We start from the raw sequence: 56,798 nt of genomic DNA on the forward strand, positions 1-56,798 counted from the left end.
ACTCGCCGGAGACGGTGTTATCAAACCAGTTATAGAGCAACCAGCTATCAACATAAGTTCCTGTTTTATCTGCTTCGTTAGCGTACCAGGTGCCATACATGCCCACACTGTAGCCGTCGATTTGCCCGCGTGAGTTGTAGCCGGTCAGGCTGGAATGTGTGTGGCTCTTGCTGTTGGCATAGCCAGCCATCAGGCCGAGATGCCAGCGATCGAGTGCGTTACTGCTCCATTGCGCAAGATCGCCGCCAAGTTGCAGAATATAACGGTTGCTCTGGGTGTTCAGTTCATCTGAGCGATCCTTAAAGCGGTTATGTCCGCCAATGTTACGTAACCACAGACTGGTCACTTTCTGCTCGCCGGTTAGCAGGTCGGTGTACTGTGTTTCCCCCAGACGGTCATGCAGCCGGGTATTAAACAGCGTATTTGCAGCCTGAATATTGGCCAGATAGCTACTAATCTCCGGGCGATACTGATGCTTTCTTTCTGGCAGTGGTTCTGGTGAAACGGGGGTATAAGGAGAAGCCGGTGTCGGTGTATCAGGTGGCTCTGGTGAATCAGGTATTACAGGGTCAACAGGTGGTATAAGTGGGGTTTCACTGGTTAAGTACCAGTTCTGATCGTCACTTTTCGTCACGTTATAATCATAGGCTCCGGCAACAATACGGCCTTCTTTACTAAACGTACCCTCTGATGCCCCCGTTATTTCAACAATGCGGATACCTTCAAGCGTATCGGCACCCTGACCACCGGCATTGTGAACACTCACACGGGTATGACCAGACGTGTTGCCTTTTACAATTAATTTATCGGTCGCGGAATTATCATCGCCGAGTTCGGTACGCATAACTAACAAACCGTTATTAGCGGTGTAATTGCCATTAATGGTGAGTGTGGCAGGCGTGAATTTGTCGCCATTTTTTGAGGACGATAGTGTTGCCGTACCCGCCAAATCCAGTGCATTTAAGGTTTGTGAAAAACCAGCTAAATCAATATTCCCTCCACTGGAGACGACATAACTGGAGTTTGGACTAAAGGTATCGTTGATACCGGCGCGCAGGGTGCCTTTACTAATATTCGTTTGGCCAGAATAGGTATTTGCGCCAGCCAACGTCGTGACTCCGGAACCTACCTGGTTAACCTCGCCTTTGCCAACGATATCTGCTGCCAGGATAAAATCTTCGCTGGAATGGTTGAAATTAATCTGGGCAGTACTGTCCCCGACCTCGCTTCCCATATGGATAATCGGCGTCTTAATTACCCCCGCTTTCTGCTCGGCTTCTCCCTGCGCTCCACCAATGTTTAGAATACCGGTGCTGGTTTCGTCCATTCCAAGCCAGATAAATTGATTCGCGTTAACCGTGGCATTATTACTCACGGTAAGAATACCCTTTGCTTCGTTCAGCAATGAGCCCAATCCCCCAAGGGAGATAAACTCATTCACGGCTAATGAAGAATTGTCACCATCAACCAGCGTTTCACCGTATCCCGTTCCCTGAAAATTCTCCATATTTCCATTAAAGCCAATGATCATATCTTTTGACGCTGTAAGACGACCGCCATGAGTGATTTCGAGTTTACCTGTCCCCTGATCGCCTACCATCACATACCGTGCGGCAACGGATGATCCCTCACCGTCAATAACGACTTGCCCCTGTGCCTGGTAATTAAATTCACCAATTCTGAATTCATTTAAATCGGTGATAGTACTACCGCTAAGTACCATTAAAGTTCCTGAACCGCCATTAGTTCCCAGGTAAATATCGCGTTCATTAGGCGATGCATGACTAAGCGTCAGATGAGTGTTATTTTCTAATTTTATTGTCCCTGACGTCGCATTACCGATTACGATTTTAGCAGTAGTCAGATCCCGCCCGTCTATATTCAACGTTCCTGCACTTGTTGCTCCAACATTAAGATACCGAAACTGGTCCCATACTGGTGAGTTATTTTCTGATGAAGATAAGGTTACGACATCATTATTATTGATTGTCACATCGCTGTTGATAGTGGCTGGTGGTGTCCATGCCTGAGAAATTGGTATTGATAGCACAGTTGAAATAGCTATTGCCAGCGTGGACAAGGGATGCTGTCTGATATTCATAAAGTTAATTTTCATCCTTATGATTTATTTTAAGATAAATAGCGAATCCACAGTAACTACGTAAAAAATTAGATTTTAAGGCCGCTGAATCAGGTTGCTGTTCTGTAAATGAAGGGTAGTGTGTGAGGCCAATAATTATAAATCAGTTTAATTTGTGATTAATTTGATATTAATTTGTTTTGATGGTTTAGGCATTAGGGTGAAAATAAGGTGCATAATTTTACTTAGCGGAAATTTTTAAATGTCTTAAGGCATAAAAATGAGCAAAGAAAAAGCAAAGGAAATCAATAAGATGTTTTTTCGGAATTTTGCGGGGTTAGTAACAGTAACTGATTAATTGCATGTTTATTGTTTGCACATCTTTTTAGATATAAAAAACACCAGGATTATTATCAAAAAATAATGTAAGTCTGGTTTCCATGCATGGGTTATATGCACGTAAATAATAAGATTAAATATTTCCTCATTAAGAAAAGTGCAAAAGTATTCTCTTCTCAGGCAATGTAAATCTGCCCGATACGATAAACGTATCGGGCAGGTGTTTAATTCTCCGGCTTTCTACCTGTCAGTCACCCGATATTCCACGCTATGCGCTTCATCAGGTTGTGGAACTTCCAGCCTTGAGGCCATCCGCATCACCACCGCTTCAGGAACGGCATACTCGCGTCTGGCATTTTGCTGCTTCCATTGCGACCACGGCACTTCCAGATAAACGATTTTTACTCGTGCGCCGTAAGCCGTAAACAGACTGATAAGCTGGCTACGCAGCTGGCGGGTAATGTTCGTTGCATTCCAGACAAACGACTTCTTTTGCCGAAGTCGCACGCGCGCCTCTTCTTTTGCCTGTTGCACAATACGCCCGGTGGCGGTTTTGTCGTCCGGGCTGGCATTGATTCGCCGCCGCATGTCATCAAGGCTGATAACATCCATTCCCTGGCACTGTTCACTGATATAGCGATCTTTGCCCATTCCCGGTAAGCCACACAGCAAAGTAACTTCAAAATGTTCAGCCTCCCAGGGAACAAAATCGGGAGAACTTTGTTCATGGGTCAGGTAATGCCAGCGTGCGGAATCAGAAACGAATGGGCGCGCTTTTCCCCAGCATTGTTGCTCATGGCAAAACAGCTCGAACAGATCGATGCGTTCCAGCATTGACTGCTTATCAGGGCAATGACGACCAAGCAGATCGGCACGGGCAAGCAGGGCGAGCAGACGCGTGTCGACGCGCATCGCAGCAGTGAGCAGTAAACGCTCCGGTTCCGGACGTTCCAGTAACCATAGCGGTAACCCATGCAGACGCACCAGTGCAACGATTTGCTCGCGCAGCACAAATGGCGTGGGGATATCGCGCCATAAAATTTGTCGGGCCGTCAGTTCGCCCCGACGAGCATGACCAGGCGACTGAATACGTCCGTTTTCCTGAACGGTAGTGCTGCGCTTTTCAACATCATGCAATAACGCCGCCGCCCATAAAACTTCCTGCTGTTGAGCGGGGAGTTGCTGGAATTCTGGCAGAGCAACGAGCGCGTTAAGCACCATTTCGGTATGCACGCCGACGTCACCTTCGCCATGATGCTCCGGGTCTTGCGGCGTGTGATGCATCTCCTCAACCCAGCTAAAACGCTGGCGAAGTGTCGACCAGCGTTTATCGTCGGTAAGTCGCCAAATCATGACTGTTCTCCATAAGCGAACTCATGTGCCATCCGCGCCCGACGCCAGTGGCGCTTCCAGTGTTCGCTGGTTTTGACATGATTTTTGCGCACGTACTTGAATACATTATGGGGAAAATCGGCAACGGGAAATGCGTCGCGATTTCGGCTGACAATGCCTTCCAGCGTACAGGGTTGCCCGGTTTGCGTATCCCAGGGATCGAACGCGCCGCGCTCACAGGTCAGCGCCAGAAAATCATGTTGCCAGCTTTTTTCATCTTTTCCCGGCTGCGGGCCGGAAATTTCCGGGACGCAGGGAAAATCAAACAAGGCGGCGTAAAACTGAACTTCTTCCCAGCTTAACCACATGTCCTGACAGCGAACGGCAAACAGATAAAAATCCTGCTCCAGTGCCCGGTATTCAATGGAGTGAACGGCATAAAGATTTTCGCCAAACAACTCCAGATCGCCGAGATCGTTTTTCAGTAGTTGCCAGCGTTGGCGAATCTTATAGCTCCATGCCGATTCCGTAGGGGCTGCATGGGAACGGGCAAACACGCCGAAGCGATTAAGACAGTTATTTTCGCCGTCGAGTTTTTCAGTATGTACCAGTTGCGAAATTGCCTGCATATCTTGCCAGTAACTGGCGTTAATGCGGTCATCGCTGGTGGTGCCAGGGGAGAAAGGGTAGTGCCAGGTTCTCCCGTATTTACGTTGGGTATTCATAATAATCCATTATTTGGTGTGTAATAAATGTACGCCCGCGAGGGTGCGAGTTTTGGGGTTAAAAGAAAAATGTAAGTATCACCCGCGAAAGCGAGGGCGAAGGGAAAAGAGAATTAACAACCTGAACGAATGTTCAGAACCGGTTAATGGTGAATGGAAGAGTGTGAGGCGGCGAGAAGATACACCGATTGAGTGGATAAAACAACCGTTTGCAGAATGAGCAAATAAAAAGGGAGCCGCAGCTCCCTTTGACAACATCAGTGCGCACCGCCTCCGCCGCCACCTGCGCCAAATGGCGGCCTGGCAAACCACACCAGCCCCAGCAGGACGAGGAATATTCCGGCTGACATCCAGAAGATCTCATTGGCGGAAATAATCAACCCCTGATTAGTGATCTGCTGGGCAATCCAGCCGGAAGCTTGCTGTTGCGTCATTCCCAGCCCTTCCAGTTGATGGTACATCGCCTGGGCGTTCGGGTTATACGGATTCACTGATTCGGTCAACTGCGCATGGTGCAGTGACTCGCGGTTAGTCCACATAGTCGTAGTGATTGATGTCCCGATAGACCCCGCCAGCGTTCGCGTAAAGTTGGAGAGACTCGACGCCGCCGCCAGTCGTTCCGGCGGCAAACCAGAGAGCGTAATGGTGGTCAGCGGCATAAAGAAGCAGGCCACCGCGAAGCCCTGGATAAACTGCGGCCAGGCCGATGCACCAAAATCCATACCCGGTTCAAAGGTATAAGCACGCCAGTAAAAGCAAACGGCATACATAATAAAGCTGAAGGTTACCAGCCGACGCATATCCAGTTTATGCGCAAAACGGCCGATAATTGGCGACAGGATCACCGGAATAATCCCTACCGGCGCAGATGCCAGCCCTGCCCAGGTTGCCGTGTAGCCGTAGACTTCCTGCAATAATTGCGGCAACAGAACAATTGCGCCGAAGTAGAGCATATACGCGAGGCTGATACACAAGCAGCCAATTGTGAAGTTGCGCGATTTAAACAGTGACAGGTCGACTATCGGGTTATCGTCGGTCAACTCCCAGACAATCAGGAAGCTGATAGCCACCACCGCCACCACGGTGAGGATGATAATTTCTTGCGATGAGAACCAGTCCAGCTCTTTACCCCGGTCGAGCATAATTTGCAGGCTACCGATACCAATCACCAGCAGCGCCAGCCCCACGGCATCAATTCGCCGCCTTTCTGTACGGGTTTCGCGTCCGCGCAGGGTTTGCAGTGTCATCAACACCACCGCCACGCCAATTGGCACGTTGATGAAGAATATCCAGCCCCAGTGGTAATTATCACTGATATAACCGCCGAGGATTGGGCCGCAAATTGGCGCGACAATCACCGTCATCGACCACAACGCCAGCGCGATCGAGCGTTTAGCTGGCGGGTAGTTATTCAGTAACAGACTTTGCGAAAGTGGGATCAACGGCCCGGCGACAATCCCCTGAATCACGCGGAAGAAGATCAGCATATTCAGACTACTGGAAACACCACACGCCCACGACGCAATGGCGAAGGCGATGGTTGACCAGAGGAACAGCTTCACTTCCCCGACGCGTTTTGCCAGCCAGCCGGTAAGCGGGATCGAGATGGCGTTTGCCACCCCGAAGGAGGTGATCACCCACGTTCCCTGGCTGAGCGATGAGCCCAGATTCCCGGCGATAGTGGGGATCGCCACGTTAGCAATGGTGGAGTCCAGCACCTGCATGAATGTCGCCAGTGACAGCGCAATCGTCATAATGACCAGTTGCGCGCCTTCCAGCGGTTTTTGCTGTTGCATCACACGCACCTCTGGATTAGCCAGCGTTAGCTTTTACGATATCGTCGATCAGTTTATTGACAGGTGCCAGGCTGATTTCACGCGCGGTACTTACCGCGACCGGCGTAGAACGTACTTTGTTTGCCAGTACCTGACCGTCACGGTTAGTGGTATTGACGCTCACCAGCGTGGACAAACCGATGCGCAGTGGGTATTGCTCCAGCTGTTTCTGATCCAGTTCAATACGAACAGGCAGACGCTGAACGACTTTGATCCAGTTACCGGTGGCATTTTGCGCCGGAAGCAGCGAGAACGCGCTACCTGTACCCATATCCAGACCGACCACTTTACCGGTGTATTTCACATCATCGCCGTAAATATCAGTGGTGATGGTGACCGGCTGACCGATACGCATATTGGCAATCTGCGTCTCTTTAAAGTTGGCATCCACCCACATATTGGTAGCCGGAACGACCGCCATCAGCGGCGTCGTTGGGCTAATTTGCGCACCAGGCTGAACGGCTCGGCGGGAGACATAGCCGGTCATTGGGCTGACAATACGGGTACGTTCCAGCGCCAGCCAGGCGTTACGTACTTCAGTAGCGGCCTGTTGCACGGCAGGCTGATCTTCCAGTTTAGTTCCCAGAATCATCGCCTGATTGGCATTGTATTGTTGAATGGCGACATCCAGTTGCGCCTGGGCGCTGGTGACGGCGTCGCGGGCGTGTTGCAGTTCTTCGCGACCAATCAGGTTGGCATTGCCCAGCGGCACACGGCGGTTGTAGTCGCTCTGTGCTTTAGCGAGGGCGATTTTTTGCACCTCAATATTCGCCTGCAACTGCTTGCTGTTAATCATCAGCTGGTGGGTTTGGCGAACGCTGGAAGCCAGTGCAGTTTTGGCTTTTTCAAACGCCTGGCGAGCATCTGTCGGGTCGAGAGTGACCAGCACATCGCCTTCTTTTACAAAATCGGTGTTATCGGCCCAGACTTTCGTCACGCTGCCAGACACCTGAGACATAATTTGAATCTGATTCCCTGCCACGTATGCGTCATCGGTCTCTTCAAAATGACGCAGTACCAAAAACCAATAAATTCCTATCGCTACGGCAATAATGATAAAGAGCAAGGTGAGAAGGAGGAGCAGACTCTTACGTTTGCCGCTCTTCTTTACCGGTTGCTGCGGGTTTTGAGTCTCCGCATTTGCGCTCATATTGTTCTCCACGATCTTCTTAACTCATCGGCTGAGCCGACCTGCTTGCCAAAAAGGCCAGCACGTTGCGATGCTGGCCGGTCAGTTTTTCTTTTATAAATCTGGATTTTTGAGCGAGATGACGCGTTAGCTCATCGCTTCGAGGATCATGCCGTCTTGTTCCATCTGGTCGAGACGGGAGAGCAACTTGCGGGTGATTTGCTCAAGCTGATCTTTTTCGCTAGTGCTGAGCGCGGACCAGAGTTGATGCAGGCAGTTATGCTGCGGCGGTAAAACCTCGCGCAAAAACTCGTGACCTTTTTCCGTTAATTGCAGATGCAGGCAGCGGCGATCGTTGTCGCTTTCACGACGCTCGATCCAACCGCGTTTTTCCAGTTCATCGGCAATACGCGTCGCATTGGTACGGGATGATCCAAGAGCACAACTTAATTCAGAAGGCTGAATACTGTGGTTTTCCTGAGACTCCAGCGTAATCAACGCCATAAACAACGTCTCGTTAATCCCCTGAGCCTTCAGCATTTTATTGCGGTTCTCCAGCAGCTTGCTCTGCATATGCATACAAAGACGGGTCAGAAGGATTTCCTGGTAAGGAAAATCTTCGTGGCGGCTGGCGCGAAATTTTAGCATTTGTTCAATGGGCGTAAACGAACTATCCATTTGGGTATGACCTCATTAATTTCAGCCGATATAGTAACGACAGTGACAAATAAAGTAAATGTATTGTTTTAGAAAATTGATTCTTGTGGGTTATATAATCGCCATCACTTTCCAGGCGAGCCCGTAGGCCAGCGCACTTAGCAGTGTAGGGACGATAATGCTGCGTGTTTTATAGAAACTGGCACCCAGTACCGCGAAGCCAACCAGTGTGGGCACGAAACGGCGTGTATCGTGCATCACTTCTGGTGCGGTAGAGACAACCAGCAGAGCACAAATCGAGGCTATGCCAATGGTGTCGAGCAAAATACCCACCGCACCACGTTTGGTCGGGCGGGCATTACCCACACGCAGGCGCAGCGGCAAATAGCGAAAGCAGTAATTAACCGCGCCAACCAGTAACCCAAGCAGCAGAACCTCATAGCTCATCGGGCGCTCCTTGCCAGAATGCCTGAATTAGCGCAGTGAGGCAGCCACAGACAATGCCTGCCAGAATGGCGACGGGAATAGAAAATAGCGTTACGCCCGCAAGGGCGCCGATTAACGCTGCGGTAACGCAAAGGGATTGTTTGCGCTGGAAAGAGGCGAGCAGAAAACTCATAAAGAGCGCCGGTAGCATAAAGCCTAATGCTGCTTCAACGGCTGGATAACCTTGCAGCAATCCGCTGCCAGAGAATGCCCCTATAACCGTACCAAATACCCACGATGACCATGAACTGAAGGCAATGCCAATCATCCAGTTCTCGCTCCAGCGGCGATTATTGCGTACCAGCTTTGCCGTTGCTGCGGCAAAAACTTCATCCGTCAGGCCAAACGCCCACAATGCAGTTTTCGATTTTTGCAAACGCTGAACAATGCGGCTACGCAACGATGGACCATACAGGATATGGCGAACATCCATTGCCATGACGGTCAGCGCAGCGACCCACAAACTACTCCCGGCTGCCAGCATCGTGGTAATGACGAACTGACTCGCGCCTGCATAAATGATGCAGGAGAAAAAAACGCTTTCGAGAGGAGAAAATCCCAGACGGGTCGCATTCAGACCGAAAGCAAAGGCCACCGGAATATAACTAATAACAATCGGTAAACTGTCTTTGCATCCTTCCATGAAGGTCGCCGAACCTGAAGCAGGCAGAGGAGTAGGGCTTACCATAGAGTGTACGCTTAACGACTGTTAAAATTATAAATGGACTGAATGAATATCTTAACCTTATCAGACTGATGGGCTTCTTAACACCCTTATAAGTGTAAAGCCACGAAAACGGTTGCTGATTGTCTAAATAGCGGCTTCCTGACGATGAAAACCTCGCCACCAGACCAACAGATTAACCAGGGCAATCGTCGCACCAGCCAGACAAACGCCAGCCCAACCGGCATGTTGCCAGGCAGAGGCCGAAATCAGTGAACCGGCGGCACCGCCAATAAAGTAACTGGTCATATAGCCTGCGGTCAGACGATTACGTGCATCAGGATAAATACGATAAATCACGGTTTGATTGGTGATATGCACGCCCTGTACGGTGAGATCCAGCACCAGGATGCCAATAATCAGCGCCAGCACGGAAGTGTGACCAAACCAGATCGCCAGCCATGAAAGCAACAGCAGCAGTAGGCCGAAAGTTGTTGTCAGGTGCGATTGACCCTTATCGGCAAAACCACCTGCCGGACGTGCGCCCAGCGCCCCAGCGGCTCCTGCAAGGCCAAACAGACCAATCGTTCCATCGCTGTAGTTAAAAGGCGGCGCGGCAAGCAAAAAGGCCATTGATGTCCACAGAATGCTGAAGTTAGCAAAGGTCAGACAGCCCAGTACCGCGCGGGTGCGCAGGATCTTATCGCTGATAAACATGCTGAAAACGGAACCTAACAACTGTGGGTAGTTGAGGTGCGTCTCCGATTTCATCTGCGGCAGGCCGCGCCATAACGCCAGCGCCATTAGCGCCATTAATACTGCTGCGACCCAGAAAACGGTGCGCCAGCCGCCGAGATTTGCCAGCAACCCGGCAACGGTACGCGCCAGCAAAATGCCTAGTAGCAGGCCGCTCATAATTGTGCCAACCACCTTGCCGCGTTTTTCCGGCGAGGCCAGTGTTGCCGCCAGCGGAACCAGAATTTGTGCCACGACCGAGAATAAACCCGTTAATGCCGTACCGAGGATCATCATCGCCAGTGACTGACTGCTGGCGGTAATCAACATACCGCCCGCTGCCAGTAAGGTCATCGAGACAATCAGGCGGCGGCGTTCAAACATATCACCGAGGGGAACAAGAAATAGCAGACCGGCGGCATAACCTAGCTGCGCGGCGGTGACAATAAAGCCCGCTGAACTGGCAGAAAGGGAAAAGTTACGCGCGATAGTGTCGAGCAATGGCTGAGCGTAATAGTTGCTGGCGACCGCCAGACCGGTGGCGATCGACATTAGCACGATCAGCGCCGGGCTAAGCTCGTGATTGGGTTTCGTCATTATTGTTTATCAGGTGATGATGAGTCTGAAAACCAATAATAGCGGATGTTGATGAATATGGGATGAAAGATAGATTGTTGAAATGTGCGGTGTGGTGTGTAGGCATGATAAGACGCGTCAGCGTCGCATCAGGCATTGTGTACAGAATGGCGGATGCGGCAAAAACGCCTTATCCGCCCGAATAAAAATTACTTCTGCGCTGCCAGCGCCTCATTTACCCAGCCATCGAACTGTTGCTGGTGGGCTTTGATCCAGCCATCAACGTGACCCTGAATATCGCCTTCTGAGGCTTTGCCGTCATGCATAATGGCGTTCTGGGCGTTAATGTCTGCCACCGGCAACTGCATAATGGCAAACAGTTTCGCTGCCGCCGGGTTTTTCTCAGCCCAGGCTTTGTTGGCAACGATATGCATGGTGCTGACCGGGAAGCCGTAATTTGCGCCATTCGGTAGTTTGGTATCGGCGTTTTTATCACCCGGCAGTGCGGAGAACGGCACCTGCAACCAGACGACATCTTTGCCCGGCTTCAGTTCGTTACTCACCCAGTACGGCGTCCAGGTGTAGTAAAACACCGGCTTGCCCTCTTTGTAACGACTGATGGTGTCAGCCATCATCGCCGCATAGTTACCCTGATTATGCGTCACGGTGTTAGTCAGTTCATACGCGGCAAGCTGGTGATTAATGGCACCTTCGCAGCCCCAGCCGGGGTTACAGCCGGTTAAATCCGCTTTGCCATCGCCGTTGGTATCAAATAGTTTGGCGATCTTCGGATCTTTCAATTGTGCGATGTTGGTGATTTTGTACTGGTCGGCGGTTTTTTTATCGATCAGGTAACCTTGCGCCGCGCCGTTAACAAATACCCCTTCACGATAAAATTTCTTATCGCCACCGGCTGCTTCGTACATGTTGTCATGCAGCGGCGTCCAGTTCACAGCGGTGAAGGTTGCATCGCCAGAAGCAAGCGAGGTGTAGCCAACGTTGTAATCCACTTCGCTGGGTTTATTGACGGTATAACCTAATTTCTCTAATGCACGACTGACCAGCAGCGTCTGGAAGGTTTCTTCAGTGATGGTGCTCTGGACTGGATTAACAGTAATGCCTTTGCCCGGCAGATCGGCAGCAAAAGTTTGTGTAGAGATAAGCGTGGCAAACGCTGTCGCAAAAAGTACGCTATGTCGCATTGTTATTCCTTTTTTTGGCAGGGTGATAATGCCCGGCGTCACCGGGCAAGTGCAGAGTTACTTAATGAATGGGCGGGTCAGCAGACCAACAGGGCCAGTGGTGTACCAGCGACGGTTGCCGCGACTGCGTGAGTCGCGCCCAACGGCCTGCGTCAGGCGATCGAGGATAATGGCGAGGATCACAATCCCGACGCCGCCAACGGTGGCAAGCCCCATATCCAGACGACCGATACCGCGAAGTACCATCTGACCCAGCCCGCCGACGGCAATCATCGAGGCAATGACCACCATTGAAAGAGCCAGCATCAGCGTCTGGTTAACGCCCGCCATAATGGTCGGCATCGCCAGCGGTAACTGAACTTTGAACAGCATCTGGCGCGGGCTGGCACCGAATGAGCGCGAGGCTTCAATCAGATCCGCCGGAACCTGGTTAATCCCCAGAATGGTCAGACGGATAATCGGCGGCAGAGCAAAGATGATAGTCACCACCACGCCCGGCACGTTACCGATACCAAACAGCATGACGATTGGCACCAGATAAACAAACGCTGGCGTGGTCTGCATGGCATCAAGCAGTGGACGAATAATTTTCGCCGCTCGCGGACTTCTCGCCAGCCAGATCCCCAACGGCAAACCGATGACGATACAGAACAGCAGGGCGGTTAATACCAGCGCCAGGGTGACCATTGCTTGCGACCATGCGCCAATCGCGCCGATAGCAATCAGTGAAACCAATGTCGCAACGCCCATACCGACGCCGGAAATCTGCCAGGCGATGAGAGCGAAAACGATAATCGCCACAGGTGCAGGCATACCCAGCAGCAATTGCTGGAAACCGTTGAGAATATAATCCACCGGAACGCGCACACCCTGAAAGACGGGACGGAAATGGGTAACGACCCAGTCGATCCCTTCAGTTACCCAACTGTCGAGTGGGATCAGCGTCTTGTGGAATGGATCGAGAATATTAAAATGCTCGACGTTTGGCGCAGGCGTACTGGACAGCCAGTCAGCGCCACCGCCGTCAGTCGGTGCAGCAGCCGGTGTACCCCAGGCGTCTGCGGATTGTGCGGCGCTGTCTGCCGCTGGTGTGGTATCCCACGGATTATTTTGATCAGCCATTGTTTACCCCCTCACGATCTAAAGCGCGCAGCAGCATTCCTTTCGAAATGATGCCGACATACTGTTGGTCCTCGTCGACCACGGGCACCGCACACGGCGCCTGTCCGACATGAGAGAGCAACTCGCTAAGAGGCGTCTGAGCATCGACCGCTAACGGCGCATCAATCAGCGCCGCATCAAGACCTTGCTGCTGCGTTAATGCTGCTTTTAACGAATCGATAGACACTGCGCCGACAAATTTATTACCGCGTTCGATGACGTAACCATATTCGCGGTCTTCATCCTGCAATAATTTCAGCGCCGAACGCGGGCCGAAGCCGGGTGTTTTACGAATTAAGCCATTAGGGCTGCGGCGGGCAATATCTTTTGCGCTGAACACCTGGCTAATATCGACGCCACGGAAGAAGGTACGGACATAATCATTCGCCGGATTATTGAGAATTTCATCCGGTGTACCGACCTGAACGACTTCACCATTTTGCATAATGGCAATTCTGTCGCCAATACGCATAGCTTCATCGAGATCGTGGGAAATAAATACAATGGTGCGCTGATGTTTCGCCTGTAATTTTACCAGCTCATCCTGCATCTCGGTGCGAATTAGTGGGTCGAGCGCCGAGAAGGCTTCATCCATTAATAAAATATCCGGATTGATGGCTAATGCGCGAGCCAATCCGACACGTTGGCGCATCCCGCCAGAAAGTTCGTCCGGATAACTGTGGGCATAATTTTCCAGCCCGACCTGACGCAGTGCATCAATGGCTTTTTCCCGGCGTTCTTCGGCATTAATTCCGGCCAATTCCATACCAAACGCAGTATTGTCCAGCACGGTCATATGTGGCATTAAGGCAAAGGACTGGAAGACCATCGCAATCTTTTTTCTGCGCACCTCACGGAGTTCGGCATCGGATATTTTGGCAATATCCACACCGTCAATCAGTACTTGTCCACGGGTGGGTTCAATCAGGCGATTGAGAAGGCGTACCATTGTGGATTTACCCGAACCGGATAATCCCATGATGACAAATATCTCGCCTTCTTCAATGGCCAGACTGGCGTCTTTTACGCCAAGCGATAGACCTGTTTTTTCCAGAATTTGTTCTTTTGAAAGTCCTTTTTCGATATATTTGAAAGCCCGTTGTGGATGCTCGCCAAATATTTTATAGAGATTTTTAATTTCTAATTTAATTGCCATGCAATAGAAAGATTCCTGTTATTTGTTTATGTCGATATATTACCCGATGGAAATAGTCACTTTTTTCTACCCTAACATACTGAGAATCTGAGGCAACCCCTGATGGCAAATGTGGCATGAATATTGATGTGAGCAAATTGCCGGAATTTCCCGTGATATAAGGGCTGAGAGCAAATCGAGAAAAGTTGATATTTTTTGTTATAGATAGCGGAAAAACGCCTGAATATTGTAGTTTCAGGCGAATAATGCAACAGAGTATCAGTGTAGATCACCACAAAATATCTGTGTGATAAAAAGCCATTTAATGAAAATTATTTCCCTGCTGCGGTTGGTGATATTTTTTAAATAACGGTGTCAGAAATTCCAGTCTTCGTCTTCTGTTTCGACCGCTTTTCCCATCACATAAGAGGAGCCAGAACCGGAAAAGAAATCGTGATTTTCATCGGCATTCGGCGAAAGCGCGGCGAGGATTGCCGGATTCACTTCCGCCATTTCTGCCGGGAAAAGCGGTTCGTACCCCAGATTCATCAACGCTTTATTGGCGTTGTAGCAGAGAAACGCTTTTACATCGTCAGCCCACGAGGTTTCGGCGTACAGCTCATCGGTGTATTGCAGTTCGTTGTCGTAGAGTTCCAGCAACAAATCGAAGGCAAAATTCTTTAACTCTTCGCGTTGTGCCTGGGAGATTTTTTCCAGGTTTTTCTGATATTTATAACCGATGTAATAACCGTGCACTGCTTCATCGCGGATAATCAGACGGATCAGGTCGGCGGTATTGGTCAGCTTACCGCGACTGGAAAAATACATCGGCAGCCAGAAGCCAGAGTAGAACAAAAATGATTCCAGAAAGACACTGGCGATTTTCTTTTTCAGCGGATTATCGCCGCGATAATGTTGCTGAATAATCTGTGCTTTTCGCTGCAACGGCGCGTTTTCTTCACTCCAGGCGTAGGCGGCATCGACATCTTTTGTCTGGCACAGCGTCGAGAAAATCGAACTGTAAGAGCGGGCATGAACCGCTTCCATAAAGCTGATATTTGATAATACCGCCTCTTCATGGGGCGTGATCGCATCGGGCATCAGCGAAGGTGCGCCGATAACATTTTGTAGCGTGTCGAGTAGCGTCAGGCCAGTAAAAACACGCATCGTCAGTTGTTGCTCTACGGCGCTTAATGTCTGCCAGGCGGGGATATCGTTCGACAGTGGCACTTTTTCCGGTAGCCAGAAATTACTGGTCAGGCGATTCCACACCTCCAGATCTTTATCGTCAGTAATCTTGTTCCAGTTGATGGCGCTGATACGTGAGAGTTTCATAGATATTCCTTAAAGTGCGCAGGAGACGCAGCCTTCAATTTCAGTACCTTCCAGCGCCATCTGACGCAGGCGAATGTAATAGAGCGTTTTGATCCCCTTACGCCAGGCGTAAATCTGCGCTTTGTTGATATCGCGGGTGGTGGCGGTATCGGGGAAAAACAGCGTCAGCGACAACCCCTGATCGACATGGCGGGTCGCTTCGGCGTAGGTGTCGATAATCTTTTCCGCGCCAATTTCGTAAGCGTCCTGATACAGCGCCAGATTCTCATTAGTCATAAACGGGGCAGGGTAGTAAACGCGCCCGGTTTTGCCCTCTTTGCGGATCTCTACTTTCGCCACAATCGGATGAATACTCGACGTGGCATGGTTGATGTAAGAGATGGAACCGGTTGGTGGCACCGCCTGGAGATTCTGGTTGTAGATGCCATAGCGCATTACGTCGTCGCGCAGCTGCGCCCACATCTCACGGGTAGGTAGCGTAATACCGCTACGGGCAAACAGTTCGCCAACTTTCGCCGTTTTCGGCTGCCAGTTACCTTGCAGATATTGGCTAAAATATTCACCGCTGGCATAGCGCGACTGTTTGAACCCGGCGAAAGTTTCACCGCGTTCGCGCGCCAGCAACATCGAGGTGCGCAGCGCGTGCCAGGTGATGGTATAGAAATAGAGATTGGTGAAATCCAGAGCCTCCGGCGAACCATAGGCGATGCCTTCCCGCGCCAGATAACCGTGTAAATTCATCTGCCCCAGCCCGATGGCGTGCGAGGCGGTATTTCCGGTCTCGATGGAGGGCACGCTGCGGATATGACTCATATCCGACACCGCCGTCAGACCGCGCACGGCTGTTTCTACCGTGCGGGCAAAGTCGGGGGAATCCATGGTGTGGGCAATATTCAACGAACCTAAATTGCAGGAAATATCATGGCCTGTGCGAGCATAGTTGAGATTCTCGTCATACTCTGAGGCGCTGTTTACCTGCAAAATCTCTGAGCAAAGATTGCTCATATTTATGCGCCCGGCGATAGGGTTAGCACGGTTTACCGTGTCTTCATACATGATGTAGGGATAGCCGGACTCAAACTGGATCTCCGCCAGCCGCTGGAAGAAATCACGCGCGTTGATGTATTTTTTGCGGATGCGTTTATCGGCAACCAGTTCGTCATAGTGTTCGCTGATGGCGATATCGGCAAACGGCTTGCCGTAAACCCGCTCAACGTCATAGGGCGAAAACAGTGCCATCTGCGCATTCTTTTTCGCCAGATGGAAGGTGATATCCGGGATCACCACGCCCAGCGACAGCGTTTTAATGCGGATTTTCTCGTCGGCATTTTCCCGCTTTGTGTCGAGAAAACGCAGAATATCGGGATGATGGGCATGTAAATAGACTGCACCCGCCCCCTGACGAGCGCCGAGCTGATTGGCATAGGAAAATGCGTCTTCCAGCATTTTCATCACCGGAATTACGCCAGAAGATTGATTTTCAATACGTTTAATTGGCGCGCCCGCTTCCCGCAGATTCGACAGCAAAAATGCCACGCCGCCGCCGCGTTTCGACAGTTGCAGTGCGGAATTTACCGCCCGGCCAATCGACTCCATATTGTCTTCAATACGCAGCAGAAAACAGGAAACCAGTTCGCCGCGCTGCTGTTTGCCACAGTTGAGGAATGTTGGCGTGGCAGGCTGAAAGCGTCCTGACAGCATTTCATCGGTCAGTTGCAACGCCAGCGTTTCATCGCCTTGTGCCAGCGTCAGCGCCACCATAGTGACTCGATCGGCAAAATCCTCCAGATAACGCTTACCGTCGAATGTTTTCAACGTATAGCTGGTGTAAAACTTCCATGCACCGAGGAACGTCTGGAAACGAAAACCGCTGGCGTGCGCGCGGGCAAATAGCGTAATGACAAAGTCGCGAGAGTAGCGATTGAGGACATTTTCATCATAGTAACCTTCGTTGACCAACCAGTTCAGGCGCTGCTGCTGGCTACTGAAGGTCACACTGTTCGGGCGTACATGCGTCGCCATAAAGGCGTCTACGGCCTGGCTGTCTTTATCGAACTGAATGCGACCTGCGCTATCGTAAAGGTTAAGCATCGCATTCAGGGCGTGGTAATCCATTGTTTCCTGCGTCAGGCGGTCTGCGGTTGTCGTTGCCAAAATTCGGTTACTCCTTTACGAACATTTTCGATATCGCTTTGCGTACCCATGAGTTCAAAGCGGTACAGCCACGGCACGCCGCATTTCCGGGCAATCACATCTCCGGCGCGACCATACGCCTCACCAAAGTTGCGATTACCCGAAGCAATAACGCCGCGAAGCAACGCCCGGTTATGTTCGTCGTTTAAAAAGCGAATCACCTGTCGTGGCACAGCGCCAGCCGTACCGCCACCGCCGTAAGAGGGCACGATCAGGATGTAAGGCTCGTCTACCTGAATCCGTTCCCGCTCATTGAGTGGAATGCGCACGGCGGGCAGCCCTAAACGTTCGATAAAACGCTGCGTATTTTCGGAGCTGCTGGAGAAGTAGACGAGCTGGCTCATGCACTGGCCGCGTGTGGCGCTGGATGCAGACGGTTGATCATGTCCGGACGAAAACCAGACCAGCTAAGATCGCCTGCAATCACTACCGGCAACTGACGAAAGCCCTGAGCACGCAACGCTTCCGCCGCTTCAGGAACGCGATCGACATTAATCATTTCAAAATCAAAGCCCCGGTTTTCCATCGCCCGTTTGGTGGCGTGGCACTGAACGCAATCGTTACGAGTGTAAATAATAATGCGCATGATTCGTATTTCTGTTTAAAATGAAGATACGGCGCGATGATACGCGTCGGGTTGTCTCTCTGTTGATACAGGGATACTAGATGTAGTTGAAAAAAGATTCAACCATACAAGATATGGGAAATTTCGATAAGTCTCACCGCCGTCGAGCAGCTCAGCGGGGTAGGGGGTTTTGTGTTCTATAGCCGGGTGATTACCCGGCATCAGGAAGTTACATCCGCATGGAAACGGCCAGGCGGTTAAAGCAATTCATCAGTCCGATGGCAAAAGTCAGGTCGCTGATCTCTGCTGCGCTGAAATATTCAAGCAAAGGTTGATAAACGTCGTCTTCTGCATGGCTTCGGGCAATATCGGTCACCGATTCCGCCCAGGCCAGCGCCGCCCGCTCGCGATCATCAAAATGATGGCTCACCCGCCAGCCTGCCAGAGCGTCCAGCTTGTGCTGCGGCACACCGGATTTGCGTAATGCTTTACTGTGCATCTCCAGACAAAATGCGCAGCCGTTGATTTGCGAGACGCGCAAATAAACTAACTCCATCAGTGTGGTATCCAGCGCACTATTTTCCAGCGCCGTTTTGGCCTGCACCAGCGCGTTATACACTGCCGGGCTAAGTTCGTAGTAAGGCTGACGTAATGTAGTCATACAGTTTCTCCTCTTATTAACGCCCGCAATGTAGCACTATAATGGACTGCTAAAGAGAGCCATAAATTACCTAAAAAAGCAGACCATATGCCGCGCTATCAGGATATCGCCCGTCAGTTAAAAACGGCTATTGAGCAAGGGGAACTGAAACCCGGCGCAAGGCTACCTTCCAGTCGTACCTGGTCGCAGGAGCTGGGCGTGTCTCGATCCACCGTCGAAAATGCTTATGCTGAGCTGGTGGCACAAGGATGGCTGGTACGGCGGGGGCAGGCGGGCACCTTTGTCAGCGAGCAAATACATCCCCAACAATCCGCTGTGGATGTGCTTGCCTTTGCCGGTGAAAGCCAGCAACCGCTACCATTCCAGATGGGATTACCCGCACTCGATCTCTTTCCGCGAGAGCTGTGGGCGCGGGTGATGGGGCGCCGTCTGCGTACCCAGACGCGCTTTGATTTGGCGTTAGGCGATGTCTGTGGTGAGGTGGCGTTGCGTGAGGCAATTGTTGATTATTTACGCGTCTCACGCGGGATTGAATGCCAGCCAGAACAGGTCTTTATCACTCACGGTTATGCAGCCTCAATGGCCTTAATTCTGCACACGCTGGCGAAACCGGGAGACGGGATGTGGATGGAAGATCCTGGCTTTCCGCTGATTCGTCCGATTGTTACTCGCCACGGTGTGGAAATTTTACCTGTGCCTGTTGATGACAACGGACTGGATGTCGCAAGTGGAATGCAAAATTATCCTGATGCGCATTTTGCCCTGATAACTCCGGCACACCAAAGCCCGCTCGGTGTTGCGCTCTCACTGGCGCGCAGGCATCAGGTGCTGGCGTGGGCAGAGCGTGCGCGGGCGTGGATTATTGAAGACGATTACGACAGTGAATTCCGTTATCACGGTAAGCCATTACCGGCGCTGAAAAGCCTCGACGCGCCACAGCGGGTGATTTATGCCGGAACATTCAGCAAATCGCTATTTCCTGCATTGCGCTGTGCGTGGCTGGTGGTGCCGGTGGAGCAGATTACGCAATTCCGCCAACAGGCGTCACTGAAGCCATGTGCAGTGCCAGTTCTATGGCAGAACACACTGGCTGACTTTCTTCGCGAGGGGCATTTCTGGCGGCATCTGAAGAAAATGCGTCAGCACTATGCGCAGCGTAGGCAGTGGATTGAACAGGCGCTTACGCAACAGGGATTCCTGGTTATGCCACAAAAAGGTGGCATCCAGATGGTTATCAGCATGGTGGGCGATGATATTTTCCACGCTCGTAAAGCCAATACTGCTGGCCTTGCGGTGCAGGCACTTAGCGACTGGCGTATCCGATCAAGTGGGAAAGGAGGATTGCTTCTCTCGTTTACCAATATTATCAGTGAGAGTATGGCGCAGCAGGTGGCACAACAATTACGCAAAGCCTTAAGTTAAAAACCCCGAAGTCAGGCTTCGGGGTCAAAGACGCGTATTTATTATCATTGTTGCATTACGATTTGCGTATGCTTAACAGCGCGCCGATAAAAATACCTACCGCAGCTGCTGTACCCACGCTACACCAGGGTCTTTCACGAACAAAAGAATCTGCGCAGCCAACTGCATCGCGCGCGGCTTGCTGGACGCGAGTACGACCATGCATCCGCGCTCTGGTTTCTTTCAGTAGAGCCTGAGCTTTACTGCGTGCGGCTTCGGCTTCACCTTTGGCGTCGCTGCCCCAGGACTTCAATACAGATTCGAGACTGTCGGCTAATTGATTGACATCATTCTGAATATCCTGCACGCCATCATCGACGTCGTTGCGGTTCGGTCTGTTAAACATATGATCCCCCATTAGAATTCGATGTAATTTTCAGTGTAGACCATAATTTTCTTAACAGAGATTCATCGCGGCTTTATGGACTTTTCTGAAAGCGTTGTGAATGCGCAATCAGGTAAGGTAGGCGCGCAGTAGATATTAACGAGGATAAAATATGTATTTACGACCAGACGAGGTGGCGCGCGTACTTGAGAAAGTCGGTTTTACTGTCGATGTAGTAACCCAGAAAGCATACGGTTACCGTCGTGGGGAACATTATGTCTATGTTAACCGCGAAGCGAGAATGGGACGTACCGCACTGATAATTCATCCAACATTAAAAGAACGTAGTTCCACACTGGCTGAACCTGCTTCCGATATTAAAACTTGCGATCATTACCAGCAATTTCCGCTCTATTTAGCGGGTGAACGTCATGAGCATTACGGTATCCCGCATGGCTTTAGTTCGCGTGTTGCGCTTGAACGTTATTTGCATGGCTTATTTGGCGAAGCCAGTTAAAGACGCGACTGGCGATGCCAGTCGCGAAAAGAAGGGTCAGGCTTTTACCTGCTGGTAGCTGCTCACTTTGAACAAGCGGCGACAGTAATCAAGGAAGTAGCCATAGACCGCCCCCATCAGCATCGAAACAACGATGTTTGAACTGACCGCTGCCATAATCTGGTGCCAGTCTGCGCCTACCACTAATAAGATCGCCATATACACTGGTGACTGGAACGTCACATAAGCCAAAATATCAGCCAGATTTTTTGTCCAACCAGAGTGGCTAACTTTGCGTGCCGCGCGCATAAACAGATCGCGGTACATGCCATATGGCCATGCAATTAAGATATTCACCGGAACGGCCACCAGCCTGGAATAAAAAGATTGTTCGAAGCTCATCCCGGAGAGGAAAACTTCAATACACATGTTCACGACAGTACAGTAAACAACCATCGCGAACGTGTCTGCAACTGCATGACGCAAGCGTGACTGCGGTGAGAACATGCTAATGCTCCTTAATAAAAGCGAAATCGGGTATGAATGGAAATGGAAGCAGTGCTTTAGACTGCCTGTTTCATTTTTGCATAGCGTATATTGCTGGTTGTTAGTAATCAATTAGTGAAAAATTTTTATTTATTTTGTTTTTGTAGATAAAATGTTCCGCAATGGCGTATTTTTTATACATTATGGATTTTTAAATGCCTTTATGAATAATTTTATTTAAAATCATATTATTACGTTGTCATTGTGAACTGTGCTGGTGGGGCGGTTAAGGGCTGTTAACGCCGTAAAGCGTAGACAATCCGGCTTAAGTAGCGGGTTGAGCTCATTTAGCATTTTTAATGACCTGAAGCCACTAATGCCAGCATAAAACTTCAGTTACTGAAACTTTGTTTTTATTCTTTATGTATGCATTTTTATTCAATTTTCTTTAATCTACCTTCGGTGATGATGGCACAGAGGGCATCCGATTATTCGCAAATGTCTGCAATGATAAGTCAAATGGCTAATATATAAACCGAAAATAATTATTAATCTGCCTGGAAATAACGGTTGAAATAATATCGCGCGCGACTGTAAATAGATTAAATTTTGTGGAAATATAATAAGTGATCGCTTACACTACGCGACGAAATACTTTTTTTTGTTTTGGCGTTAAAAGGTTTTCTTTATTATGTCCGTAATGTTACAAAGTTTAAATAACATTCGCACCCTCCGTGCGATGGCTCGCGAATTCTCCATTGACGTTCTTGAAGAAATGCTCGAAAAATTCAGGGTTGTCACTAAAGAAAGACGTGAAGAAGAAGAACAGCAGCAGCGTGAACTGGCAGAGCGCCAGGAGAAAATTAGCACCTGGCTGGAGCTGATGAAGGCTGACGGAATTAACCCGGAAGAGTTATTCGGTAATAATTCTGCTGCACCGCGTGCAGGTAAAAAACGCCAGCCGCGTCCGGCAAAATATCAATTCACCGATTTTAATGGTGAAGTCAAAACCTGGACCGGCCAGGGTCGTACACCGAAACCGATCGCTCAGGCACTGGCTGAAGGTAAATCTCTCGACGATTTCCTGATCTAATGACTGCTGCCGGATGCTGCCACTATGGCGCGTCCGGCGTCGCTTCTTACGCTCGCTGATTCCACGGCATCTTATCTAACAACCTTGCCATCCCGCAAAAACCGCTGATGCCCGCAAACATTAATCCCGCACCGACAAAGCCGCTTAATAAGAAGAACGCGCTATTCACGGCATAACCCAATACGACGCCGATTAATATTAAGCCACCAGCTGTGATCTGTACCTGACGCATTAATGGTAAAGGCTGCGATTTATTTTCAGCTACCGGCAATCCCGCTTTTTTCCAGCCATCAATACCGCCCTCCAGTAAAAAGATATCTGCGGGAGCGGCAATCGCTGCTAATTTTTGTGCATTATTACTGGTGCGTTTTCCTGCCTGACAGTGGAATATAATTTGTTCGCTACGTAATTTTGCCGGAAGACCAGACTGTTCCAGTACGGATAATGGCGCCAGATCCGCTTCAGGAATATGTTCACGAAGATATTCATCGGCATCGCGAATATCGATTAACTTTGCACCGCGTGAGATTAATTCTTGTGCATCAAGCGGTGGAATTGTTGTTAAAGCCATTGCTACTCCTTACGGACAATAGACGTTTTTCAGGGTGGCGATAATGGCATTTACCGCCTCATTTTTAATGAAATAAAGAATGCGTTGGGCATCCCGTTGGCTGTCGATAAGCCCTTCGTCACGCATCCGTGCCAGATGCTGTGACGTTGCAGAGGCACTCAGTCCGGTAATGCGCGCCAGTTCACCGGCGCTGGTGCCGGGGGAACCGCAAATCATGCACAGAATCAGCAACCGTTTGGGGTGACTCATTGCTTTCAGTAAGGCCGCAGCCTGTTCGGCGCTGGCCTGTAGTTGGGCTAGTTCAGTCATATTTATTTAAGTGTTTTCTAAATTAAGTAAACTCTAAACTAAAAATGCAACGTATACCAGCGTCAGCAGCGTAAATGAGGGTAAAAGCAAAGGCTGAAACAGGCAGACTCCGCTAAAATTACTATGCTTAAGAGATAAAATTTCTTTTTAAACAATGAGTAATTTTCTTATAGGGAGGACATATGGGGTTCTGGAGAATCGTCATCACCATCATTTTGCCACCACTCGGCGTGCTGCTGGGGAAAGGATTTGGTTGGGCATTCATTATTAATATTTTGCTGACACTTCTTGGCTATATCCCTGGTTTAATTCACGCTTTCTGGGTGCAAACCCGCGATTGATCCTGTGCTCATCCTGCGGCGTTAACGCGCCGCGTTCCTCTGCTACACTTTCTGAGTGTTTCCATTAACGAATGAGGTAGTTATGGGTCTGTTCAATTTTGTGAAAGATGCCGGAGAAAAGCTCTGGGACGCGGTCACTGGTCAGCATGATAAAGACGATCAGGCGAAGAAGGTGCAGGAACATCTGAACAAAACCGGTATACCTGATGCCGATAAAGTGAATATTCAGATTGTCGATGGTAAAGCGACGGTTACAGGTGACGGCTTAAGTCAGGAAGCGAAGGAAAAAATCCTTGTTGCAGTGGGGAATATTTCCGGTATTGCCAGCGTGGACGATCAGGTAAAAACGGCGACGCCAGGCACTGCCAGCCAGTTTTATACCGTTAAGTCTGGTGACACTCTGAGTGCTATTTCCAAACAGGTTTACGGTAACGCCAATCTCTACAATAAAATCTTCGAAGCGAATAAACCGATGCTAAAAAGCCCGGATAAAATTTACCCGGGGCAGGTGTTGCGTATTCCTGAAGAGTAGTTAATTGCCAGCCATCGCCTGCTGGATAATCGGAATTGGCGTCAGTAAATGCTGGCGCATTAACTCACTGGCGCGCGCCGTATCTCGCGCCAGTACCGCCTTAGTCAGGGTCTGGTGCTGTTCATGTTTATCTTCCAGCATTTCTACAGAAAGCACCGTTTGCCGCAGCCAGATGAACCGATAGCGCGCCGCCAGATCAAACAACCGTTCACGCATTTGCAGTAAATAGTGGGAGCCACAGCCCGCCACAATTGCAGTATGAAATGCCTGATGGCGCTGGTCCCATTCATCAAGCATTTTCTCGCTGGCGTCACAAGCCTCAAGCTTACTGAGCAAATGCGCTTTTGCGAGAACGTCAGCCTCCCACTCATCGCCGCCACGGGCAATTGCCAGACTCACCAGCATCGCTTCCATATTGGCGCGGGCGTCGAAAATATCGAGCAGTTCTTGCTCTGACATAGACGCCACCCGATACCCTTTTTGATTCACCACCGTGACCAGCCGTTCCGCCACCAGTTGCGAAAGGGCTTCCCGCAACGGCCCGACGCCGAGTGCATAACGCGACGTTAGCGAACTCATCCGTAATTTTTCATCTGGCTGAAAATTGCCGCGAATAATATCGTTTTTCAACCAGCGGTAGCCATCCAGAGACGTAATGGTCATGGTGTGACTCCTGAACATTATCAGCGCGTATTATGAACGGGTGTTTTTTGCCACAATATCAGCTTTTTCCAGCGTGCCATAATTGGCACGGTACAGATAATCCCTATCGCTAATAAGCCGGTGGAAATTACCTCGAGTTGCTGCGCCGGGCGGAATAACATCACCACCAGTACAAAGGTAATAAAGCCAATCACCAGCCAGGTGAGCCACGGATAAAGCCACATGCGCAGGCGAATTTCGCCGCCTTCCGCCAGTAGGATTTTACGCATCCGTAATTGCGAAACGGCGATGACTAAATAAACCAGCAGGGCAATAGCGCCGGAGCTGTCGATCAGGAATTTAAACACTTTGGCGGGCGCGTAATAGTTCACTACCACCGTTAAAAACGCCGCGCCGGTCGAGAGTAATACTGCCACATACGGGGTTTTGCTACGGTTGATTTTACCCATTGCCGCTGGCGCATCCCCGCGACGGCTTAAGGAGTAGAGCATCCTTGAGGCGGTATACAGAGCCGAGTTCAGACAACTGGTCACCGACAGCAAAATAACGCAGTCCATAATAAATTTTGCATGTGGAATATTCAGCAGCTCCAGCACGGAACGGTAGGAACCCACGGTTTTCAGTCCTGGCATATTCCACGGAATGAGTGCCACGACGACAAAAATAGAACACAAATAGAAAATGGAGATACGCCAGATAACCGAGTTGGTGGCGCGGACAATATGTTTATCCGGCGTGTCGGATTCGGCTGCCGCAATGGTGACAATCTCTGCCCCCATAAAAGAAAACATGGTTATCAGCATCGCGCTTAATACCGCGCCAAAGCCGTTCGGCATAAAGCCGCCGCTATCCCACAATCTTGAAATACCGCTCACTTCGGCATAAGGGTAAAAACCGCTAATTGCTACAGCTCCAAGGAAAATAAACGCCAGAATGGCAATCACTTTGCATATCGCCAGCCAGAATTCAAATTCACCGTAGTTTTTAACGCTTAATAAATTACTGCCGGTTAAGGCGAGGGTAATGACCAGGGAAAATAACCAGATGGGAATACCTGGAACCCACGAATGCAGGATCATGGCGGCGATGTTGGCTTCCAGCGGGATAACCAGTACCCAAAACCACCAGTACAGCCAGCCGATGGTATAGCCCGCCCAGCGACCAATGGCTTTATCGGCGTAGGTGGAAAAGGAGCCGGTGTCGGGCGTGGCGACCGCCATTTCTGCCAGCATCCGCATAATCATAACCACCAGTAATCCGGCGAACAGATAAGCCAGTAATACCGCAGGGCCCGCTTCGGCGATGGCGACGCTCGAACCGACAAACAGACTTGCGCCGATAACACCGGCAATAGACAACATGGTGACGTGGCGTGATTTCAGCCCGCCGCCTAGCTCATGTGGTTGCGATGATTGCCCCATCCTGAATCCTCTCGAAAGTGTGTCACTTGGGAGAGCGCCCCGACATTTCCCGCGTCGGGTCACGCGTTTAATTGAGGCGGTCAACAAAATCTTAAAAGCGAAAGCGTGATGGTTTTCTCCCTCTCCCTCAGGGAGAGGGTCGGGGTGAGGGTTTAGCAGCGTGTATACCCGTCACCCTAACCCTCTCCCCAGAGGGGCGAGGGGACAGTCCGCAGTCATTTTTAACTTTGTCGATCGCCTCATCGTTATTATTTTTTACTGTATCGTTATCATTCCCTTAGCAACGGTTAACTCTTACAAACAGACATAGCTATTGTTTCGCCTCATCAAAACACTGAGCGATGATCTCCAGCCCCTGACGGATCTGAGCATCTTCAATAGTGAGCGGCACAAGGATGCGCAGCACGTTGTAGTACGGGCCGCAGGAAAGAAGAATCAGGCCTTTGTCGCGGGCGCGCGCCACGATCTCAGCGGTGAGTCTGGCGTTGGGTTTACTGTGATCGCCATCTTCAAACAGCTCGATGGCAATCATCGCCCCTAGCCCGCGAACGTCGCCGATCTCGGTGTGTTTTTCGGCGATCGCCAATAATCCGTCTTTTAGCTTCTGGCCCAGGTCGTTGGCTTTTTGCAGCAGATTTTCCTGCTCGAACACCTTCAACACTTCCAGCGCGGCTACGCAGGCAATCGGGTTACCGGCATAGGTGCCGCCCAGGCCGCCCGGTGCGACAGCATCCATTACTTCAGCGCGTCCGGTGACGCCCGCCAGCGGGAAGCCGCCCGCGATCGATTTCGCAAAGGTGGTAAGATCCGCCGCAACCCCCATTTGCTCCATCGCAAACAACGTGCCGGTACGCCCCGCGCCGCTCTGCACTTCATCGGCAATCAGCATGATCCCGTGCTCGTCACACAGTGCGCGTAAACGCTGCATAAAGGCAGGCGTTGCGGCGTAGAAACCGCCTTCGCCCTGAACCGGCTCAATCACGATGGCAGCGATATCTTCCGGCGCAGCGTCATTTTTAAAAATTCGGTGGATACTGGCGATAGCGTCATCTTCACTGATGTTATGCAGCGGGCAAGGATAAAGCGCGCGATAAACATGACCCGGCATCAGCCCCATGCCTGCAGAATACGGATTCACCTTGCCGGTCAGCGCCAGCGTGTAGTGCGTGCGCCCGTGGTAAGCGCCGCTAAAGGCGATGGTGCCGCTGCGTTTGGTGGCGGCGCGGGCGATTTTCACCGCGTTTTCCACCGCTTCGGAACCGGTCGTTACCAGCAGCGTTTTTTTGGCGAAATCGCCCGGCACCTTCTGATTCATTATTTCGCACAACTCCAGATACGGCTCGTAAGCCAGCACCTGGAAGCAGGTATGCGACAGTTTTTTCAGTTGCGCTTCTACCGCCGCCACCACTTTCGGATGCAGGTGCCCGGTGTTGAGCACCGCAATCCCGCCCGCGAAATCAAGATACTCACGGCCTTCAACGTCCCACACCCGGCAGTTTTCCGCACGATCAGCGAAAATCGGATGAATCTGCCCAACGCCACGAGGAACTGCCTGACTGCGGCGCTGCATTAACTCTTTATTGCTGCTCATTCGCGTTCTCCAGTTAAAGACCGATGCACATATATTTGATTTCTAAGTAATCTTCGATACCATACTTCGAACCTTCACGACCCAGGCCTGAGGCTTTGATACCGCCGAACGGGGCGACTTCATTGGAAATAATGCCGGTATTGATGCCGACGATGCCGTATTCCAGCGCCTCGCCCACGCGGAAGACGCGGCTTAAATCGCGGGCGTAGAAATAGGCGGCAAGACCAAATTCGGTATCGTTGGCCTGCGCAATCACGTCGGCTTCATCTTTAAAGCGGAACAGCGGGGCGAGGGGGCCAAACGTCTCTTCTTTCGACACTTTGGTGTTGGCTGGAACGTCCACCAGAATGGTTGGCTGGAAGAAGTTGCCGCCGCGTTCGTGCGCTTTACCACCGCAAACCACGCGCGCGCCTTTCTCCAGCGCATCGGCAATATGCTCTTCCACTTTTGCTACCGCTTTTTCATCGATCAGCGGCCCGATGGTGACGCCTTTATCCAGCCCGTCGCCGATCTGTAGTTTGCTCACCGCCTGCTGTAATTTTTCGGCAAAGCGGTCATACACGCCGTCCTGCACATACAAGCGGTTAGCGCAGACGCAGGTTTGCCCGGCATTGCGGAATTTCGAGGCCAGCGCGCCTTCCACGGCTTTGTCGAGATCGGCATCGTCAAAGACGATAAACGGCGCGTTGCCGCCGAGCTCCAGCGACACTTTTTTGATGTCTTTCGCGCACTGTTCCATCAACTGGCGGCCAATTTCGGTCGAGCCGGTAAACGACAGCTTGCGCACCAGCGGATTGCTGGTCAGTTCGTTACCGACCGCGCCCGCCGAACCGGTGACCACGTTAAATACGCCAGCCGGAATGCCCGCGCGAATCGCCAGCTCCGCCAGCGCCAGCGCAGAGAACGGTGTCTGACTGGCGGGCTTCAGCACCATGGTGCAGCCTGCCGCCAGCGCCGGACCGGCTTTGCGGGTAATCATCGCCGCCGGGAAGTTCCACGGCGTGATGGCGGCGGTGACGCCAATCGGCTGCTTGATCACAATCAGGCGCTTATCGGCCTGATGACCGGGAATGGTGTCGCCATAAATGCGTTTGCCTTCTTCGGCAAACCACTCAATAAAGGAGGCGGCGTAGCTGATTTCGCCTTTCGCTTCAGCCAGCGGTTTGCCCTGTTCGAGGGTCATCAGGCGCGCTAAATCGTCCTGATGCTCCATCATCAAATTGAACCAGTTACGCAGAATGTTGGCACGTTCTTTGGCGGTGAGCGCGCGCCAGGCGGGCAGGGCGCGGTTGGCGGCGTCGATAGCGGCGCGGGTTTCATCTGCGCCCATTTTGGGTACGCTACCCAGCTTGTCGCCGTTCGCCGGATTGGTGACGTCGATGACTTCACCATTGTTAGCGTCCAGCCATTCCCCGTTAATCAACGCCTGCTGGCGGAATAAGTTACTGTCGTTAAGTTTCATCGTTACGTCCTGTTTTCAAAGGTTATTGATTAAATGCGGCGTGTAAGGCATCCACACTACGTGCCGCTCGCAGCGTGCGTCCGGGGTTACTCTGGCTTGCCAACAGCGTTTGTACCTTGCTGACAATATGCGCACCAATAGGAATTGCTGATGTCGCTGCCGGGGAGGGCGCATTGCAGGTGTGGATCGTGCGCGGGGTGGTGACAAACAGAAAATCGTCAATCAGCTTACCGTCCGGCGATACCGCCTGCGCCCGCACACCGGCAGGCCAGGGCTGGAGATCGCTTAACGAAAGCGTGGGACAATACTTTTGCACCAGCCGCAGATAGCCGCTTTTGCACAGCGAGTTTTTCATCTCGCCCAGTCCTGAGCGTAGATGGTTTTGCAGCACCCGGCGAATCCCCGACGAGCCCAAAATCTCCAGCGTGTCGCTAAATGAGAAGTCGCGCTTGCGATAGCCTTCGCGTTTGAACGCCAGCACCGCGTTTGGCCCGACGGTCACGCTGCCGTCGATCATCCGGGTGAGATGAACGCCTAAAAAGGGCATTGCCGGGTCGGGAATGGGGTAAATCAGGTGGTTAACAATCTGGTTATGCTCCGGCGCAAGGCGGAAATACTCGCCACGGAACGGGCAGATGATAAAGCCCGGTTCGAGGCCGAGCATTTTCACCAGCCGGTCAGCCATCAGCCCGGAACAGCTAATCAGCGTCGACGCTTCATATTCGCCGCCCTGACGGGTACGTATCACCACGCCATTTTTATGCTCATTAAGGCCGCTGACTTCGGCGTTATAGATAATCTCACCGCCTCTGGCCTGGAAGATTTTTGCCATCGCCGCTGTCACTTCACGGTAGCTGACAATGCCGCTGGACGGCACAAAAATACCGCCGAGCCCGGTGATATTCGGTTCGCGCTCGCGCAGTTCGTCGGCGTTTAACCACTCGCGTTCAATACCGTTCGCCGCTGTACGTTCCCATAACGCGCGCATCCGATCCATTTCGAGTGCGGATGTGGCGACCAGCATCTTGCCGTAGTTGTCGTAGCGGATGCCGTTTTGATCGCAAAAGACTTTGGTGGCGCGGTTCCCCGCCAGGCAAAACTGCGCTTTCAGGCTGCCGGGTGTGTAATAGACCCCGGCATGGATCACGCCGCTGTTGTGACCCGTCTGATGGCAGGCCGGGCCGGACTCTTTTTCCAGTAGCGCAATGCGGGCATCCGGATAGACGTCAATCAGTTGCATGGCGGTCGACATGCCGATGATGCCGCCGCCAATAATCACAAAATCATACATCCGCTCAATTCCTTTGCGCTTACTGATGCGTCTGGTAGTGGTTAGTGGCGTATGCGAAATAGCCGCGCTGGCGCATCAGTTCACGACGCAGATCCGGATGCGCGGTAAAGCGGTCGCGACCGTGCAGCCAGAACAGATTGTTAATCAACAGGAATTTGCCAACGGGAACCGGCACAGACAGAATGCCTTTGCTGGTTTCAATGGCATCGGAAAGCTCGCTCAGCCACACGCCTTCTTCGAAATCTTTTGGCTGGACGAACTGGTCGATATAGCGCATCACCGGGCGACCCTGCTGATCGACGTCGAACACCGGATGGAATACATCTTTACTGACGTTTTTACTTGGCGGCGCGGCAAAGCGCATCGGACGGCGCGCCAGCGGATGGCTGAAAAAGTGGTCCAGATGTTCCCAGTCATCGAGATGCAGCAGCAGCGAGTTTCCGCCCTGCATGTTCTGTTCGTCGATTTTCATCATCAGCACGTAATCAGTGATTTCTTCAACGTAGGTGCCGTCGTTATGCAGTTCCATTACGCGGTGCGGCTGGCGCAGATAGCTATCTGAGTTATCGACATTTTTCACTACAAAACGCGCGTAATACTGACCGCTCATGGCATCGAAATTGGAACGACCAATCAGATGCGCTACCGCCGTTGCCAGCTTCACCATCTCATCCGCTTGCTTCACATCATCGACACCCACCGCATTGATCAACAACGCACCTTCAGCGCGGTTTAGCAACGTCTTCAACAGCAGTGGTTGCAGCTGATTTGCACACAAGTCGTCAAGAATTTTGCCTACCCGAAAACGCAGAAACGATTTGTACTCCAGTGCCTGCACGGGCCACTCGGCGACCTGTTCAAGGAACTGTTTGGTCGTCTGTTCAGAGAAGGTAAGTTCCAGCAGGCGAGGGGATTGCGCCGACGGGGTGAGGGTGAATCCGCTATAGTCCTGGCCTGAATCGACAGCGTTAGTGTGTACGGCGGTCAGTGCATTCATCAGAAGCGATCCTCTTATGAGATGTAGGGTGACATGGCGATGCTCATTTCGTAGCCATAATCTAAAAATATCTACATTTCTGAAAAATGCGCACAAAAGCGACATATTGTTTTCTTATTGTGATCGAAAACAACAAATGGTTAACATTTGATTTGGTGAGTGCCAGATGCTTTTTTAGGGGAATAACGAGTTAAAACAATGCACTATTGTGGATTGTAAGGGCGTGTATAAGCATGATTTCAAACTTTAAAATAAACTTACCCTGCGATTTAATACAAGGTGAGTCAATTTGAGATAACTCATTGTAAGCAGGGTATTTTTAGTTGTTATCCCTAAACCGCCTCCTGGGGGGATTGAGCCCGTAAGGCTATAGCCTGAAGAATGCTCATGAAGCCCTCGCGGTCTCGGTGTGTGACGAAGCACTGTTGGCCAACTGTGAACCAGAAGGCTTAGGGCGAGGGTACCTGATGAAACTTTATTTGCTATATTTTTATCGATAATTAATATTTTTAGTATTGAACCAGAGTGGGGCAAATGGAAATATAAACTCGTTGTAAAATTTAGTTAAAAAAATAAAAATACTTACTACTAAGTTCGAAATTTAAAAAACGTTAAAAGAATCACATTTCATTATTTTGGGTATTGGCTTCCCTATCTTTTTTGTTAAAAATAATTGCGCATGGTGAATCCCCCTGTGCGGAGGGGCATAAATGACTGTGAAGTAGTCTGCCGTGTTCGTTGGCATTGCGGATTCTGTCTGGTCATTGCAGAGTTCACCGGGAGGCACCCGGCGCCATGTAAGATAAGAATGTGCATATAATTCAAATCCCCTCTCCGGAGGGGTTTTTTTATCCAGTACACTATATAACTATGCCCTTCTGAACTGAGGAATAGTGAATTCAGCCCGCTATTGAAGCAGGAATACACCGAAATGATTCTGGTGATAGCCTGAATGTTGCAGGAATCCTCGTCTTTCAGAGCATGATGCAAATGTCTATCGTTGATACTCCCAAAAAGACCCACAAGGGAGTGTATTCTGAATGAGTATCTGGGGCATATATCTCAGGTAATGGTTACAGATGTATCTGGCAGACATATTACTGGGAAATATATGTTGATTGTATTTAACCAGAAGTGGAGATTGAAAATATTGTCAGAGCAGGTTGTGAAGAAAGTAGACTGATATGGCTGCAAAAGAAACAGACAATAAAAAAATAGCTTTTTCCCATGTGTTCATAATCATTGTCTCTTAAAGCGCCCGCTGAAATCAGCGGGCAATACATACTGGCATTAATGTTAAGTTTAAGGGTTTAATTCATCGTATCGTGTGATACGATGCATGTTATATTAATTAGTGGTGTTTTTTGTGTAAAATATTTGTTGTTTATTTTTGATCTAATTCTCATTTTTATGCGCATTTTTATGTGTGTGCATGAATTGTTAAATTGATCATAGTTTTGTTGTTTTGTTGTTTTGTTGTTTTGTTGTTTTGTTGTTGTATTATTGGTGAGTTTGTTAAAGGTGCGCGTGGTGAATCCCTCCATTGCGGAGGGTATATCCGCAACCACTATCGTGTCGGGTGGGTAATATTGCGGGTTCGGGTGCTGATGCAGGTCTCATCGGGAGTAACCCAGCGCCATACAGATGATGGTGGCCCGTCCTGAATAGCGTTGACACGTTCCTGACTTAAATCCGGAGAACGTGATGATGACTAAGTTCAAACGCACCCAACGTGATTATCCTCTATCCTTTAAAATAGCTGTTGTTGAACAGGTCGAAAAAGGCGAGATGACCTATAAACAGCCCCAGCAGCGGTACGGCATTCAGGGGCGCTTCACTGTTCTTGTCTGGTTGTGTAAATATGGCCGGCTTGACTGGAGTCCCGGACTTCCTGATCTGGTGAAGAGGAAACAGCCTGTGACTCAGACAACTATCCCGCTCACACCCGAGCAAAGAATCAGGGAACTTGAAGCGCAGCTTGAACTGGCGAACCAGAAAGCTGATTTTTTGAGTCGGTTATCAATGTCCTGAAAAATGATTACGGGGTGAGTATCGTAAAAAAGCAGCCCGGCAAGTCCTCGCGCAAAGTTCGGCTCCAAAAATAACTGTTACACGTGCATGTCAGTTCCTGGGGCACAGCAGACAGGCATGGTATCAGGACAACGCAAGGTGCAGAAAACGGCAGCAACATCATGCTCAGGTTCTTGATTTGTAGTGGTCAAGTAATATTGGCCACGGTTTTACAGTAAAAATGGTATCTGTTCTCTGACTCTTCCGGCGTCTGCACAGCAAGAGCCAGCCTGGCAGTGGACGTGACGCTGACATGTTCGCCATCAACTGTTGCGGTGGACACGCTGATGCTGAGTGCCATCACCACCAACACAACCTGCAACATTGAGATGGAAAGTCTGAGTGTGGCGGTGAACGAAGCCGTGACGGGGTAATAAAAAAATGCCGCCAGACAAAAGCAGGCTCCGGCGGCTCGGTCATACGATGGATATCAACAATAAGGCAAAATATGCGGAACTATTTTTAACCAGCAGATATGTGTCGGGTCAATAAGTTGGTGGGATAATGATATTTTTACAGCTGATATTACTGTATTTCTTCACGGTGGTTTGCGTTATATCTGGTGAGCGGAGGATACAAAATTATACGCATACATTCCTAAAAAGATTGATGCCGTGGCGGCTGAAAAAATCAGCGCAGTCTAGACTGTCGTACCAAAGGATCAACCCATCCCGTAGTAATGTCTCTCCGTGAAAAAATTCCATGGCAGAAATAAATAAACTGGTCACTGTTGATGCAGTGAAAGCCGCGCTGCGCACTGAAGAGGTATGTGGCACCCTGAAAGAAACCATCCGTAAAACGTTTGAATCCCGGATTATGGGGATGTGGAAGCGATTCTGGATGAGACTCTCGGTTCTCCGGAAGTATAGCCCGGAGAGGAGGCGCAGGCGGATGATGCGTCAGCTGGTGATGCACAACCGGAGCCAGTGTCCGGGAATGAAGCACAAACAGGTGATATACTGCAGCCAGAACCTGCAACGATGCTGTGATACATCGCGATCTGGCCACCAGTATCAGCGGTGGGAACGAGATACTGATTCTTGCAGTTGCTGGACAAGGTCTCCCCGTCGCAGTAGGCGGCGATAGGTGTGCTGGAGAATTTTCTGACGTACCTGATGAATCTGTATTACAAAATTAAAGAGGATCGCTGTAAGGCGGCGGGGGGAGAGTAAATAATGAACTCTGAGAAAATAAATCAACGAATTAGCTGTCTGGAAAATGAAATTGCTGAGCTGAATAAAAAATAGCCTGTAGTGATACTTTCTATAGATGAAAAAACGCCGCGATAAGGAAGGGCAGATGCGGCGCTTTATGATTATTGCCTGAAATCCTCAATCAGTTCCTGGATGAAAAAGAAGGTAACCACACAACGGCATACTGTGACGGTGCTGAAGCAGCTGGAAGGGGCGCAGGAATATCTTCATACTCAATGTCTGAAATAAGTTTTCTCAATGCGCAGTATTGTCGCCGTATTCCCGTATTAACCATGACCGCAGCCCTGGCGGATACTCCTCTGCGCGAGTGTACGGGAATAATCAAAAATGATGCATACCAGGTTTTGCCGCGCGAACTGAATGGGGCGAGGATTGTACCCTAATAATCGCCAGTCCGGTGCTATAGTGGACGAAATCGGCTCACCCAGTACTCACTTGGAATAAAAAAATGCCGCAGGGTTAAGTGCGGCGACAAATGGCACGAATTGAAGAGTGATATATCTTAGTCGTCATATTTTTATCTTATTTTTATGTTGTATTTCAATTCGTAATTTATGTTGGTTGATTTTGACATTTAAATGCTATTTTCTCTATGTAATGTCCTTTGTTTTTATAATCTTGATTTGAATGATTATGATTATCCATTTGTCGGATATTACGTAATATTGAGGTGTTTAATTATATTTATGAGTATATTTTCTGTGATTGATTTTATATTGTGGTGATGATTACATTGGTTATAATGCATTAGAGTGGTCGCAGATATTATCATACATAAAAGTGTTTCATACTGAATTTTTCACTGATTATTTTGTTATTACCAGAGAAATAATAAAGAATGATAAGGATGTTCTGGTGTTTTTTTTCATGAAGGGGAGGATATGCCAGGAACATCACTACTCAGTCATTTCAGCTGGTTCTTTCCAGCGATCCTGAGGTTACGGGGTGACGACCTCGCAGATTTTTGCTATTTAAGAAAATTTTCCGGGAAATCATTTCCGGTTTCTCTGTTAGTTAACCAATTGATTAAAAATAAATCTGCTATTGAAAAAATGGAAATACGACCAGTCTGGAGGATAAATGGTGACCTGAACCGGAAGTATGTAAAAAGTGTATGGTAACGTAGATGGAGGTAGCTAAGCATCTTGATTTGACTGAATGCTGTTTAAGAGATCTTCAGAAACTCCCAGGAGCACCGAAAACCCGGAGACGTGGCGAATACAATATTGATGATGGCGGTGACGATTATGAAGAAAAGCTGCTTATTGCCAGATGGTAATTGACTGCAGAACAGGCCGTTATACAACAGTTAAATAATCAGAAGTCTGAAGGAAAACTTATTGATGCCGGATTCTGTATTTTGCACTCAGTAAGCTGGCGATGGTGTTGTCCGGTACGTTTGATTCCATCCCTTTATCCATACAATGACAGTTTCCGAATTTAACGCCGCACTATCTTGATCATCTGAAACCCCTTATTGCTAAGGGAGAGAATCAGTGTGCGCGTACGGGGGATAAATTACCGGATTTACTCGATGAATATATCAGAGAAAGAAATGAATAATATAATGGCTGCCGTTTCAATTGCATTGCAGCCTCTGGTAAGGGGATTGCCGATGACGGCGAGATCGAACTGAACACGCCGCGTGACTGTGAAAACACCTTCGAACCGCAGTTGATTAAGAAGCATCAGACGCGTATCACCCAGATGGACAACCAGATTTTGTCCCTGTATGCCAAAGGCATGACTACGAGGGAAATCGTCTTGACCTTCAAAGAGATGTACGACGCTGACGTGTCGCCCACGCTGATATCTCAAGTCACCGATGCGGTCAAAGAGCAGGTTGCAGAATGGCAAAATCGTCCTCTGGATGCACTGTATCCCATTGTTTACCTTGACTGTATCGTGGTGAAAGTTCGTCAAGGTGGCACCGTAATTAACAAAGCGGTGTTCCTTGCACTCGGTATTAATACTGAAGTTCAGAAAGAGTTGCTGGGCATGTGGCTGGCCGAGAACGAAGGGGCGAAGTTCTGGCTGGGGGGGCTGACAGAGCTTAAGAATCGGGGGCTTCAGGATATCCTTATTGCCTGCATGGACGGTCTGAAAGGCTTTCCGGATGCGATAAACAGCGTGTATCCGTAGACGCACATACAGTTGTGCATCATTCATATGGTGCGCAACAGCCTGAAATACGTATCGTGGAAGGACTACAAAGCCGTCACTGGCGGGTTAAAAACGGTGTATCAGGCGCCAACAGAAGAGGCGGCGCTAGTGGCACCGGAGCAGTTCCCGAATGTCTGGGACGATAAATACCCGCAAATCAGCAAAAGCTGGCGTGCACACTGGGAAAATATCAACACGTTCTTCGGCTATCCGCCCGATATCCGCAAGGCCATCTACGCCACGAACGCTATCGAATCGCTGAACAGCGTGATCCGTGCGGCCATTAAGAAGCGTAAAGTGTTCCCGACTGACGACTCGGTGCGGAAGGTCATTTATCTGGCGATCAAGGATGCATCAAAAAATGGAATATGCCAATCCAGAACTGGCGGCTGGCGATGAGTCGCTTTATTATCGAGTTCGGTGACCGCCTGAGCGATCACCTTTAATATGGCAGCAATTACACAGAATTATTTACAGGGTCGGTGTTGAATGATTTCCAGCTGCTACCGATTTTACATATTTTTTGCATGAGAGGATTTGCACCTCCTCCCACCGATCCTCCATAACTTTACGCCACTGTCTTTAGGACGGCTATGTGCCAGAGGCGGACATTAATACAAATTGCATGTGAGAAAACGGTACTCAGTTATTCTAATCTGACATGCATAAACATTGTCGGATTACAAAACCTCAACAACTTCAAACTCTTCCATAATCAGCTCCATATCATCAGAAAAATGACCTTCTTGGGTGAAAAATCGTTGATGCTCTCTCTGCCAATATTCAAGGCTCAAATCACCTTCACCTTCCTTGTGAGCGAACTCGGCAGTAACATCACAAAAACGCACCAGTCGCATCGACACCAGCCTGGTTACGCATACTGGTACATCCTGGCCGTCAAGGATGATGTTATAGCTCCCAATCCTTGGGGCAAATTCTTCCTTCTGATAAGAGGCATAAGAGCCACAGGAGGCCGTTTTAATCCCTTTTTTGATAAGCGATGCAAGCTCATTAGCCAGTTCAGGGCTGTCGCCCATTTGCCAGGCATTCGCGTCTGGATATTTCATCTTTAGTTCATCAACCTTACCCATTACAAGTCCTTTCTGATTGTAAATAATAGAGATATAGCTGAGCATTAATTGTTCGAATATTAACAGTGATGCTTTCTTGTTAGTATCATAGTCCGTTTTTCGCTCATAACAGACATTCACTTCATTGATCTATTCGTCATAAGAATATACTGTATATAAAAACAGTATATCTGGGCGGATTATCATGTTGTTTATCAAGCCTGCGGAACTGCGTGAAATCATTACACTTCCTTTATTTAGTGACTTTGTGCCGTGTGGCTTTCCGTCACCGGCAGCTGACTACGTTGAGCAGCGAATCGATCTTAATCAGCTAGTGATTCAACATCCCAGCGCGACCTATTTTGTTAAAGCTGCGGGAGATTCAATGATTGAGGCCGGGATTGGCGATGGCGATCTGCTGGTAGTTGACAGCGCCATTACCGCCAGCCACGGCGATATTGTTATTGCTGCTGTGGACGGTGAGTTCACCGCCAAAAGGTTGCAACTGCACCCCACGGTACAGCTTGTGCCGATGAACAGTGCGTATTCGCCCATTACTCTTGGCAGCGAAGAGTCTCTGAATGTGTTTGGGGTCGTCACTCATGTCGTAAAGGCATTACGCTGATGTTTGCCCTCTGTGATGTAAACTCATTTTATGCCAGTTGTGAGACTGTTTTTCGCCCAGACTTGTGGGGGAAGCCGGTAGTAGTGCTTTCCAATAACGACGGCTGTGTGATCGCTCGCAGCGCAGAGGCGAAGGCACTTGGCGTTAAAATGGGGGAGCCTTATTTTAAACAGAAGGATCTGTTTCGTCGCTGTGGTGTGGTTTGTTTCAGCAGTAACTATGAACTCTATGCCGATATGAGCCAGCGTGTGATGTCTACGTTGGAAGAGTTGTCACCACGGGTTGAGATCTACAGCATTGATGAGGCATTTTGTGATTTAACCGGCGTACGTAACTGCCGGAATTTAACAGATTTTGGCCGTGAAATTCGCCAGACCATTCTTCAGCGTACACATCTCACGGTTGGTGTCGGCATTGCACAAACCAAGACGCTGGCCAAACTTGCCAATCATGCGGCAAAAAAATGGCAATGTCAGACGGGAGGGGTTGTTGATTTATCAAACCAGGAGCGCCAGCGCAAATTAATGGCTGCATTACCGGTTGATGAAGTGTGGGGAGTTGGTCGAAGGATAAGTAAAAAGTTGGAGGCGATGGGGATAAAAACCGTACTCGATCTCGCGGATACCGATATTTGCTTTGTCCGAAAGCACTTCAATGTTGTACTTGAAAGAACGGTACGGGAACTTCGTGGAGAGTCCTGTCTTGAACTGGAAGAGTTTGCGCCAGCGAAACAGGAAATTATCTGCTCACGGTCGTTTGGCGAACGCATAACCGACTATGACACGATGCGACAGGCAATATGCAGTTACGCATCACGAGCGGCAGAAAAACTGCGTGGTGAGCATCAATATTGTTGTTTTATCTCCGCCTTTGTAAAAACTTCTCCGTTTGCACTGAATGAGCCGTATTACAGCAACAGTGCCTCGGTAAAGTTGCTGACACCCACCCAGGACAGTCGGGATATCATTAATGCAGCGACCCGTTGTCTGGACGCGATATGGCAGGAGGGATATCGCTACCAGAAAGGAGGGGTAATGCTTGGTGATTTTTTCAGTTGCGGTGTGGCACAGCTTAATCTTTTTGATGAAAACGCACCGCGCCCTGGTAGTGAAAAGTTGATGGCTGTGCTTGATATGCTCAATGGCAGAGAAGGTCGTGGAACGCTCTATTTTGCCGGACAGGGTATCCAGCAACAGTGGAAGATGCAGCGTGGGATGTTGTCACCAAGATATACAACACGAGCCTCAGATCTGCTTTGTGTCAGGTAAACGCGCGATTAACGCTGATCCCTGATTTTTAACATTACCCACCGCCCGTGATACCGGATGCCAGGTGAAATGGTCACCCGAAACGCTGCCATCAGTTGCAATCTTTGTCGCCTCTTTGCTGCCAATGTCCTGTCGCATCCATTCACGGGCTGCTTCTGGCGACAGAACAAGAGGTCGGCGGTCATGAATATCAACAAGATCTTTATCTGCTGCAGCGGTGACTATCAGAAAACCTTCCGCCTCATCGCCGCGTGTGAACGGGGAACAGCCAATTGCTGCCATAAAAATGGGTTGACCATCTTTGCGATGAATGAAGTAAGGTTGTTTTATGTCACCGTCTTTTTTCCACTCAAACCAGCCATCAGCAAAACAGATTGCCCGACCATGCTGCCAGAGAGGTTTAAACATCCGACTGGTTGCTGCGGTTTCTACACGTGCGTTAATCAGCGGAGGTTTATTCCACCATTCGGGCGCATATCCCCAGAACACAGGATCAAGATGCAACCGCTCGTCTCGTTCGCTTAACAATAGTACTTTAGTTCCCGGAGCAACGTTGAAGCGATCTATTGGTTCGGGTTCGTATGGGATATCACGCTCTGATTCTTCTGATAATAGGGCAAGATAGTCTTCACGCGTCATTGATTGGGCGAAACGTCCGCACATAGAAACCTCCAGTAACCAGACTGAAAGTATAGGGTCGAGACAAAGAAAAGCCCGCATCTGCGGGCTTTCATGTCATTAGGGAGCTGCGGCTCCTTTGCGTATCCTTTTTTGTCTCCTCACCGTCTGGTCGGTGTCCTGCTGAGACTGCTAACTTCCTGTTTTTGTTGGTGTTGTCCTTACACCGTCCAATCATGATTGGTGGAGCTGGCGGAGTTTGAATAAATATTGTATTGCTTTGATTTTTAATGATTTTGTTTAATTCAGTTTTTGTGCGTATACCTAATCGTATACCAATGGCTGTAAGTTAATGTGAAATGAAAGCGCATTTTTACTTGGATTGATGCTATATCGTACAGGAAAAAAATTTTTTTTCGGAAGAACTGTTCACACTGTTCACCTTTCTGTTTTTTCCTTTTATTTCAGTTGGATAGGTGGTGAATAATGGGTGAAGGGTGAACATTCGATTCTTCACCTCCGGCATTCTGCCGGTGTGACTCATACCGGCGATTAATCCTCCGCACTGAAAATCACACAGGAAGAAAAAAAGTTTTTTTTGATTTGATTGTTCACACTGTTCACCTTTCGTTTTTCTCTTTTAATTTCAGTGTGATAACGGGTGAACATACGGTGAAGGGTGAACACTGGATTGTTCACCTTCGGGGGATTCAGGGATGAAAAAAGACCGGCAGATGCCGGTCAGATGAGTCATGATGGTCAGGTTGTTGCAGGGTCGTCACATTTTGGCAGCCAGTCGCCGTAGCTTTCCTCTTTCAGCGTCAGGTTGGTCTGTATCCCCTGTTTGGTATGGCGCTTCTCGTAATTCAGTCCGTATTCCTTCAGCATCACCGGCAGCCCCAGCCCGAACATTTTCAGACTGAGTACATTCCGGTAGCCGTTTGCCTCCATGTAGGCCAGATAGGCGTGATAGAGGTATTTACGGTAATTACGCGGGATGATACTGGCGTTCCCCATATACATGCCGCTGGTCTGCGGCAGGGTTTCCAGATAGCCGATAAAATCAAACGTCGGGTCGGCATCCCGTTTGATGTTCAGTGCCTCGTCTGAGTTCTGCTGGGACTGAAGCAGTGACCGGGCGAGCATCGGGTCGCTGAACTTCTGCATCAGGTGACGCACGATGACCGCCAGCTCGCGGGTGATTTTGTCCTTAAGCTGCGGGTCGCGCTCCTGCGGGGCTATCTGTTCCGGGAAGTGAATAATCACCCGCCGGCGTGACACGCCGCCGCTGCGGTCGGTGAAGCGCATCGGGTTATTGTTCACGGCCAGAATTACCGCCGGGATGTGCGTGGAGTACGCATCCCGGTATTTCGGGTCAACGGACACCGCATCGCCGCCGGTGATGGCCTTGAGTCCGGCTCCGTCGCCGCTCCATTTTTCCTGGTCCGGCAGGCGTATCAGTGAGAAGCCAGTTAACGCGGCACGTTCACGCGGGGATTCCAGCGTCTCGATGGTGGCCGACGTGGCGTTATCCTCACCAGCCAGCAGGGTGGCTATTTCGGCCATGATACTTTTGCCGCTGCCGCCGGGACCGGTCACCTCCAGAAAGAGCTGCCAGTCGTAGCGGTTTGCCAGCACCATAAACAGTGCGGCCAGAATCACGTCGCGTTTTTCCGCACGGCCACCGGCGGCACGGTCAAGCCAGCGCCAGAACGCGGGAGCGTGGGTTTCCAGCGTTTCACCTTCCACCGGCGGGGTGAAATCCACATCGCACAGGGTGCGCATCCAGTGTGACGGACTGTGCGGGTGGAACGTGCCGTTCTGCGTGTCGAGCACGCCGTTACGAAAGCCAATCAGGCGGCGGGAGGGGGCTTCCTGTTGCGGAATAATCAGCTTCAGGGTGTCCACCACGGAGGCCACCTTCCCGGAGGAGAACGGCGCGCGCAGCCGCTGAAACAGCCCGGCCACATCCCGGGCAAAGTCCTGTGGTGGCAGCACCTTCCAGACACCATTTTCATAACGGGACAGAAGCTGGCCGTTGGCATCGACCGCGAGCGCCTCGCCGTAATGCTCATAGATACGCATGGCCTTTTCGCTGGTACTCATGGCGGAAAACTCCGCTTCGCTCATGGTGTCGAACGGGCTTTCAGCCGGTGGCCGGATGGCATCGTAAATGGCCTTACGGGTGGCCTCCCCGCCGTACTGCGTGAAGGCATCATTCCAGTCACCGAAGACCGGCGGCAGGGCAACAACACCTTCACACGCATCTGCGGCTGCGGCGGCTTTTTTCTGGCCGTCACCGCTGAGGTCACGGTCAGCGGCAAGGACAATCTGACAGGCGGGGTGCTTCTGCCGGGCAAGGCTGGCCAGAGAAAGGAGGTTCACGGAAGAAAGCGCCACCATCACCGTTTCACCGGTCAGGTGATGCACGGTAAGTGCGGTCGCGTATCCCTCCGCTATCCACAGACGTTTTCCGGCCTGATTCTGTCCTTCAAGGGTGTGACAGGTGCCCCTGACCTGTCCGCCTTTCAGGGTGCGCTTACGGCCGTCAGCACTGATTAACTGAAGGTTAACCAGTTCGCCGCTGTCGTCATACAGTGGCACCACAAGGTCACCGGCGCGCCAGCTCACGCCACCGGCTCTGTGTGTGCCGGTCAGCATCCGGCATTCCCGGCCGGGAAAGCCCTTGCGGGTCAGGTAGGCGTTACCGGTTCCGGTACGGGTTTTCGCCATCAGGGTTTGTGCCAGTGTGGCGGCGTTCTTCCGGGCAGCGTCTGTTTCAGCAACGGCGGCGGCCGTCACTGCCGGGTCAGCCGGTGGCAGGCTGCCGGTCACGGCAGCCACCTTTGCGGCCGCGTCGGACGGGGAAACACCAAACACCTTTTCAACCAGTTTCAGGCCGTCACCGGCACCACACTGATTGCAGTACCAGGTGCCGCGCCCCTCCCTGTCATCAAAACGGAAGCGGTCACTCCCGCCACAGACCGGACAGGGCTGATGACGGTTTTTCAGCACCTGAATCCCCAGCGCCGGGAGAATACGCGGCCAGTGGCCGAGTGCATGGCTGACGGTGGCGGTTACGTTCATTTTCATGGTGTTGTTCTCCTTCAGTGCAGTACCGGCGCTTTTATGTGACGGGCACAGAGTTCATCCATCACAACCAGCCCGAGAAAGGACAGCGACGGCGCGGCCTTCAGGGGGCCGGATTCCATTAAATCTTCCAGCAGGGCACAGGCTATCTGACGCCCTTTTTCCTCACCGTGCTGGCGCAGATAAAAGCCTTCCAGCTCAGCGGCGATGGCCGCCTCCAGTGACTCAAGGGTGAGATGCGGGTAGCGGTGCTGACGTTCGCACACGGTCAGCCAGGCACAGGCGACAGCGCGACGGTAAAGGGCAGCGCGTAAGACGGGCGGTAAGGGTGTTTTCATTTGCTTTCCTCCCTGTGACAGATGACTGCATTCCGTGCCGGTTGCATTAACTGATAAGGCATATCTGCGTCTCCTGAAGACGTGCGTATCCCTGCGCGAATACGCACATTTAATTTTTCGGGTGTCGTTTTTTAATTACAGATAATTGCGGTAACTGTTATCCGGGGTGATTTCCGGGTCAGGCTCCGTGCGGGGAATTTCCCGCCATTCCCGCGCCACCGGTGCCGCCCGGCTGACCGGAACAGGCTCCTGCGGGTAAATATCCAGATATTTCTCCCGCCATTTCTGTAATTCCGGGTCTCCGGCCATTTCTTTCAGTACCGCATGCCGGTTTACGGGGCTGCGTTTAAACAGGTCAGGACGGTCACAGGTAAATTCCCGCAGAAAACGCCCCAGCGGGATGTCTGTGGTGCGCCCGTCGGCGAGGATACGCACAAGGATACTGAATTTACGGCGGTACGGGTTCCAGACAATTTCCGGGCAGCGGTACGGCATTTCCCACGGAATACCGTCTTCCAGAATGCCGACCACGGCCACATCGGGAAAACCGGCAGAACGGTAAATCTCACCGGGCTGGGGAAAATCAAACATGCGTCCTGTCTCCCCGGTCTTTCTGCTGGGCGAGAAAATCGCGGCACAGGCCTTTGGCTTTCAGCTCATTCAGCACAAAATCAATATCTTCATTCAGGTAGCTGAAAATATGCGGAATGTAGAGCTGATGCAGGCCGGAGAGTTCACGGTGAATCAAATCACCCCCAACAAACTGGGATACGGCGCTGGCGCGGTTGAGCTTATGGTAAGCCTCAATGCTGAGGTGTTCACGGGCGTCATGACGCGCTGAGACGGTCTGAGGGGCTTTTTTATTACGCACGGGACACCCCCATCACCGGCAGACGGGCAGCAAGGGAGAGCACATAGTCACGGACAAGGGAACGGCGGGCACTGCGTTCATCACCGGCGACGGTGCGAAGCATACAGATACGGGGATGACGGTCTGCACGACGGACAGCCGCAAACACAAAGACAAATTCAGGGTGTGAGGGGGTAAGGGTTGTAGCCATAAGGCAGCCTCCTTCGAGTAGCAAATAACTGCTATCGCCGGAGTTTCCACGCTCAATGGCGATAGCCCAGACGGGGGTGGAAATACCGGCCTCGAAGAATACCGGCCAGCCCGGAGGCTGCCCCGCCTGAGCTACCATTGACTCTGCGGCATAATGAGCGGACGCGGGCAGGATGCACGGAATGCCATCTGCACGACTGACCACACACCACACCATAATCTGGCGCTCTGTGGCGTTGATTGCGACACAAAAAAAGACGCATGGCGCGTCATATGTCGCCTTCGAGTTACACGGGTTTCCACGCCCGGCTGCCGATTTTGCGACAGCGGAAAAACTATATCCGCAAATGCCGGAAAAAGGCAAGCCAGAAAAAGGGAGTTTTTGCAGAGCGGGCATCATCATGCGTCGTACCCCCGTTTGCGTCCGGCGATGCGCCCGGCCATCCATGCGGTGACTTCAGAGTGCAGCCAGGCCACATTTTTACCGCCAAGACTCACCTGCGGCGGAAATTCCCCCTTACGGATGAGTTCATAGATGGTCGAGCGTGACAGGCCGCACAGGTGCATCACTTCCGGCAGACGTAAAAAACGCTCCTGCGTGATGTCCGGCAGCGGCATCAGTGGTGTCACAGGGGCGGGAGACGGGGAAGAAAAAACAGCTTGCATCGGGCTACCTCGTTAATGTCCATACAGCACCGGATAAGTCCGTCCGGCTTCGGGTAGCGCTTTATTTTGTAAATATTTTCAGCAGACGCAACAGGGGGGATTTGTTCCGGCAGCCTTACAATGCTTGTGTGTTTTTTGTTCATCTCCACTTAAAGTCATTTAAAGCCACTTAAAGCAATTCGTAATTTTTATAGTGAAATACAAATCGTTTTTTCTTATTCATTCCCGGCGAATTAATAAAAACAAACAGTAGTAAACAGCACAAAAAGCCCATCAACGGGTGAACAGTGGTGAATAGACGGTGAACAGTCATTACTGCGATTGTTCACCCTTTAACTTACTGTATTACTTATCTTTTTTATTAAGGTGAACAGAGGTGAACAGTAAAATATAAAAAACAAACAGTAAGCCGGTTTTTCCTGTGACCTTTTCCTGGCTTGCCGGTGTGAGGATGAGTCTCCTGTGTCAGGACTGGCACATCTGCAATGTGTCGTGTTGTTGTCCGGTGTACGTCACAATTTTCTTAACCTGAAGTGACGAGGAGCCGGAAAATGTCTGACCACACTATCCCTGAATATCTGCAACCCGCACTGGCACAACTGGAAAAGGCCAGAGCCGCCCATCTTGAGAACGCCCGCCTGATGGATGAGACCGTCACGGCCATTGAACGGGCAGAGCAGGAAAAAAATGCGCTGACGCAGGCCGACGGAAACGACGCTGACGACTGGCGCACGGCCTTTCGTGCAGCCGGTGGTGTCCTGAGCGACGAGCTGAAACAGCGCCACATTGAGCGCGTGGCACGCCGGGAGCTGGTACAGGAATATGACAATCTGGCCGTGGTGCTGAATTTTGAACGCGAACGCCTGAAAGGGGCGTGTGACAGCACGGCCACCGCCTACCGGAAGGCACATCATCACCTTCTGAGTCTGTATGCAGAGCATGAGCTGGAACACGCCCTGAATGAAACCTGTGAGGCGCTTGTCCGGGCAATGCATCTGAGCATTCTGGTACAGGAAAATCCGCTCGCCAACACCACCGGGCATCAGGGCTACGTCGCACCCGATACGGCTGTCATGCAGCAGGTGAAATCATCGCTGGAACAGAAAATAAAACAGATGCAAATCAGCCTCACCGGCGAGCCGGTTCTCCGGCTGACCGGACTGTCAGCGGCAACACTCCCGCACATGGATTATGAGGTGGCAGGCACACCGGCACAGCGCAAGGTGTGGCAGGACAAAATAGACCAGCAGGGAGCAGAGCTTAAGGCCAGAGGACTGCTGTCATGATTTACTGCCCGTCGTGTGGACATGTTGCTCATACCCGTCGCGCACATTTCATGGACGATGGCACCAAGATAATGATTGCACAGTGCCGGAATATTTATTGCTCTGCGACATTTGAAGCGAGTGAAAGCTTTTTCTCTGACTGTAAAGATTCAGGAATGGAATACATTTCAGGCAAACAGAGATACCGCGATTCACTGACGTCAGCCTCCGGCAGCATGAAGCGCCCGAAAAGAATGCTTGTTACCGGATATTGTTGTCGGAGATGTAAAGGCCTTGCGCTGTCAAGAACATCGCGGCGTCTGTCTCAGGAAGTCACCGAGCGTTTTTATGTGTGCACGGATCCGGGCTGTGGTCTGGTGTTTAAAACGCTTCAGACCATCAACCGCTTCATTGTCCGCCCGGTCACGCCGGACGAGCTTGCAGAAAGCCTGCATGAAAAACAGGAACTGCCGCCAGTACGGTTAAAAACACAATCATATTCGCTGCGTCTGGAATGAGGGCTGCCGGTTAACACCGGCCGTCGCCGCACACCGTATTTTTATTCTTCAGCATGATGAGAAAGAGATAACGATGGAAAGCACAGCCTTACAGCAGGCCTTTGACACCTGTCAGAATAACAAAGCAGCATGGCTGCAACGCAAAAATGAGCTGGCTACGGCCGAACAGGAATATCTGCGGCTTCAGTCAGGAGAAGGCAGAAACGTCAGTCGCCTGGACGAATTACGCAATATTATCGAAGTCAGAAAATGGCAGGTGAATCAGGCCGCCGGTCGTTATATTCGTTCGCATGAAGCCGTTCAGCACATCAGCATCCGCGACCGGCTGAATGATTTTATGCAGCAGCACGGCACAGCACTGGCGGCGGCACTGGCACCGGAGCTGATGGGCTACAGTGAGCTGACGGCCATTGCCCGAAACTGTGCCATACAGCGTGCCACAGATGCCCTGCGTGAAGCCCTTCTGTCCTGGCTTGCGAAGGGGGAAAAAATTAATTATTCCGCACAGGATAGTGACATTTTAACGACCATCGGATTCAGGCCTGACGCGGCTTCGGTGGATGACAGCCGTGAAAAATTCACCCCTGCGCAGAACATGATTTTTTCGCGTAAAAGTGCGCAACTGGCATCACGTCAGTCTGTGTAAAATTCCCCGAAAATCCTCCCGTTTTTACTGAAAAAAGCCATGCATCGATAAGGTGCATGGCTTTGCATGCGTTTTCCTGCCTCATTTTCTGCAGACCGCACCATTCCCGGCGCGGTCTGAGCGTGTCAGTGCAACTGCATTAAAACCGCCCCGCAAAGCGGGCGGGCGAGGCGGGGAAAGCACTGCGCGCTGTGGGTGCATAACCAAAAGTTTTGATGTCGTAAATATGCGCAAGATACTGGTTTCTGAAACTCGAGGTTGATATCTTACTTGTCAAAAGGATATGAGATAAGGAGTGTATAAATGGCCAGGCCGTTACCACTGAATAAAGATTTGATAGTTTGTGTACCTAGTAATTATTCCAATACCTCGAGAGGGAAGTTTTTCGAGAATTTTTGCGCTGATATACTCCGCCGGCAATCGTATAGAATTGATGGTATGGAAGTCAGAAAATCTGGCATGGAAATTGATATTCAGGCTACTCATACACCATCAAATGAAAAGCTGTATGTAGAATGTAAATTCATGCAGCAAAAAGTTGATTCATCTGTGGTTGATTTGGCATTTTCTCAAGCATTTAGGTTGAGAGTTAAAAAAATTGCACTTTTTTCAATTTCTGATTTGGGTAAAGATGCTCAGTCAACGCTTGAGGATTATAGACTTGATGAGCGTATAGATTATTCTTTTTTTGATAAAAAAGAGATTCTTATATCTATACTTGCAACAGGTAAGGTTGAGGATATTCCAACAGATGACATTCCGGCAAAATATACTAGTGCAACACTTTTAGTTCATCCTGAAATAGAAATGACTTGGCTTTTGCAAGAAGTTGAAAATGGTAGCCCTATAAGAGTGGTGCCGTTCGCTATAAATAAAAATAGTAAAATTCCAAGTGTCAGTCGCATAAGTGATATTATAAAGGAGCAAGGGCTTTTTGAAGGGTTGGAAGTAACTGATTTTTATATATTATCTGAACCGGAACAAACTGTTTCGTCTTCAAAATTATCTGAAAATTACGAAAGGGAAATTGTCAGTGAAATAATTCTTGCTGACGATTTTATGGATTATAAGCCATGTCAGCCGAAAGACTTTGTTGGTCGCGAATATATACAGAAAGAAGTTTGGGATTATCTTGAGAATGTTAGAGGAAATAGCTCTCAAAGTAGAGTCCTATCACTTATAGGCGGTTCAGGAAATGGAAAGTCATCTTTAATAGCAAGGCTATCCTCAAGATTTAAAAATCAAAAATGGAAGAATAAATTCTTCCTTACACCAGTCGATGTCCGTTCTGCTAGAGGCGGACGTTTTGTGGCAGAAGCTGTCGTTAAAGCTTTCAGCAGTGCGATCAAAGAAGGTTTTATCGAATATGAAAAACCATTCCTGATTGAGAGTGTTACGGATATCATAGGATCTGAGAGTGTTCAGGAATGTTTAAAATACCTTTCCGAACATGATAAGGTATTGACTATTTTCTTTGATCAGTTCGAAGAAGTCTTTATGAAAGAGGAACTATTCGGGCTATTTAAAGAATTTGAACGATTCGCACTCGATGTCTCGGCACTACAAAGCAATTTAGTTGTAGGGTTCTCATGGAGAACTGGTATTACTTTAGGGGATGAAAATCCAGCGTACTCAATGTGGAATCGGCTAAAAGATTATAGGGTTGAAAAGAAACTTGAGCCTTTTGATCTAAAAGATTCATCTAAATTAATTAATAGTTTCGAGCTAAATACAGGGTTTAAATTAAATAAACCTTTACGCACGCGTCTTATTCAGCAAGCTCAAGGTTATCCATGGTTATTGAAAAAGCTTTGTATTCATGTATTCAAAAAACTAAAAGGAGGTATCTCACAGGATCAAATGTTGGTTAGTCAACTACAGATCTCAAATTTATTTCATGAGGATTTAGATAGGCCTGAAAAACAAAATTCATGTTTAAAATTTGTGGCAAAGAACTCTCCGATTAGTCAATATGAAGTTACTAAAGAGTTTGGGAGTGATACTGTTTTAGAGCTAATTTCAGATAGGATGGTAATTAAAACAGGTGAAAAATTATCAGTGTATTGGGACGTTTTTCGAGATTACTTGAAAGGAAATGACCTTCCAGTTATACCATGGTCATATATGCCATCAACATCTCCGAAAATGGTTTTGTTAATTCTTGATGTTGTAAACTCGTTCAAAACCATTAGCTTGGATGAACTGCAAACTAAACTAAAATATAGTCGGGGAACATTAATAAATGTTTTAATGGATTTGCAGTATTTTGTTCTCATAGACAGAGATTTAAATGGGAATATAGTTTGTAAACAGACTATCACAAATGTCCCTGAGTTTCTTCGTGAGCATTTTAAGAGTCATAGTGTTTTGTTAGAATTGGCAGAGAATATTGTTGATGCCGATTTAAGAAGAGTTCCTATCGATAAGTATGAATCTATAATAGCCCATACTTATAAGAATAAAGATGGTGGTTATCCTAAGTCTTATAGTTCAAAATTATTGGCTTGGTTACAATTTACGGGGCTGATAGCGGTTATCGGAAAATCTGTGGTTATATATGATGGCGAGTTGTTTTCCCCAGCATTTGGGGCGATTGATCTAGATAAAAGAGGGGCACGTAATAGAAGAGGATCACTTTTCTTAGCTGCTACTTCGCCAGAAAAAACACTCGAAGTTGCCGAGTATCTGTGCGCCAATAAAAAAATGAGCCATTCATTCATTCAGGCGAATAAACATAGGAATGCAGTGCAGGATTTAATTTCTTTAGGTTTTTGTTCTCGACAAGATGATGGTGTGGTGATAAATAATAAAATAGAAGTTATATTAGAAAGCATCAGCCTTGAAAGGGCTTTAGCTAGGTTAGTCACTGAATCTCCAGCTATCAAAATATTAAATGCTTATGTAAATAAATTTGGCGATGATGATAAGAAAATGATGGGGGCAGCACTAGCAAAAGAACTTGAGAGAACATGGACACCTGCATCTACTACTAGATATATTTATGCACTAATGAGATATCGAAATTTCGCATTGGAAACTTTATAATTATTAAATCATAGGGCGAAAGCCCTATGATTTTACTTTTATACCCCACCATGACATCAATTCTCTGCGTTGTTCTAAATAAATAGAACGATTATACGCCCGCCGTACTTCATTTTTATCTATATGCGCTAAAGCTGATTCTATAATATCGGAATTAAAACCAGACTCGTTCAACGCTGTGCTAGCTATAGAACGAAGCCCATGAGCAACGAGTTTACCGCCATAACCAATCCTTTTAAGAGCAGCATTAGCAGTTTGGCTATTCATAGGTTGTTTAGGATCATTCCTGCTGGGAAAAACATGTTCTCGGTGAGCGCTAATTGGCTTCATTACATCCAGAATCTCTAATGCCTGTGGTGATAAAGGAACAATGTGTTCCCGCTTAGCTTTCATCCGTTCGGCTGGAATAGTCCAGAGCTTCGTATCGAGATCGATCTCTGCCCAACGGGCACCAGAGGCCTCAGAAGGGCGCACGAGCGTCAGGAGTTGCCATTCAATGAGACAGCGAGTCGGAACAGACAGATTTGACATGACTAAAGAACGCATCAGCTTCGGCAATTCTTCTGGCCGCAGCGTCGGCATGTTTTGTTTTTTGGGCTTCTCAAAGGCCATTCCAATACCTGATGCTGGATTGGCATCAATCAGACCAGTGTTTACGGCATAAATCATTATCTCGTTAATACGCTGCACTAGTCGACGTACAGTCTCAAGCGCTCCACGAGCTTTGATTGGTTCCAATGCTTCAACTAATATTCGGGCTTTAATTTGCTGAACGGGGATCTCACCGATGGCAGGGAATACATCTTTCTCCAATGAGCGCCAAATGTCTTTTGCGTAATCAGGGGTAACGCTTTTACTTTTGAGCTGGAACCAGTTAGCGGCGACCATTGAGAAAATACTGTCCAGAGCGATTTGCTGCTGTTCCTCTGCAACTTCGGCCTGAATTTGTGGGTCAATTCCGTTGGCTAACAAGGCAAGGTAATCCGCTCTTAACCCTCGGGCGTCAGCAAGTGAAAGGGCGGGGAAAGCACCAAGCCCCATCATTGTCCGCTGTTTTGTCGCTGGACGTTGATAACGGAAACGCCAGAGCTTTTTCCCGCTGGTTTTCACTATCAGGAAAAGGCCATCGCCATCATGCAGAGTTAGATCCTTCTCTAACGCTTTAGCGCGAAGAACTTCGGTGTTGGTAAGGGGGCGTGTTGTCCGTGCCACTGTGGCCGCTCCTTCATGAATTGGTATACGCTTTTAGGTATACATCCTACCGTATACCTAAACGTATACCAATAATCACCGGATTTAGCCGGATGTTCTCGGACAACGACAGACACAAAAAAGCCCGCAGGGCTTGTGCCATGCGGGCTTTCTGTACTTCACCGGACGTATCCGGATCATGATTTGGTGGAGCTGGCGGGAGTTGAACCCGCGTCCGAAATTCCTACATCCTCGGCACTACATGCTTAGTCTGTCTTTACATTCGCTTGCCAGCTGCGGACGGACACGCCACTAACAAACTAGCCTGATTAAGTTTTAACGCTTCAACCCCAGGCAGGGCTTCCACGCGATCTCTTTTGGGTTTGACCTCTCTTGATCCCCGTCCTAAGAGCGGAGGCTAGGGAGAGAGGGCTCTAAGCAGGTTATTAAGCTGCTAAAGCGTAGTTTTCGTCGTTTGCGACTATTTTTTGCGGCTTTTTACGAGGCCAACCGCCCCTCGGCATGCACCTTGGGTTTCGCAAATCCCGTCGAATCCAGAATCAGCCCCAATGTGTAACGGCGAGTATACCAGATTTGTGAGCGTCATGACCAGCCCCAATGGCGTTATCGTTCAGGATTTAGCGCCCGCGTAGCATGATTTTTATTCGATTAAGCAAAGGGATGACGACATCTGTATCAAATATGATAGCCGATAAGATGTGCATTCGCGCCACCGGAGAGGGGAGGCGCGGTGAGGATCTGCAGTATATGTGATGCAGGTTTAACGGTGAGCGTTTTTCATGATACGCGCTTTATCAACCTGCCATTCACGTTCTTTGATGTCGGAACGTTTATCGTGCTGTTTCTTACCTTTCGCGACGCCGATTTTCACTTTGCACCAGGCATTTTTCCAGTACAGAGAGAGCGCCACTACGGTATAGCCTTCACGATTGACGCGACCATATAATGAGTCCAGTTCGCGCTGATTGAGAAGTAACTTGCGGGTACGAGTAGGATCGCACACCACATGTGTGGAAGCCACAGCCATCGGCGTGATACTTGCGCCAAACAGGAACGCTTCTCCGTCGCGCAGAAGGACATAGCTGTCGCTAATATTGGCTTTTCCTGCGCGCAGGGATTTAACTTCCCAGCCTTGCAGGGCAAGTCCCGCTTCGAACTCTTCTTCAATAAAGTATTCGTGACGGGCGCGCTTGTTAAGCGCGATGGTCGCTGAACCAGGTTTATGTGCTTTTTTCTTCGTCATAAGCGTCGTGAATCATCGGTAATCTGAAATCGAAAATACCCCATATCAATCCTGCGGGGGACAAGGCTCTATCTTAGCATGAACACGATGTTACCCAGCGCCGGGATAGCGTTTTTTTTACAGCAGGATAAATGATATTATTTGTTGGATTTTTGTTGATGGAATTTGTTATGCCTCAAATTAGCCGGACCGCACTCGTTCCCTACAGCGCGGAGCAAATGTATCAGTTAGTGAATGACGTTCAGTCTTATCCTCAGTTTTTGCCAGGTTGTACTGGAAGTCGGATTCTGGAGTCCACTCCTGGACAGATGACCGCTGCGGTAGATGTCTCTAAGGCTGGGATCAGCAAAACGTTTACTACCCGCAACCAGTTGACCAGTAACCAAAGTATTCTGATGAATCTGGTTGATGGGCCGTTCAAGAAATTGATCGGCGGCTGGAAGTTTACACCGTTGAGTCCGGAAGCGTGCCGTATCGAGTTTCATCTCGACTTTGAGTTTACTAATAAGTTGATTGAACTCGCCTTCGGTCGCGTGTTTAAAGAGCTGGCGGCTAATATGGTGCAGGCTTTCACCGTGCGAGCAAAAGAGGTTTATAGTGCCAGGTAAAATTGCTGTAGAGGTAGCTTACGCGTTATCAGAGAAGCAGTATTTGCAGCGTGTAACATTGCTGGAGGGTGCGACGGTTGAAGAGGCAATTCGCGCAAGTGGTTTGCTGGAATTGCGTACAGATATCGATTTAACTAAAAATAAAGTCGGCATTTACAGTCGTCCGGCAAAACTGAGCGATATCGTGCGCGAGGGCGATCGTGTAGAGATTTATCGACCACTGATTGCCGATCCGAAAGAGCTTCGTAGACAGCGCGCAGAAAAATCGGCGAATAAATAGCAGGCAGAAAAAAGGTGCTCACTGAGCACCTTTTTTAATCGCTATAAACAGCAAGTTTTATTCGTTGCCACTCAGCGCAGGTTTGTTATCAATATTGGTCAACACACCGCTGCTGTTAAAGGTCAGCGTCAGAGTTTGCTGCGTTACACCTTCATGGCCTGGTTGCTGGCGGAAGACATAGAACCAGGTATTTGTACCAAATGGATCGGACATCAGCGGTGTACCCAATGCGTACGCAACTTGTTGTTGCGTCATGCCAACGCGTATTTTGGACACGTCGTTAGCGGTCAGATAGTTCCCCTGGTTGATGTCAGGACGGTAAACCACTCGCTCCAGAGTGGAACAGCCTGCGGTCAACATCAATAGTACTGCTGCTGCAGCAGTCAGCGTTTTACAGCGCATAGTGATTTGATTCCTTTTCGGGCCCGAGCAGTACGTGGCTCATCTGTAATATGCCGATGATAATAGACCTTTCATCACTTTAAAACCTTTTGCTTTCCGGTCTTACGGCGTTTTGCTGTTTATTCTGACCGTGAAGCAGGAAAAAAGTTTACGCTGCCAGTAGTTCTTTCGCGTTCGCCAGCGTGTTGCGTGTGACTTCACTGCCGCCAAGTAGGCGCGCCAGCTCTTGTAACCGCGCCTTTTTATCCAGGGATTGCATATGCGTTTCGGTCATAGCGCCATCGGTTTCTTTGCTGACAAAATAGTGTTGATGACCGCATCCTGCAACTTGTGGCAGGTGGGTAACACACATCACCTGGGTTGATTCACCAAGCTGACGTAGCAGTTTGCCGACAACTGCCGCTGTCGGACCGCTAATCCCCACATCCACTTCATCGAAAATAAGCGCCGGGGTTTCCATTTTACGCGCGGTGATGACCTGAATTGCCAGTGCGATACGGGACAATTCACCACCGGAGGCGACTTTGGCAATGGGCTGCATCGGCTGACCTGGGTTGGTGGTTACCCGAAACTCAATACGATCAGCGCCGTCAGTGCCCAGGTGATGTTCGTCAAATTTAACATCAATCGTAAACTGGCCATGCGGCATGGAGAGCGCCTGCATACTGTCGGTGATCAGGTGCGCCAGCTCAGTTGCATAGTGCTGGCGTTGCAGGTGTAATGCGCGCGCCGTTTCCAGCGCCTGCTGATGATGTTTCGTTACCGCCAATGCGAGTGTTTCTTGCGAGTCAGCTTGATCGTCCAGTTGCTGCTGTTCTTCCAGTAGCGACTGGTAATACTGTGGCAATGCCTCAGGGCTGACGTGATGTTTACGTGCCAGCGAAATCTGTTTGGAGATGCGCTGTTCAAGTTCAAACAAGCGGTTAGGGTCGAGATCCAGACGATCGCAGTAGTGGCGTAATTCGTCACTGGCTTCGGCAATCTGGATAGTAGCCTCTTCCAGCATATCAAGTACGCCGGACAGTTTGCTGTCCATACCAATCAATTCGCTGACCAGTTGTTTAGCGGTGTAAAGCTGGCTTTGCAGGTTCGCATCTTCACCGTCGGCCATTAATGCCAATGCATTCTGGCTGGTCGTAAGCAATTGACCGCTGTTAGCCAGACGTTTGTACTCTTCGTCGATTTGTTCAAACTCGCCGGGCTGCGGATTAAATTCGTTTAATTCTTTTAATTGGTATTGCAGTAGTTCAGCACGGGCGGCGCGTTCCTGACTGAGTTGTTGATGATGCGCGAGGTCACGGCAGCTTTGATGCCACAACTGATAACGTGCGGTCATTTCCTGGAGCAGAGACGTTTCATTGGCGTAGCCATCAAGCAGGAATTTCTGATGCTCAGGTTTGGTGAGTAACTGATGAGCGTGTTGACCATGGATCTGAATCAGCAACTGACCCAGTTCGCGTAGCTGAGACAGCGGAACAGCCGTACCGTTGATAAAACCACGAGAGCGGCCATCACTACTGATAACACGACGAAGCAGGCATTCGTGGC

At 49.7% G+C, this 56,798-nt stretch carries 55 protein-coding genes, 1 other RNA gene and 7 pseudogenes (1 of these 63 running past the window's edge); 23 read left to right on the top strand and 40 right to left on the bottom strand.

Annotated elements, in window-relative coordinates:
• The 17 genes from A7Z06_RS19805 to A7Z06_RS19895 form a co-directional block, all read right to left on the bottom strand.
• On the bottom strand, nucleotides 1-2,101 hold a 2,101-nt coding region (locus A7Z06_RS19805), incomplete at its 3' end, for an autotransporter outer membrane beta-barrel domain-containing protein (RefSeq protein ID WP_105279560.1).
• A gap of 558 nt (nucleotides 2,102-2,659) precedes the next feature.
• Nucleotides 2,660-3,772, bottom strand: coding sequence for an ATP-binding protein (locus A7Z06_RS19810; protein ID WP_000638287.1), 1,113 nt, complete (start codon nucleotides 3,770-3,772; stop codon nucleotides 2,660-2,662).
• Nucleotides 3,769-4,476: an RNA ligase family protein gene (locus tag A7Z06_RS19815; RefSeq protein WP_001097120.1), complete on the bottom strand. Its 708-nt coding sequence runs from the start codon at nucleotides 4,474-4,476 to the stop codon at nucleotides 3,769-3,771. The genes A7Z06_RS19810 and A7Z06_RS19815 overlap by 4 nt, the downstream gene beginning before the upstream one ends.
• 257 nt (nucleotides 4,477-4,733) lie before the next feature.
• Nucleotides 4,734-6,272 (bottom strand): multidrug efflux MFS transporter permease subunit EmrB, encoded by a 1,539-nt coding sequence (gene emrB / locus A7Z06_RS19820; RefSeq protein ID WP_001516928.1) that lies wholly within the window; start codon nucleotides 6,270-6,272, stop codon nucleotides 4,734-4,736.
• A gap of 16 nt (nucleotides 6,273-6,288) precedes the next feature.
• Entirely contained in the window at nucleotides 6,289-7,461 is a 1,173-nt protein-coding gene (emrA, locus tag A7Z06_RS19825) for a multidrug efflux MFS transporter periplasmic adaptor subunit EmrA (protein ID WP_032226033.1), read from the bottom strand.
• A 126-nt stretch (nucleotides 7,462-7,587) separates the two neighbouring features.
• Nucleotides 7,588-8,118: a multidrug efflux transporter EmrAB transcriptional repressor EmrR gene (emrR, locus tag A7Z06_RS19830; RefSeq protein WP_105279554.1), complete on the bottom strand. Its 531-nt coding sequence runs from the start codon at nucleotides 8,116-8,118 to the stop codon at nucleotides 7,588-7,590.
• Nucleotides 8,119-8,208: 90 nt separating this feature from the next.
• A complete protein-coding gene (gene ygaH / locus A7Z06_RS19835) occupies nucleotides 8,209-8,544 on the bottom strand; it encodes an L-valine transporter subunit YgaH (RefSeq protein WP_000119757.1) in 336 nt (111 codons plus the stop codon).
• Entirely contained in the window at nucleotides 8,534-9,271 is a 738-nt protein-coding gene (gene ygaZ / locus A7Z06_RS19840; protein ID WP_000254578.1) for an L-valine exporter subunit YgaZ, read from the bottom strand. Before ygaZ ends, ygaH begins: the two co-directional genes overlap by 11 nt.
• A 123-nt stretch (nucleotides 9,272-9,394) precedes the next feature.
• Nucleotides 9,395-10,579 (bottom strand): MFS transporter, encoded by a 1,185-nt coding sequence (locus A7Z06_RS19845; protein WP_000165720.1) that lies wholly within the window; start codon nucleotides 10,577-10,579, stop codon nucleotides 9,395-9,397.
• Between the two features lie 188 nt (nucleotides 10,580-10,767).
• A complete protein-coding gene (gene proX / locus A7Z06_RS19850) occupies nucleotides 10,768-11,760 on the bottom strand; it encodes a glycine betaine/L-proline ABC transporter substrate-binding protein ProX (protein WP_001216525.1) in 993 nt (330 codons plus the stop codon).
• A gap of 57 nt (nucleotides 11,761-11,817) precedes the next feature.
• Nucleotides 11,818-12,882 carry a glycine betaine/L-proline ABC transporter permease ProW gene (proW, locus tag A7Z06_RS19855; RefSeq protein ID WP_000774961.1) on the bottom strand — a complete coding sequence of 355 codons (1,065 nt, stop codon included), beginning with the start codon at nucleotides 12,880-12,882 and terminating at the stop codon, nucleotides 11,818-11,820.
• Nucleotides 12,875-14,077, bottom strand: coding sequence for a glycine betaine/L-proline ABC transporter ATP-binding protein ProV (gene proV / locus A7Z06_RS19860; RefSeq protein ID WP_000985478.1), 1,203 nt, complete (start codon nucleotides 14,075-14,077; stop codon nucleotides 12,875-12,877). The genes proW and proV overlap by 8 nt, the downstream gene beginning before the upstream one ends.
• A 354-nt stretch (nucleotides 14,078-14,431) precedes the next feature.
• A complete protein-coding gene (gene nrdF / locus A7Z06_RS19870; RefSeq protein WP_000777983.1) occupies nucleotides 14,432-15,391 on the bottom strand; it encodes a class 1b ribonucleoside-diphosphate reductase subunit beta in 960 nt (319 codons plus the stop codon).
• A 9-nt stretch (nucleotides 15,392-15,400) separates the two neighbouring features.
• Nucleotides 15,401-17,545 (bottom strand): class 1b ribonucleoside-diphosphate reductase subunit alpha, encoded by a 2,145-nt coding sequence (gene nrdE / locus A7Z06_RS19875; protein ID WP_000246499.1) that lies wholly within the window; start codon nucleotides 17,543-17,545, stop codon nucleotides 15,401-15,403.
• Complete coding sequence (gene nrdI, locus A7Z06_RS19880; RefSeq protein WP_000080948.1) at nucleotides 17,518-17,928, bottom strand: class Ib ribonucleoside-diphosphate reductase assembly flavoprotein NrdI; 411 nt, start codon at nucleotides 17,926-17,928, stop codon at nucleotides 17,518-17,520. The genes nrdE and nrdI overlap by 28 nt, the downstream gene beginning before the upstream one ends.
• Nucleotides 17,925-18,170: a glutaredoxin-like protein NrdH gene (nrdH, locus tag A7Z06_RS19885; RefSeq protein ID WP_001220162.1), complete on the bottom strand. Its 246-nt coding sequence runs from the start codon at nucleotides 18,168-18,170 to the stop codon at nucleotides 17,925-17,927. Before nrdH ends, nrdI begins: the two co-directional genes overlap by 4 nt.
• Nucleotides 18,171-18,378: 208 nt before the next feature.
• The gene (locus A7Z06_RS19895) at nucleotides 18,379-18,810 is read right to left on the bottom strand and encodes a carboxymuconolactone decarboxylase family protein (protein WP_000209790.1); all 432 of its coding nucleotides are present in this window, start codon (nucleotides 18,808-18,810) and stop codon (nucleotides 18,379-18,381) included.
• 87 nt (nucleotides 18,811-18,897) lie between these two features.
• On the opposite strand from A7Z06_RS19895, the gene pdxR reads away from it, so the two are divergent.
• Entirely contained in the window at nucleotides 18,898-20,232 is a 1,335-nt protein-coding gene (gene pdxR / locus A7Z06_RS19900) for a MocR-like pyridoxine biosynthesis transcription factor PdxR (RefSeq protein ID WP_105279555.1), read from the top strand.
• A 55-nt stretch (nucleotides 20,233-20,287) separates the two neighbouring features.
• Here pdxR and A7Z06_RS19905 read toward each other — a convergent pair whose 3' ends face one another.
• Nucleotides 20,288-20,617 carry a DUF883 domain-containing protein gene (locus A7Z06_RS19905; protein ID WP_010345700.1) on the bottom strand — a complete coding sequence of 110 codons (330 nt, stop codon included), beginning with the start codon at nucleotides 20,615-20,617 and terminating at the stop codon, nucleotides 20,288-20,290.
• A gap of 151 nt (nucleotides 20,618-20,768) precedes the next feature.
• On the opposite strand from A7Z06_RS19905, the gene A7Z06_RS19910 reads away from it, so the two are divergent.
• A complete protein-coding gene (locus tag A7Z06_RS19910) occupies nucleotides 20,769-21,113 on the top strand; it encodes a DUF2002 family protein (protein ID WP_000281310.1) in 345 nt (114 codons plus the stop codon).
• 36 nt (nucleotides 21,114-21,149) lie between these two features.
• Here the strand turns inward: A7Z06_RS19910 and alaE are convergent, their stop codons facing one another.
• Nucleotides 21,150-21,599, bottom strand: coding sequence for an L-alanine exporter AlaE (gene alaE / locus A7Z06_RS19915; RefSeq protein WP_000492676.1), 450 nt, complete (start codon nucleotides 21,597-21,599; stop codon nucleotides 21,150-21,152).
• Nucleotides 21,600-22,269: 670 nt separating this feature from the next.
• Between alaE and stpA the strand changes: the two genes are divergently transcribed.
• Entirely contained in the window at nucleotides 22,270-22,671 is a 402-nt protein-coding gene (stpA, locus tag A7Z06_RS19920; protein ID WP_000115375.1) for a DNA-binding protein StpA, read from the top strand.
• A gap of 46 nt (nucleotides 22,672-22,717) precedes the next feature.
• On the opposite strand, the gene A7Z06_RS19925 is transcribed toward stpA, so the two are convergent.
• Together A7Z06_RS19925 and A7Z06_RS19930 are read right to left on the bottom strand one after the other, a co-directional pair.
• Nucleotides 22,718-23,242, bottom strand: coding sequence for a rhodanese family protein (locus A7Z06_RS19925; protein WP_001229432.1), 525 nt, complete (start codon nucleotides 23,240-23,242; stop codon nucleotides 22,718-22,720).
• 9 nt (nucleotides 23,243-23,251) lie between these two features.
• The gene (locus A7Z06_RS19930; protein ID WP_000137274.1) at nucleotides 23,252-23,551 is read right to left on the bottom strand and encodes an ArsR/SmtB family transcription factor; all 300 of its coding nucleotides are present in this window, start codon (nucleotides 23,549-23,551) and stop codon (nucleotides 23,252-23,254) included.
• 182 nt (nucleotides 23,552-23,733) lie between these two features.
• On the opposite strand from A7Z06_RS19930, the gene A7Z06_RS19935 reads away from it, so the two are divergent.
• Nucleotides 23,734-23,892: a YqaE/Pmp3 family membrane protein gene (locus A7Z06_RS19935; RefSeq protein ID WP_000508177.1), complete on the top strand. Its 159-nt coding sequence runs from the start codon at nucleotides 23,734-23,736 to the stop codon at nucleotides 23,890-23,892.
• 82 nt (nucleotides 23,893-23,974) lie between these two features.
• Nucleotides 23,975-24,424 (top strand): potassium binding protein Kbp, encoded by a 450-nt coding sequence (gene kbp / locus A7Z06_RS19940; protein ID WP_000522419.1) that lies wholly within the window; start codon nucleotides 23,975-23,977, stop codon nucleotides 24,422-24,424.
• On the opposite strand, the gene csiR is transcribed toward kbp, so the two are convergent.
• The 6 genes from csiR to glaH form a co-directional block, all read right to left on the bottom strand.
• Nucleotides 24,425-25,087 (bottom strand): DNA-binding transcriptional regulator CsiR, encoded by a 663-nt coding sequence (gene csiR, locus A7Z06_RS19945; RefSeq protein WP_000156829.1) that lies wholly within the window; start codon nucleotides 25,085-25,087, stop codon nucleotides 24,425-24,427.
• Between the two features lie 20 nt (nucleotides 25,088-25,107).
• A complete protein-coding gene (gabP, locus tag A7Z06_RS19950; RefSeq protein WP_010345708.1) occupies nucleotides 25,108-26,508 on the bottom strand; it encodes a GABA permease in 1,401 nt (466 codons plus the stop codon).
• 310 nt (nucleotides 26,509-26,818) lie between these two features.
• Nucleotides 26,819-28,099, bottom strand: a complete 1,281-nt coding sequence (gabT, locus tag A7Z06_RS19955) for a 4-aminobutyrate--2-oxoglutarate transaminase (protein WP_000097683.1) — start codon at nucleotides 28,097-28,099, stop codon at nucleotides 26,819-26,821.
• A 13-nt stretch (nucleotides 28,100-28,112) separates the two neighbouring features.
• Nucleotides 28,113-29,561, bottom strand: coding sequence for an NADP-dependent succinate-semialdehyde dehydrogenase (gene gabD, locus A7Z06_RS19960; protein WP_000772853.1), 1,449 nt, complete (start codon nucleotides 29,559-29,561; stop codon nucleotides 28,113-28,115).
• Between the two features lie 22 nt (nucleotides 29,562-29,583).
• On the bottom strand, nucleotides 29,584-30,852 hold the full coding sequence (lhgO, locus tag A7Z06_RS19965; protein WP_105279556.1) for an L-2-hydroxyglutarate oxidase: 1,269 nt from the start codon (nucleotides 30,850-30,852) through the stop codon (nucleotides 29,584-29,586).
• Nucleotides 30,853-30,871: 19 nt separating this feature from the next.
• Nucleotides 30,872-31,849: a glutarate dioxygenase GlaH gene (glaH, locus tag A7Z06_RS19970; protein WP_010345713.1), complete on the bottom strand. Its 978-nt coding sequence runs from the start codon at nucleotides 31,847-31,849 to the stop codon at nucleotides 30,872-30,874.
• Nucleotides 31,850-33,553: 1,704 nt separating this feature from the next.
• Here glaH and A7Z06_RS19980 point away from each other — a divergent pair.
• The 9 genes and pseudogenes from A7Z06_RS19980 to A7Z06_RS20005 all read left to right on the top strand — a co-directional run.
• A pseudogene (locus A7Z06_RS19980) lies at nucleotides 33,554-34,058 on the top strand (IS3 family transposase); the annotation flags it as partial.
• A 103-nt stretch (nucleotides 34,059-34,161) separates the two neighbouring features.
• Nucleotides 34,162-34,293, top strand: a complete 132-nt coding sequence (locus tag A7Z06_RS22285; protein ID WP_274541216.1) for a hypothetical protein — start codon at nucleotides 34,162-34,164, stop codon at nucleotides 34,291-34,293.
• 130 nt (nucleotides 34,294-34,423) lie between these two features.
• Nucleotides 34,424-34,563, top strand: a pseudogene (locus A7Z06_RS19985) (DUF1378 family protein).
• 58 nt (nucleotides 34,564-34,621) lie between these two features.
• Nucleotides 34,622-34,726 (top strand): annotated as a pseudogene (locus A7Z06_RS22485) (DUF826 domain-containing protein); the annotation flags it as partial.
• 185 nt (nucleotides 34,727-34,911) lie between these two features.
• A pseudogene (locus A7Z06_RS19990) lies at nucleotides 34,912-35,091 on the top strand (phage holin).
• 149 nt (nucleotides 35,092-35,240) lie between these two features.
• Nucleotides 35,241-35,309: pseudogene (locus tag A7Z06_RS21845) on the top strand (lysozyme); the annotation flags it as partial.
• 39 nt (nucleotides 35,310-35,348) lie between these two features.
• Nucleotides 35,349-35,516: a hypothetical protein gene (locus tag A7Z06_RS21900; protein WP_162536053.1), complete on the top strand. Its 168-nt coding sequence runs from the start codon at nucleotides 35,349-35,351 to the stop codon at nucleotides 35,514-35,516.
• Between the two features lie 743 nt (nucleotides 35,517-36,259).
• Nucleotides 36,260-36,696 (top strand): annotated as a pseudogene (locus A7Z06_RS22335) (terminase small subunit).
• Nucleotides 36,697-36,741: 45 nt separating this feature from the next.
• A pseudogene (locus tag A7Z06_RS20005) lies at nucleotides 36,742-37,742 on the top strand (IS256 family transposase); the annotation flags it as partial.
• A 234-nt stretch (nucleotides 37,743-37,976) separates the two neighbouring features.
• Here the strand turns inward: A7Z06_RS20005 and A7Z06_RS20015 are convergent.
• On the bottom strand, nucleotides 37,977-38,387 hold the full coding sequence (locus A7Z06_RS20015; RefSeq protein WP_024165124.1) for an ASCH domain-containing protein: 411 nt from the start codon (nucleotides 38,385-38,387) through the stop codon (nucleotides 37,977-37,979).
• Nucleotides 38,388-38,571: 184 nt separating this feature from the next.
• On the opposite strand from A7Z06_RS20015, the gene A7Z06_RS20020 reads away from it, so the two are divergent.
• Complete coding sequence (locus A7Z06_RS20020) at nucleotides 38,572-38,991, top strand: translesion error-prone DNA polymerase V autoproteolytic subunit (protein ID WP_000897387.1); 420 nt, start codon at nucleotides 38,572-38,574, stop codon at nucleotides 38,989-38,991.
• On the top strand, nucleotides 38,991-40,259 hold the full coding sequence (locus A7Z06_RS20025; protein ID WP_000457673.1) for a Y-family DNA polymerase: 1,269 nt from the start codon (nucleotides 38,991-38,993) through the stop codon (nucleotides 40,257-40,259). The genes A7Z06_RS20020 and A7Z06_RS20025 overlap by 1 nt, the downstream gene beginning before the upstream one ends.
• Here A7Z06_RS20025 and A7Z06_RS20030 read toward each other — a convergent pair.
• From A7Z06_RS20030 to A7Z06_RS20070, 7 genes are all read right to left on the bottom strand, one after another.
• The gene (locus A7Z06_RS20030) at nucleotides 40,236-40,922 is read right to left on the bottom strand and encodes an SOS response-associated peptidase (protein ID WP_000334554.1); all 687 of its coding nucleotides are present in this window, start codon (nucleotides 40,920-40,922) and stop codon (nucleotides 40,236-40,238) included. The two genes, A7Z06_RS20025 and A7Z06_RS20030, sit on opposite strands and share 24 nt — an antisense overlap.
• A gap of 714 nt (nucleotides 40,923-41,636) precedes the next feature.
• Nucleotides 41,637-43,970 carry a primase-helicase zinc-binding domain-containing protein gene (locus A7Z06_RS20045; RefSeq protein WP_105279558.1) on the bottom strand — a complete coding sequence of 778 codons (2,334 nt, stop codon included), beginning with the start codon at nucleotides 43,968-43,970 and terminating at the stop codon, nucleotides 41,637-41,639.
• 14 nt (nucleotides 43,971-43,984) lie between these two features.
• Entirely contained in the window at nucleotides 43,985-44,305 is a 321-nt protein-coding gene (locus A7Z06_RS20050; RefSeq protein ID WP_000856729.1) for a DUF5375 domain-containing protein, read from the bottom strand.
• A 135-nt stretch (nucleotides 44,306-44,440) separates the two neighbouring features.
• Entirely contained in the window at nucleotides 44,441-44,896 is a 456-nt protein-coding gene (locus A7Z06_RS20055) for a hypothetical protein (RefSeq protein WP_000459320.1), read from the bottom strand.
• Complete coding sequence (locus A7Z06_RS20060) at nucleotides 44,889-45,176, bottom strand: hypothetical protein (protein WP_001244665.1); 288 nt, start codon at nucleotides 45,174-45,176, stop codon at nucleotides 44,889-44,891. Before A7Z06_RS20060 ends, A7Z06_RS20055 begins: the two co-directional genes overlap by 8 nt.
• Nucleotides 45,169-45,768, bottom strand: a complete 600-nt coding sequence (locus A7Z06_RS20065; RefSeq protein ID WP_024192381.1) for a host cell division inhibitor Icd-like protein — start codon at nucleotides 45,766-45,768, stop codon at nucleotides 45,169-45,171. Before A7Z06_RS20065 ends, A7Z06_RS20060 begins: the two co-directional genes overlap by 8 nt.
• A complete protein-coding gene (locus tag A7Z06_RS20070; RefSeq protein ID WP_001149160.1) occupies nucleotides 45,765-46,031 on the bottom strand; it encodes a helix-turn-helix transcriptional regulator in 267 nt (88 codons plus the stop codon). Before A7Z06_RS20070 ends, A7Z06_RS20065 begins: the two co-directional genes overlap by 4 nt.
• 551 nt (nucleotides 46,032-46,582) lie before the next feature.
• Here A7Z06_RS20070 and A7Z06_RS20075 point away from each other — a divergent pair.
• From A7Z06_RS20075 to A7Z06_RS20095, 5 genes are all read left to right on the top strand, one after another.
• Complete coding sequence (locus A7Z06_RS20075; RefSeq protein ID WP_001279716.1) at nucleotides 46,583-47,317, top strand: hypothetical protein; 735 nt, start codon at nucleotides 46,583-46,585, stop codon at nucleotides 47,315-47,317.
• The gene (locus A7Z06_RS20080) at nucleotides 47,314-47,814 is read left to right on the top strand and encodes an ogr/Delta-like zinc finger family protein (protein WP_000638629.1); all 501 of its coding nucleotides are present in this window, start codon (nucleotides 47,314-47,316) and stop codon (nucleotides 47,812-47,814) included. Before A7Z06_RS20075 ends, A7Z06_RS20080 begins: the two co-directional genes overlap by 4 nt.
• Before the next feature lie 73 nt (nucleotides 47,815-47,887).
• Nucleotides 47,888-48,460 (top strand): phage polarity suppression protein, encoded by a 573-nt coding sequence (locus tag A7Z06_RS20085; protein ID WP_105279559.1) that lies wholly within the window; start codon nucleotides 47,888-47,890, stop codon nucleotides 48,458-48,460.
• Nucleotides 48,461-48,512: 52 nt separating this feature from the next.
• Nucleotides 48,513-48,722 (top strand): hypothetical protein, encoded by a 210-nt coding sequence (locus A7Z06_RS22160; protein WP_071590453.1) that lies wholly within the window; start codon nucleotides 48,513-48,515, stop codon nucleotides 48,720-48,722.
• Nucleotides 48,723-48,763: 41 nt separating this feature from the next.
• A complete protein-coding gene (locus A7Z06_RS20095) occupies nucleotides 48,764-51,505 on the top strand; it encodes a restriction endonuclease (protein ID WP_000113630.1) in 2,742 nt (913 codons plus the stop codon).
• Between the two features lie 24 nt (nucleotides 51,506-51,529).
• On the opposite strand, the gene A7Z06_RS20100 is transcribed toward A7Z06_RS20095, so the two are convergent.
• From A7Z06_RS20100 to smpB, 3 genes are all read right to left on the bottom strand, one after another.
• Complete coding sequence (locus A7Z06_RS20100) at nucleotides 51,530-52,717, bottom strand: integrase domain-containing protein (RefSeq protein WP_000124712.1); 1,188 nt, start codon at nucleotides 52,715-52,717, stop codon at nucleotides 51,530-51,532.
• 184 nt (nucleotides 52,718-52,901) lie between these two features.
• Nucleotides 52,902-53,264: a transfer-messenger RNA gene (gene ssrA, locus A7Z06_RS20105) on the bottom strand.
• 213 nt (nucleotides 53,265-53,477) lie between these two features.
• Nucleotides 53,478-53,960, bottom strand: coding sequence for an SsrA-binding protein SmpB (gene smpB / locus A7Z06_RS20110; protein WP_000162578.1), 483 nt, complete (start codon nucleotides 53,958-53,960; stop codon nucleotides 53,478-53,480).
• A 170-nt stretch (nucleotides 53,961-54,130) separates the two neighbouring features.
• Here smpB and ratA point away from each other — a divergent pair, with 170 nt between their 5' ends.
• Together ratA and A7Z06_RS20120 are read left to right on the top strand one after the other, a co-directional pair.
• On the top strand, nucleotides 54,131-54,568 hold the full coding sequence (ratA, locus tag A7Z06_RS20115) for a type II toxin-antitoxin system toxin RatA (protein WP_024191158.1): 438 nt from the start codon (nucleotides 54,131-54,133) through the stop codon (nucleotides 54,566-54,568).
• Complete coding sequence (locus A7Z06_RS20120; protein WP_001117847.1) at nucleotides 54,558-54,848, top strand: RnfH family protein; 291 nt, start codon at nucleotides 54,558-54,560, stop codon at nucleotides 54,846-54,848. Before ratA ends, A7Z06_RS20120 begins: the two co-directional genes overlap by 11 nt.
• Before the next feature lie 57 nt (nucleotides 54,849-54,905).
• Here the strand turns inward: A7Z06_RS20120 and bamE are convergent, their stop codons facing one another.
• Nucleotides 54,906-55,250, bottom strand: coding sequence for an outer membrane protein assembly factor BamE (gene bamE / locus A7Z06_RS20125; RefSeq protein ID WP_001203438.1), 345 nt, complete (start codon nucleotides 55,248-55,250; stop codon nucleotides 54,906-54,908).
• A gap of 148 nt (nucleotides 55,251-55,398) precedes the next feature.
• A protein-coding gene (gene recN / locus A7Z06_RS20130; protein ID WP_000880898.1) for a DNA repair protein RecN crosses the window boundary here: on the bottom strand, nucleotides 55,399-56,798 show its 3' portion. Its footprint extends 262 nt past the window's final position; only the last 1,400 of its 1,662 coding nucleotides appear in the window; its start codon lies off the right edge, out of view — the gene reads right to left on this strand; its stop codon occupies nucleotides 55,399-55,401.

The sequence above is a fragment of the Escherichia sp. MOD1-EC6819 genome (assembly GCF_002965765.1).
Classification (GTDB): domain Bacteria; phylum Pseudomonadota; class Gammaproteobacteria; order Enterobacterales; family Enterobacteriaceae; genus Escherichia; species Escherichia ruysiae.

What these genes read in the sequence shown, in the direction of transcription:
- A7Z06_RS20045 (WP_105279558.1), bottom strand. Translation starts at nt 43,970, where the DNA reads ATGAAAATGAACGTAACCGCCACCGTCAGCCATGCACTCGGCCACTGG.
- smpB (WP_000162578.1), bottom strand. Translation starts at nt 53,960, where the DNA reads ATGACGAAGAAAAAAGCACATAAACCTGGTTCAGCGACCATCGCGCTT.
- A7Z06_RS19895 (WP_000209790.1), bottom strand. Translation starts at nt 18,810, where the DNA reads ATGACTACATTACGTCAGCCTTACTACGAACTTAGCCCGGCAGTGTAT.
- gabP (WP_010345708.1), bottom strand. Translation starts at nt 26,508, where the DNA reads ATGGGGCAATCATCGCAACCACATGAGCTAGGCGGCGGGCTGAAATCA.
- A7Z06_RS19845 (WP_000165720.1), bottom strand. Translation starts at nt 10,579, where the DNA reads ATGACGAAACCCAATCACGAGCTTAGCCCGGCGCTGATCGTGCTAATG.
- lhgO (WP_105279556.1), bottom strand. Translation starts at nt 30,852, where the DNA reads ATGTATGATTTTGTGATTATTGGCGGCGGCATCATCGGCATGTCGACC.
- A7Z06_RS20050 (WP_000856729.1), bottom strand. Translation starts at nt 44,305, where the DNA reads ATGAAAACACCCTTACCGCCCGTCTTACGCGCTGCCCTTTACCGTCGC.
- A7Z06_RS19910 (WP_000281310.1), top strand. Translation starts at nt 20,769, where the DNA reads ATGTATTTACGACCAGACGAGGTGGCGCGCGTACTTGAGAAAGTCGGT.
- A7Z06_RS20070 (WP_001149160.1), bottom strand. Translation starts at nt 46,031, where the DNA reads ATGCAAGCTGTTTTTTCTTCCCCGTCTCCCGCCCCTGTGACACCACTG.
- A7Z06_RS20055 (WP_000459320.1), bottom strand. Translation starts at nt 44,896, where the DNA reads ATGTTTGATTTTCCCCAGCCCGGTGAGATTTACCGTTCTGCCGGTTTT.
- bamE (WP_001203438.1), bottom strand. Translation starts at nt 55,250, where the DNA reads ATGCGCTGTAAAACGCTGACTGCTGCAGCAGCAGTACTATTGATGTTG.
- emrA (WP_032226033.1), bottom strand. Translation starts at nt 7,461, where the DNA reads ATGAGCGCAAATGCGGAGACTCAAAACCCGCAGCAACCGGTAAAGAAG.
- stpA (WP_000115375.1), top strand. Translation starts at nt 22,270, where the DNA reads ATGTCCGTAATGTTACAAAGTTTAAATAACATTCGCACCCTCCGTGCG.
- A7Z06_RS20030 (WP_000334554.1), bottom strand. Translation starts at nt 40,922, where the DNA reads ATGTGCGGACGTTTCGCCCAATCAATGACGCGTGAAGACTATCTTGCC.
- A7Z06_RS20095 (WP_000113630.1), top strand. Translation starts at nt 48,764, where the DNA reads ATGGCCAGGCCGTTACCACTGAATAAAGATTTGATAGTTTGTGTACCT.
- A7Z06_RS19810 (WP_000638287.1), bottom strand. Translation starts at nt 3,772, where the DNA reads ATGATTTGGCGACTTACCGACGATAAACGCTGGTCGACACTTCGCCAG.
- A7Z06_RS20015 (WP_024165124.1), bottom strand. Translation starts at nt 38,387, where the DNA reads ATGGGTAAGGTTGATGAACTAAAGATGAAATATCCAGACGCGAATGCC.
- nrdH (WP_001220162.1), bottom strand. Translation starts at nt 18,170, where the DNA reads ATGCGCATTATTATTTACACTCGTAACGATTGCGTTCAGTGCCACGCC.
- ratA (WP_024191158.1), top strand. Translation starts at nt 54,131, where the DNA reads ATGCCTCAAATTAGCCGGACCGCACTCGTTCCCTACAGCGCGGAGCAA.
- A7Z06_RS20065 (WP_024192381.1), bottom strand. Translation starts at nt 45,768, where the DNA reads ATGATGATGCCCGCTCTGCAAAAACTCCCTTTTTCTGGCTTGCCTTTT.
- ygaH (WP_000119757.1), bottom strand. Translation starts at nt 8,544, where the DNA reads ATGAGCTATGAGGTTCTGCTGCTTGGGTTACTGGTTGGCGCGGTTAAT.
- A7Z06_RS20075 (WP_001279716.1), top strand. Translation starts at nt 46,583, where the DNA reads ATGTCTGACCACACTATCCCTGAATATCTGCAACCCGCACTGGCACAA.
- A7Z06_RS19935 (WP_000508177.1), top strand. Translation starts at nt 23,734, where the DNA reads ATGGGGTTCTGGAGAATCGTCATCACCATCATTTTGCCACCACTCGGC.
- ygaZ (WP_000254578.1), bottom strand. Translation starts at nt 9,271, where the DNA reads ATGGTAAGCCCTACTCCTCTGCCTGCTTCAGGTTCGGCGACCTTCATG.
- A7Z06_RS19925 (WP_001229432.1), bottom strand. Translation starts at nt 23,242, where the DNA reads ATGGCTTTAACAACAATTCCACCGCTTGATGCACAAGAATTAATCTCA.
- A7Z06_RS19930 (WP_000137274.1), bottom strand. Translation starts at nt 23,551, where the DNA reads ATGACTGAACTAGCCCAACTACAGGCCAGCGCCGAACAGGCTGCGGCC.
- pdxR (WP_105279555.1), top strand. Translation starts at nt 18,898, where the DNA reads ATGCCGCGCTATCAGGATATCGCCCGTCAGTTAAAAACGGCTATTGAG.
- nrdI (WP_000080948.1), bottom strand. Translation starts at nt 17,928, where the DNA reads ATGAGCCAGCTCGTCTACTTCTCCAGCAGCTCCGAAAATACGCAGCGT.
- A7Z06_RS19815 (WP_001097120.1), bottom strand. Translation starts at nt 4,476, where the DNA reads ATGAATACCCAACGTAAATACGGGAGAACCTGGCACTACCCTTTCTCC.
- A7Z06_RS20080 (WP_000638629.1), top strand. Translation starts at nt 47,314, where the DNA reads ATGATTTACTGCCCGTCGTGTGGACATGTTGCTCATACCCGTCGCGCA.
- gabD (WP_000772853.1), bottom strand. Translation starts at nt 29,561, where the DNA reads ATGAAACTTAACGACAGTAACTTATTCCGCCAGCAGGCGTTGATTAAC.
- nrdF (WP_000777983.1), bottom strand. Translation starts at nt 15,391, where the DNA reads ATGAAACTCTCACGTATCAGCGCCATCAACTGGAACAAGATTACTGAC.
- A7Z06_RS19905 (WP_010345700.1), bottom strand. Translation starts at nt 20,617, where the DNA reads ATGTTTAACAGACCGAACCGCAACGACGTCGATGATGGCGTGCAGGAT.
- A7Z06_RS20085 (WP_105279559.1), top strand. Translation starts at nt 47,888, where the DNA reads ATGGAAAGCACAGCCTTACAGCAGGCCTTTGACACCTGTCAGAATAAC.
- gabT (WP_000097683.1), bottom strand. Translation starts at nt 28,099, where the DNA reads ATGAGCAGCAATAAAGAGTTAATGCAGCGCCGCAGTCAGGCAGTTCCT.
- A7Z06_RS21900 (WP_162536053.1), top strand. Translation starts at nt 35,349, where the DNA reads ATGTCTGAAATAAGTTTTCTCAATGCGCAGTATTGTCGCCGTATTCCC.
- kbp (WP_000522419.1), top strand. Translation starts at nt 23,975, where the DNA reads ATGGGTCTGTTCAATTTTGTGAAAGATGCCGGAGAAAAGCTCTGGGAC.
- alaE (WP_000492676.1), bottom strand. Translation starts at nt 21,599, where the DNA reads ATGTTCTCACCGCAGTCACGCTTGCGTCATGCAGTTGCAGACACGTTC.
- proW (WP_000774961.1), bottom strand. Translation starts at nt 12,882, where the DNA reads ATGGCTGATCAAAATAATCCGTGGGATACCACACCAGCGGCAGACAGC.
- glaH (WP_010345713.1), bottom strand. Translation starts at nt 31,849, where the DNA reads ATGAATGCACTGACCGCCGTACACACTAACGCTGTCGATTCAGGCCAG.
- csiR (WP_000156829.1), bottom strand. Translation starts at nt 25,087, where the DNA reads ATGACCATTACGTCTCTGGATGGCTACCGCTGGTTGAAAAACGATATT.
- proV (WP_000985478.1), bottom strand. Translation starts at nt 14,077, where the DNA reads ATGGCAATTAAATTAGAAATTAAAAATCTCTATAAAATATTTGGCGAG.
- A7Z06_RS20025 (WP_000457673.1), top strand. Translation starts at nt 38,991, where the DNA reads ATGTTTGCCCTCTGTGATGTAAACTCATTTTATGCCAGTTGTGAGACT.
- emrB (WP_001516928.1), bottom strand. Translation starts at nt 6,272, where the DNA reads ATGCAACAGCAAAAACCGCTGGAAGGCGCGCAACTGGTCATTATGACG.
- A7Z06_RS20020 (WP_000897387.1), top strand. Translation starts at nt 38,572, where the DNA reads ATGTTGTTTATCAAGCCTGCGGAACTGCGTGAAATCATTACACTTCCT.
- emrR (WP_105279554.1), bottom strand. Translation starts at nt 8,118, where the DNA reads ATGGATAGTTCGTTTACGCCCATTGAACAAATGCTAAAATTTCGCGCC.
- proX (WP_001216525.1), bottom strand. Translation starts at nt 11,760, where the DNA reads ATGCGACATAGCGTACTTTTTGCGACAGCGTTTGCCACGCTTATCTCT.